Below are 52,933 nucleotides of genomic sequence, written 5' to 3'. Positions count from 1 at the left end.
TCGCCCGAGAGGTCGCGCACGATGCGCGGCAGCTTCTGCCAGGCATTGCCGATCGGCTGCATCCGCGTCTTCATGACGCCTTCCTGCAGCTCGGCGGTGACGTTGGAGAGCCGCTGTAAGGGCACCTTGAACTCGGTGTCCTCGTTGCGGCGGGAGATTTCCAGGAGCTGGTTGCGGGTCAACACCAGCTCGGAGACCATCGTCATCAGATGTTCGAGGGTATCGACGTTGACGCGGATCGACTGGTTGGCGATCTTGTCGGCGACCTCGCCGTCGACTTCGACGGCGGCGGCGCGCTTGGCCGGCTTTGCCTTTGTTTCCTTCGCAGTTTCCTTGGCAGCTTCCTTGGCTTCCGGCGCCGGCGCCGCCTTGGCGACGGGTGCCGGCGCGACGTCGGTCGCGGTCTCGCGGAAGGCGCGCTCGAGGTCGTCGAGCGAGACTTCGCCCGGACGCAACGGGCGTTCCAGCACCTGCTCGACCAGCGTGCCCTTGGTCATCGCGGGCGGCGTCATCGCGGGCGGCGCCGGCGGCGCGGCCACGACGGGCGCGGCTGCGGGTTCAGGCGGCACCTCGGCATGGTGGCCGCCTTCGGCCATCGCATGCAGCTTCTCGATCAGGTCTTCGTCGGTGCCCTCGGGCTCGGTCTCGGTGGCCTCCAGACCTGCGAGGATTTCCTTGATGCGGTCGATGGAGGACAGGATCAGCGTCACGGCTTCGGCCTTGACCGGCATGCCGTCGCGGAATTTGCCCATCAAGGTCTCGCCGGCATGGGCGAGTGCTTCTAGCCGCGGCAGGCCCAGAAAGCCGCAGGTGCCCTTGATGGTGTGGACCAGGCGGAAGATGTTATCGAGGATCTTCGCGTCGCTCGGATCCTGCTCGAACCGCACCAACTGATTGTCGACCGTATCCAGGCTCTCGCTGGTTTCAGTCAGGAACTCCCGCAACAAATCATCCATGAAACTGGCCTTCGTACGCACCGGCACGCGACATCGACGCGCCTTACGGAACACGGCCAGCTTCTATGCAAAGCGTTTAATATTGGTTGAGCAAATGGAAAAGAACGGGATCAACAAAGAGATAAGACAGCAGAAATGAATTCTGCCGCCTCTCTTCAACCGTTGGTTAACCATGTCGGCGCGGTGGCGCGCTCAGGAAGCAGTAACGAGTACCTTTTCCCCGTCGGGCTCAAGCGTCACGTTCAGCCCGCAGGCCTGCGCCAACAGCCGCGTATAGTAAGGCTGCACCGCATGCGCGTCGACGGTCGCCGTCGAACTCGCGCTCACGAGATTGGCGATGTTCTGCGGCACGCGCGCGTTGAGGCCCGAAGACGTGACGCGAAAACCCATCGTCTCGCCGTCGCCGATCGGATCGATCGTCAGCGTGCCGCCGCGCGGGATCGTTTGCTGCGCGATGATCAGCATGTTCAACAGCAGCTTGACGCGGTTCTTCGGCAGCAACAGCCGCGGCAGATTCCAGCTGATCGTGATCTTGCCGTCCTCGATGTGGCCGCGTGCCATGGTCTGGGCGTCGCCGAGATCGATCTGCGCGCCCGCCGATCCCGCAGCGCCAAACGCCAGGCGGCAGAACTGCAACCGTGCGGAGGCGGTCTTGGCGCTCTTGCGGATCAGATCGAGCGCGAAATCGCGGTCTTCGGGCTTCGGGTTGTCGTCAAGCACCTCAAGCCCATTGACGATCGCGCCAACCGGGCTGATGAGATCGTGACAGACTCGCGAACACAACAGCGCCGCAAGTTCGAGGGTATCGGGAGCCGGACCGGGAGATGAAGTGCCAGACATCATGGGTTCCTGGAAAGCCGCCGGGTCGCAAATTGCTGGCGGACCGTTACGAATCACGCGTGCTTATCGGTTTGATACACTGCGCAGCCCCGTGCTGCCAGCAGGGGGCGGCAATGGTAAGGCAGGACGAACAGCAAATGGGCCGAGCTCATGAATGAGGCACGTCCGCCCGCGCTCGATCGCGAGGCCGCAGCAGTGCTGATCGAACCGCTGACCGAGATCGTGATCCGGGCCGGCGCCGCCATCCTTGCCGTCAACCGTTCCGCCATGAAGGTCGATGGCAAGACCGATGGCTCGCCGGTAACGGAGGCCGATCTGGCGGCCGACCGAATCATCGCCGAGGGACTTGCCCGGGTAGCGCCCGAAATACCTGCGCTCTCGGAGGAGCGCGTCCAAACGTCCGCGCTGCCCTATATGGAGAGCTTCTTTCTGATCGACCCGCTCGACGGCACCAAGGAATTCGTCGCTGGCCGCAACGAATTCACCGTCAACCTGGCGCTGGTGACCCAGGGGACTCCGCTGCTTGGCATTATCAGCGCACCTGCGCTCGGGCTGATCTGGCGCGGCATTGTCGGAGGCGGCGCGGAGCGGCTGACGCTCGGCAAGGGCAAGCCGCTCGTCGAGCCTATACGTACTCGCCCCTGCCCGCCGCGCGGCCAGCCATGGACCGTGGCGGTCAGCCGCTCGCATGGCGATGCCAGGACCGAAGCGTTTATTGCCGCAAGACCGGAGGCCGTACGGTGCGAGCTTGGCTCGGCGGTCAAATTGGGCCGGGTGGCCGAAGGCTCCGTCGATATCTATCCCCGGCTGTCGCCGGTCTCGGAATGGGACGTGGCCGCGGGCCATGCCGTCGTCGCGGCCGCCGGCGGCAAGATCACGGATTCAAGCGGCGCCGCCCTGCAATTTGGCACGGGACGGACGGGCTTCATCGTTCCGGAATTCATCGCCTGGGGCGATCCGAAGGCGGCGCCCTAAACAAGGCGCCTGTAGCCCGGGCTACGGCGCAAGCTACTGCGCCAGCCCTCGCTCGAGCGCCGGCCAACGCGCGGTGGCTTCCTCGAGGAAACGCGCCGGCTCTGCGGCGAACGCATCGCGGTTGTCCTCGCGGCCGAAAAGATAGAGCCGCTGGCCCGCAACCACCCAAAAGCGCGGGTTGCCTGCGTAGGTTACCCCTCGCCCCAGATCGACCGGGTCATAGCCGCCGAACTGAGGCCCGTAGATTTCCGGATGCGCGACGAAAGAGGCGCGATTGCCCTCGTTGCGGAAACGCCAGACGGCGCCGGCTTCGCGAGCCTCGAAATCGGGTAAGCCCTCGACGGCCATGGATTCCGTAAAGTAGGCGACGGGATCGAAGCCTCCGATGGCGAGGCCGGAATAGCGGTTCACCACCACGCGCTCGGTGGTCGCGGCGCGCGCGGCAAAATCAAGGCTGGCTACGCAAAAAAAACTTGCCAATAAGGCAAAAGCGGCCATTTGGGGGCGCGAGCCGTATCTTTCCTGCCGTTGTGCCGTCGTTGTCTGAATTGGTACCAATTGCACCGCTGATTTTCCTTGGCCGATGGCAGGAAGCCTGAAAGGGTGGATTTGTGTCGTCATATCGAAGCGCCGAAAATGCCGTTGTGCCGTCATAGTTGGTGCCGATAACATGCGAGTCGAGGGGACACTGGGCGCAACCTAGAGCCATGCTTGTTGGCGTCAGGTTAAGGCGGCGGCCAGATTTCGATGCCAGGGGTCTTTTCATGACGTTTGCTTCACGCCTTGCCGCGGTGACGTTCGCCGCGCTGATGTGCTGGACCGTGCCAGCTTCTGCGCAGCAGCCGCAGCCGGGAGGGCCTTATCCGCCCCCACCGGGCGGGCCTTACCCGCCGCCGCAGCGGCAGCCGGGTCCCGAGACTTTCGGGCCCGAGGAACTGGTGTCGGCCGGGCACAAATTCTTCGGCAACGTCTCGCGCGGCCTCGCTTCGGTCATCGAACGGGCGGTGAGCCAATGGGGCTTGCCCAATGGCTATGTGCTCGGCGAGGAAGGCTCCGGCGCCTTTGTGGCGGGCCTACGCTACGGCGAAGGCACGCTCTACACCAAGAATGCCGGCGACTTGCGTGTCTACTGGCAGGGGCCGTCGGTCGGCTTCGACTGGGGCGGCGATGGCGCGCGCACCATGACGCTGGTCTACAACCTGCCCGCCACCAACGCGATCTATCAGCGCTTCGTCGGCATCGACGGCTCCGCCTATATCGTCGGTGGCTTCGGCATGACCGCGCTGACCGCCAACAACATCGTGCTGGTGCCGATCCGTTCCGGCATCGGCTTAAGGCTCGGCGCCAATGTCGGCTATCTCAAATATACCCCGCGGGCGACCTGGAACCCGTTCTAAGCCCAGCTTCAAGCATAGACGCCAAGTCTCCCCGGATGGATTCAGGTTAACGCGGCATCGGGCTGGCGCAGGGTCGGGCTGGCGTGGCAATGTGATTAACGATTCCTTGTCTGTGTGGAGTAACCATCCATGATCGAGCCGATCATGTATCTGGCGATCGGTTTTCTGGTCTCGATGTTGTTCGGCCTGATGATCGTTCCGCTGGTGCATAACCGCGCGGTGCGGCTGACGACCCGGCGCCTGGAAGCGGCGACGCCGCTGTCGATGGCCGAGATCCAGGCCGACAAGGATCAGTTGCGCGCGGAATTCGCCATGTCGGCGCGGCGGCTCGAAATGAGCGTCGAGCAGCTCAAGAACAAGACCACCAGCCAACTCGCCGAACTCGGCAAGAAGAGCGATGCGATCAATCGCATGAAGATCGAGCTCGGCGAAAAGAACGCTACGATCTTCGCGCTCGAAGCGCGCGAGAAGGCGATGAAAGAGCAGCTACGCGCCACCGAAGAGGAATTCGCGGCCAAGACCGAACTGTTGCGCAACGCCGAGCAGGCGCTGACCGACAAGCAGGCCGAACTTGCCAGGATCAATCACGAATTGAACAACCGTTCGATGATGGCGGACAGCCGCCAGGTCGAGTTGGTCACGGTGCGCACGCAGATCGAGGAACTGAAGGACCGCGTCGGCGACGCCGAGAAGGAATTTTCGGCAACTCAGGCCCGCCTCGCGCAGGAGCGCGCCGAGTCCGAGCACGCGACGCGCGAATTGACGGAAGCACGTAGCCGCGTCGAAAATTTGAGCCAGCGCGTCACCGATCTCGACCGGCAATTGATCGTGCAGGTCAAGGAAGCCGAGATGCTCGGCAACCGCGTCAACGACCTCGAAGCGCGGTTGGCGACGCAAGGCAAGATCCTGGCTGAGCGCGAATACGAGAACAATCAGCTCCGGCAGGCGAACGAAAACGCCGAACGCGCCGCACGCGAACTGCGCGAGGAGATCGCAGGCATGAGCGGCGGCAAGTCGCCGACCGTGGAAAAATTGCGAGCTGAAAAGGCCGCGCTGGAAGAACAGCTCCGCATCGCCCGCGACGAGCGCGCCAAACTGCAGCGCGACATCAACGCGATCCAGCAGCAGGCCGAAAGCTCCTGGGCGACCGAGCGGATGGAGAACGCACTGCTCCGCGAGCGCATCAACGACATCGCGGCCGAAGTTGCAAAACTCGCGATGCAGCTCGAGGGACCGAATTCGGCGATCGAGGCCATGCTGGCGGCGGAACCGGACGTGCCGAAAGTGCCGGCCAAGCCCGCCAACGACGTCGCCGGTGCCGCCCCCGCCATGGCGGAAGGCGGCGGGACGCTGGCCGAGCGCATCCGCGCGCTACAGTCGCACGCTTCGCGGGCCCGCCAGCAGGGGGCGTAATTTCTCTCTCCCTGCGCGAAAACGCGAGGTCACGGCCCGACTGATCGCTTGACACTATGGGCTCGTCCTTCGTAAATCGCGGGCTCTGACGGGGCTCATTGTTCGCCCACACTTCCCGGACGCATAGCTCAGCGGGAGAGCGTTCCCTTCACACGGGAGAGGTCCAAGGTTCGATCCCTTGTGCGTCCACCATTCAAAGCCCCGTAAATCGGGGCTTTTGTCTTTTTGGTACCCGCCTATTCGGCAGATAGTCGCGTTACCGGCGTTTCGCGCGTAGGCGCATCGAAATTGGCTTACCTATTCGATGCGGGCTTTTTCCTTCAGGTCGCGGATGCGAATTTCTGCCTCTTCCTTCGAGGTCACGATTTCGGACTGATCGGGGACGCGGGCCTCGCGGCTGAGCCTCTTCAATTCCTCAAGCTGTTCATGCGTGGGCTTTTCGGTCATGGGCACCTCCTCTGACGGGGCAACCGTGCCAGGAACGTCCTGTTCCCCTTGAGGAGTCCATTGCGGCCCACAGGATGAGAGAGGCGAAGCCGAGGCGGCTTACTCCGGCGCTCTCATGCCGGGCGAGCGGAGCCATTCGTTTAGCCGCGATGCGGCTTCCATCTGTCGCGCCCGCCGCAAGAGCAGTTCCCGGGCCATGCCGGGCTGTGCCTCTCTTGCCGCCTCTCTGAAGCGCTTGGCCTCTTCCGCCAGCCGCTCTTCGAAGGTCTTCTCATGCTTGATGCGCCGTCGTGTTGGCATGCCCGTGATCCTCGTTCACGAGGGCCATTGAAATCCCGTGCCGGATCGCCGTCTGTCCGGCATCAGACTCATCGGGCAGGCTGTTTCCCTTTCGCCAATAAGTCGCGGCCCGTAGTTTGCCCGTCTTGCCGGAACACGATTCTCGGGGCGTCGTGGTAGCGGCACTTTCCGGGAGCGAACCATGCTTACAACCCTTCTTGTGATGACGGCCATCACCATCATCGCGGGCGCCGCGCTGATCGCTATTTCCGAACTCACCCGTGCGCGCCACCCGCAAGCCGGTCCGCCGCCGCGGCGCCGGGCGTTTTGAAGGCGCTCTCCGCGTTTGCGAGCGGAGCCTTGCTGCAGGACATCAGCAGAAAGGGCCCCAGCGGCGGCGCTGAGGTCCTTTCAGTCAATGTCGCATCGGGGATGTGCGACACCCGGTCCAATGCGTGTCGCAGATTTTCGTTCCTATCGCGCAATGGCGCCGCGCGATCAAGTGCAGCCGCGTTTAGCGCGGCGACGATCGCGTCGATATCGAATTCGGCCAAATGCCAATCCCAATGAATTAAGTGGCGCCGATCGAGATCATATGAATTGAATTCAACTTATACCCGTTTCAGGAAAAGAGGTCGCTCAACGGCGACCTCTTCGTTTTAGCCAGCGCGGCAGCGCCAATTCCGGCACAACCGCGCTATCGAATTTTCACAGGGGATTAAACCACCATTCAAGCAGCATGCGGGTTAACAACCGTGTACCCCCGTAACGAGCGTGCATGAATTCTCGTTGCGCGGCCGCCCGAGTTCGCATCGTATGCCATCCACGTATCGCCTTCGACATGTCGCTCTAGAACGAAAACGTGCCCACGCCGCGCAGCGACCATTCCGGGTGCAGGCGCTGTCCGTGGAAAGCGCAGCCAATTGGACGCGAGATTTAGACCAGGCACGATCCGGCCGAAAACACGTATAGACGCGCCGCAGCCGCAGAACGAGCGGGGACAACCGGCCGGGCGACCGCCGACCGTTTGGCCGCGATCGACACTCACGTCCGCCAATTCGCGACGATAACTCTGTGCGGTCGCTTGATGTGTATAAGAACTAATCCGCTCACGACGCGGCTGCGAAAACGAGAAGTCGCAGGGCATGGTCACATTGCATTCGGGTATTTGAGCGATGCGGGAAGGACGGGCTTCCGAAGCGATAGACCCGGTTACAACAAGGATAGACGCAACAAGGATTTGTTTGAGCATGCAGGACTCCGATTTAAACGGTCCTGCCCCGCAATCAGAAGCCAATAATAGTTCGGCGGAAATGCGTTTGGAGCCCGGCAGTTCCATGTGTGGAACCCACCCAACCGCGCCTGAACGCTTGGTTCACAACGTGTTCATTCGCTTTGCCGTTAGTAATCCGCGGGAGGACCGGACATGGCAAACACGAACAACCGTTTCGATGCTGTAGCTGTTGTCGTCGACTGGATCGATGCCTGCAAGCAGCGGCGCCTCGATGCACTATTGGACCTGTATGATGATGCGGCCAGCGTGGAATGCTGCGAGGGCGGCAGCTTCAACGGTCGATCGGAGATGGAACGATATTGGCGGCCACGGCTCGCCAGAGCGGGAAACGACGCGTTCGCTATCGACGCATTGACGCCGGAGGAGGACGGCATTTCCCTGGATTATCGCGGCTACGACGGAAGGATCATGAGAACGCATTTCCGCTTCACGCGATCCGGCAAAATCCGGCTCACGGCGTGCGAGCCTGTGAAATCCGCCGCATAGCGGCTATCATAGCAAACGACCTGCACCGGCGGCCGGCCGAAACGCGCCATGAGGACGCAAAGTTTCATCCGCGTTTTCGTAGCTGAATGCGACCGACTGCCGCCAGGATAAAGCCGCGCGGAAACAGCCGCAGCAGCAACGGGACATGCATCATGGTCGCCCGCAAGCGGATCAGCCCCGACGATCAGACCACTTCAACGACAGGTCTCGCGATACCGTCGGCAATTTCCCTCGCCTCGTTCGCCCAACCTATCCTTGTACAGGCAAGCTGCTCGTAATTCTTCACATAGGTCACCGCGTCGAACCCGCCTTTCGCAGGTTTCCCGATATCGGCGGCAACCGCCTTCGCCGCGCTCGCAGGAACGTCTTAGCTGATCGCAGTGCCCATAGAAACGAACTCCGCCAGGACCAATTTCCAGGCCCTGCGACGTAGCTGGACTGGGCGATAGAGAGATCGCCATCAGCAGGAAGACAGCCAATGCAGAAGTTCTCATGTTCGATCCCCTGAAATAGTTTGCAGGTGCGGTGCCTGCTGGTGGCGCTTGGCCCGTTGGATCGGACGCAAGACAGCACCTCGGACGCAAGACGGCACCGCCCATGACCGGCGGCACGCGGGTCGCGCAGTGATGGAGTTACATCAGATCCCGAGCACCCAGATCGCCACGATGGTGCCGAGCGTCGCTAGCCCGCTGATGGTCCATCCGGTTGCATAGGAGATGTCGTCGTCGCTGGTGCCGCGCATTTCGTCGGCGTCTGTGGTTGCAGACCGCCACCGCATGGCATTGCTCCAAAAAGCCTGCCCGCAGGTGTAACGTCGGCCCGGGTTCCCGGTTCCACTCTATTTGGAGGCCGTCATGAGACGGCACACGAATCTTCGATCAGACGAAGGAAAGCCGGCGCGCGTCGGCCGGTGCGACCTCGTTTTCGTCGCCGACGATGATGGTGACCTTCCATCCCTCGCTGGCCCAGACCCGCGCTTTGGCGACCGCCACCAGCATGCTGCTTCGGTCCATCCTGACGGTCTCGTCCTTGCGTTCCGCCACGATCCTGTACGCCATGCCACATCCCCCACGCACGTAGAACTACTGGGGAACGATGTTCCGTTACCGCTTTGGCCGCAATTGGCCGACAATTTGTCCAATCGGGGGCATGGTTAACGGCACTGGGGACAGTCTGCCCCTATTTCGCGGCGTTTCGCACCGCAAGCGCCGGTTTGGTCACGCCATCCAGCCCGGTCAGCATCAGTACGGTTAACAGGGCGTTCTGCGGGCCGTACCAGGCGTTGGTTGGCTTGTACCATTCGTTGCGCGAGTGCCAGTTGCCGCCCTCGCCACCGCCGCCAATGGTGACGGCCGGGATGCCGAGCGACATCGCGATGTTGGAATCGGTGGAAGAACCCGCAAAGGTCGGCTGCGGCCCCTTGGTAACGGCAGAGACCGCGCGCTGGGTCGCCTGCACGATCGGCGAATCCATCGCGACAATGCCCGCCGGCCGGTCGCCGATCAGTTTTGCCTCGACCGCAATCTTGTCGGATTTCCAGCGCGCGTTCTCATCCGCCACCGCTTCCTTCACGAGTTCGAGCAGCCGGGCTTCGAGCTTCAAGAGCTCTTCGGTCGCGTTCGAGCGCATGTCGACGGCCATCTTCGCTTCCGCGGCGATGGCGTTGACCGAGGTGCCGCCGGTGACGGTGCCGACGGTAAACGTGGTCTTCGGATCGGATGGCGGCTGCAGCTCGGAAATTTTCGCGATCGCCCGGCCCATCGCATGCGTCGCGCTTGGCAGTCCGAATTCCTGGAACGAGTGCCCGCCCGGGCCCTTGAAGGTGAACTGATAGCGATGGCTGCCGGTCGCCTGGTTGACGACGCGGGTGATGCCAAGCCCGTCGATCGAGATGAAGCCGTCGATATCGGTGTGATCGCGGAACAGCGCCTTCACGCCGCGCAAATTGCCGAGCTCTTCCTCGCCGACGGTGCCGACGAACAGGATGTCGCCGACGGTCGCGATCCCGTTTTCGTTCATCACCTTGATCAGCGACAGCAGTGTCGCAAGGCCGCGTGAATCGTCACCGATGCCTGGCGCTACGATCGCGCCGTCTTTTTCCTTTACCGTGACGTCGGTGCCTTCGGGGAACACCGTGTCGAGATGCGCGGAAACCACGAGCTTGGGCCGGCCACCGCCACTGCCCTTGCGTAGCGCGATCACATTGCCTTCGGCGTCGATCGACGCATTCTTGAAGCCGAGCTCCTGCATCCGCTTCTGAAAATATTCGGCACGGACTTTTTCCTTGAACGGCGGCGCCGGGATTTCGGTGATGCGCTTCTGCTCGGTGAAGGCCCGCTCGTCGTCAGCCTTGATGTCGTCGAGCGACTTGGCGATTTTGGGATGGGCCAGAATGGCTTCCAGATCGGGCGCGGAAGCTTGCGCGGCGGCCTGCTGCACCAGAGCGTGCTGTGCGACGGCGACAAATGCGATGGCCAGGATCGATCGACTGAGCGTCATAAAAATCTCCCTTCGCGGGCTTCAGCCTGCGCTTAGCCCTGCATCCTTCAGTTGCTGCGCGAACCAGCCGGACAGGGCCCGGTCGAGAACGCCGCTGGTATAGACCTCTGACATCGCGACGTGGGTCTTGCCCAGCGTCAGCAGCACGCCGACCCAGTAGGCGAACCACAAATGCGGATCGGTCAGCGCGCGCAGCTTGTGCTGATCATGTTCGAGCGGTTGGTGATTGGTCGATTTGCGCACCTCGACCGCGAGCAGGTTGTTGGGAATGGCGCGCTGGTGCACCACGATGTCGGGATAGATGGATTTGGCGAGGTGATCGTCGGTCGAGACGGTGGATCCGTGCGGCAGCCGCAGCGTACGGTCGCCGAGCCGGTCGTATTCGCAATCGACCTCCCAGCCCGGGAAGTGCTTTTCGAACTGCACCGCCAGCCGGTGCGTCAGCGCGCGCTCGCCGACATCCCGCTCGAGCAGGAAAGTTTCGCGTGCATAGAACTCGTGCAGTGCGGCCACGACCTTGTTCAGCTCGGTCTGCATAACGCCTCCCAGGAAGGCGAGCGGTGACAGTCGCCCTACATCTGCACTTCGATCAGCCGCGGCCCCGGTTCGGCGATGGCTTCCGCCAAGGCCTTGTTGAAGTCGTCGGCATTGGCGACCGCGCGGCCCGGCACGCCCATGCCCTTGGCAAGCGCCACGAAGTCGAGGTCGGGACGATCGATCTTGAGCATATCCTGCGCGCGCTGCCCCGGCTCGCCGGCGCCGACGCCGTCGAATTCACCGCGCAGAATCTGGTAGATCTTATTGGCGAATACGATCGTGACGACGTTGAGGCCTTCGCGCGCCTGCGTCCACAGCGATTGCAGCGTGTACATCGCGCTGCCGTCGCCGACCATGCAGATCACCTTGCGGTCCGGGCATGCCACCGCGGCGCCGGTCGCGACCGGGGTCGAGAAGCCGATCGAGCCGCCCATGTTCTGCAGCCAGTCGTGCGGGGCGGCAGCGGCCGTCGGCGGAAAGAAGCCGCGGCCGGTGGTGATGGATTCATCGACCACGATGGCGTTTTCGGGGATCGCCATCGCAATCGCCTGCGCAATCGAGGCGTGCGTCAGTGCACCGGTCGGTTTGGCGATTTCGACCATCTTTTGCGGCTGCCGGTCCTGCGGGTGCGCGTGCAGCGCGCCAGCCAGCGCTTCCAGCGCGGCAACGGAATTTTCCGCGCCCGTGGTCATGCGGTGCACTTCGCACCCTTGCGGCTTCAGCATGCTCGGCTTGTTCGGATAGGCGAAGAACGCTACGGGGTCGTTGGCCTCGACCAATACGATATTCTTAAAATCCTTCAGGATCGGCAGCGCCTGCTCGATCACGTAAGGGATGCGGTCGATCGCGAACCGGCCCCTGCCGCGCGCCATGCGTGGATTGTAGGTCTGGCCCATCACCTTGCAGCCGGTCTTGCCCGCGATCTGGGCAGCCAGCGCCAGCCCCTGCTCGGTCAGCGCGCTGCCGGTCATCAAGAGCAGCGTCGACGCGCCGCCGTTGCGCAAAACCTTGGCGGCATTGTCGACGGCCTGCGCGGAATAATTGGCGCGCTGGCTTTCCGCCGGCGCCAGCGCGATGCCGTCGGCCTCGTTCCAGGCGGTATCGGCGGGCAGGATCAGCGTGGCAATCTGCGGCGGCGAACTCTTGGCGGCGGCGATCGCGGCCGCGCCATCGGCGGCAACGGATTTGGCATCCGGCGAGGTCCGCACCCAGGACGACATCGGCCGCGCCAGCCCTTCGATGTCTGACGTCAGCGGGGCGTTGTAGCCGATATGGTACGTCGCGTGCTGGCCGACGATGTTGACGATGCCGGAATTGGCCTTCTTGGCGTTGTGCAAATTGGCAAGACCGTTGGCGAGGCCGGGCCCGAGATGCAACAGCGTCGAGGCCGGCGTGCCCTTCATGCGGTAATAGCCGTCGGCAGCCCCCGTCACCACGCCCTCGAACAGGCCGAGCACGCAGCGCATCCCTTCGACCCGGTCCAGTGCGGCGACGAAATGCATCTCCGAGGTGCCGGGATTGGTGAAGCAGACGTCCACCCCGCCCGCGACCAATGTCCGCACCAGACTTTCCGCACCGTTCATGGTCTCATTCCCCTTCGCGCTTTGTTCTTAACAACCGCCGACGATCAAACATTGTTCGCACGTTTCGTCAAAGGTTTAGCGAAACAATGCAGCCATCGATTCCGGCGTGTTGCCTTTTTTAACCGCGGTGTTTGAAAATGGCTGTGGTCACAGGCTCGTTGCTTGCACGACCGCCGCAATTATGGCCTGTCTCAACCTGCATATTCAGATTTTTCGCGAGGGAGAAAAATGATCCGGGCTTTTGCTTTGCTGTTTGCAGCAATCACGATGCTGGTGGGGACCGGTCACGCGCAGGCCCAAAATCTCTTTTTCTTTGAAGACTCGCGCGACATCATGGGCGGCGGCCCCGGCTTCTTCCGGCCCGGCATGCCTAGTGGAGCGAGCCCGATCCCGCGCACGACCGTGTACTTTCCCGGCGGTTACGCGCCCGGCACGATCTACATCAACACCGCCGAACGCCGGCTCTATCTCGTGCTCGGCAACGGCCAGGCGATCCGCTACGGCATTGGCGTAGGCCGGGACGGCTTCCGCTGGAGCGGAACCCACCGCATCAGCGCGAAGAAGGAATGGCCGAGCTGGACACCGCCGGCTCAGATGCTCCGGCGCCGGCCGGATCTGCCGCGCCACATGGCCGGCGGCATCGACAACCCGCTCGGCGCGCGGGCGATGTATCTGGGATCGACGCTGTACCGCATCCACGGCTCCAACGAGCCCGAGACGATCGGACAGGCGGTCTCATCCGGCTGCTTCCGCATGACCAATGAGGACGTGACCGATCTCTATAGCCGCGTCCGCATCGGCACGCCGGTTATCGTGAGGAACTAGGCAGCGTCCACGTCTCGGCTGCCGTACCGGCTCGTCTTGAAAAGGTGAGTGGATGGAAAACGAAGCAAGCCGAATCCTGGAATTCCTTGGGCTGTCCGAGCGCCTCAAGCGCGAGCTGCGACATAGCTGGCTATCGGATGGACGACGCGAGAGTGTCGCCGAGCACACCTGGCAGATGGCGCTGATCGCGCTGCTTGCATACCGTCATCTTGAGCATCCCGTCGATATTGGACGCGTGCTCAAGATTATCCTGGTGCACGACCTGGTGGAGGCGTTGGCCGGGGATATCCCCTATTTCGAAGTTGGCGAACGAAAAAAGCTTAAGGCAGAACGCGAACGTGCGGCAATTGAGGAAATCCGAACCCGTGTTGCCGGCGATGCTGGACAGGAAATCTTCGAGCTGTGGCACGAGTTTGAAGCGCATGCGACGGCTGAGGCCAAGTTTGCCACCGCGCTGGATAACCTTGAGGTGCAAATTCAGCACAATCTCGCGGACTTCGGAACGTGGGAGCCGATCGAGTATGATCTGGTCTACACAAAGATGGATGTTCGATGCTCGCACGATGCTTTCCTGATGGCGCTTTGCAATGCAGTAAAGGCGCAAGCCGAGGCCAAGATGGCTGGCGGAGGCGTTGACGTAGCCTCGATCAGAGCAAAGGTTGCCGGAAGATAAGCGCCTTTCGGAGAACACCTCCTACAAGCACTGGAGTGATGGAACTTGCACCGGCGCGGCCAGCGATCGCTTGAACAAGCCTTGCGCGTACGCGCCGATTGCTGCAGCGTCGTTTGAATGCGCACGCCCCGCCGATTCCTGTATGTACGGATGCTAGCGGCTGCTCTGTGCGCCGCGGCACTTGGCGAAGCCTTCACGCCGTACACCGCCTTCGCCGATATTGCCGCCATCGCGCAGCGTCAGCGCACCGAGAAAAAGATCTTCACCGACAGCGAGATCGTCGAGGGCTTTCTGAAGATTGCCTTCGGCGCCGAATATCATCTCGCCGGCCGCGTCGACCGCATCCGCAAATATGACAGGCCGGTGCGGGTGTTCGCCGACGGCACGCGCGCCGACCGCAAGGCGCAGCTTGCGAAGATCGTGGCCGACATCGCCGCGCATGTTCAGCACCTCGACATCGCCATGGTCGAAACCAGCGAAGACGCTAATGTGCAGGTCAAGCTGGTGCGCGACCGCGATCTCCAGCGCACGATTGCGACCTTCTACGGCAGCGAGCGGGCGCGCCAGATTCGCTCTTCGCTCGACCCGCAATGCCTGTCCGGCTTTCGCAAGAACGAGAAATTCGAAATCGAGCATTCCGACGTGATCCTCACCGTCGACAATGGCGACTTCGTCTTCTTCGACTGCGCCTATGAGGAATTGCTGCAGTCGCTCGGGCCGATCAACGATACCTCGACCGTGCCCTGGACCATGTTCAACGACAATGTGTCCAGAGGCTATTTCGATATTTACGACCAATACCTCCTCAACCTTCTCTACGATCCCCGGATCAAGCCCGGCATGACCGTTCAAGAGGTCAAGGCGCTACTGCCGGACGTGCTGGCCGACGTGCGCGCCTGGGTGCGAAAGGTCAATAACCTGCCGCAGTAACCGGCCGCGGGGCGATCCCGTCTTGCCCCCCAAATCGGGGCTATCCACCTTTTTCCAATGACAACGCCAAGTTTTATCGATGAAAGGTTGTGACTTCCAAGAGCAAATCCTGTCTAATGGGGTCATGGGTGCTTGCTATAAGTCTCTCAAATGAACGACCTGCCGCGGATCCAGGCTTTGCGCTGCTTCATCACCGTGGCCCGCGAAGGCACGGTTTCGCGCGCGGCCACCTTGCTGCACCTGACCCAGCCTGCCGTCAGCCTGCAATTGAAGGGCCTGGAGGAGAGCACCGGCCTGCAGCTTTTCAACCGGACGCCGGGCGGCTTTACCCTGACGGAGGCCGGAGCGGCCCTGCTGCCGCTGGCCCATAGGACGGTCTCGGCGTCGGCGGATTTCAGGACAGCAGCGGATTCCTTGCGCGAATCGCTGCGGGGCACGTTGCGCGTCGGCACAATCCTCGACCCCGAGTCGATCCGGCTCGGTCCGTTCGTGCGAAGCCTCGCCACCTCGTCGAAGAAGACCGAAGTCTTCCTGCGCTACGGCATGGCCGAGGATGTACTGGCGCAGATCGGCAGAGGCGAGCTCGACGTGGGATACTATATCGATGCCACGCCAGCCGAATTTCTTACGTCAGGGATGCTGTCCGAACGCACCATCGATGATGGCAAGTTCCAGTTCATGGCGCTGACGCGCTTCGACTACCGCGTGATCGCCCCACGCGAATGGAGCGGCAAGGTACTCGGCAAGGGCTGGGCCGATCTCGCCGACCTACCCTGGATCGGAACGCCGCATGACTCGGCGCGTCGGAGGCTGCTCGACGACGTGTTCCGGTCGATCGGCTTATCGCCGAAGCGCATCGCCTTCGCCGATCAGGAAGAAGCGATGATCGATCTTGTCGAAGGAGGCAATGGCCTCGGCCTCGCCCGCGACAGCGTGCTCGACCGCGTCACGAGCAAACGGAATTTCGTGACTGCCGACAAGGTGGCGCTGACCTGCGATCTCGGTTTCGCCTGCCTGACGTTGCGGCGCCACGAGCCGATGATTGCACAGGCCTTCTCGGCCATGCAGGCGGTGTGGGATTTGAAGCCGGCCGGTGCGGCGCCTGCGCCGATCGAAGCGGCGAGATCACGGAAGAGCGCCCGTAGATAAGACAGTCCGGTCAGATCTTGCCGTCGCAGATCGATTTCAGCGATCGCCATTCCTCTGATGTCAACAGCGGCGGCCCGCCGGCTGGCGGGTCTTGCCGGCTCATCCGTGCCAGCCGGTCCTCGCTCAAGGGATGGGTGGAGATGATGGAGAGGCCCTTGCCCTCTTTTCCAGTGACCCGAAGCAGCAATTCCCCGGTCGGCTTCGCCGGCCGGCCGAGCCGGTGCATGACGTCGATCGCAAAACTGTCGGCGTCGTTCTCGGCTTCGCGTGAATGCGACGACGTCACCAGCGTGCGCGAGCCGAAGATCAGCGCGCTGGATCCCGTGATGTCGCCGAACAACAATCCGATCAGGAACGACGTGCCGCCGTTGTGAATCATTGCGCGCATGCTGTCGCGATGCTTGAGATGGCCGAGCTCGTGGGCCAGCACGCCCGCAATCTCATCGGCGTTCTCAGCCTTCGCCAATAATCCGTTGAACAGATAGACCTTGCCGCCCGGCAGCGCGAAGGCATTCGGCACCGAGCTCGACAACACGCCCGACTGCACTGACGTGTCAAGGCCCGCGGATTCCCGAAGTGCTGTCATGAGTTTGGTGAAGGCCTTTTGCCCGGCGGCATTGTCGCACACCTTGGCATCGAACATCGTCTTGACCTGGCTGTCTGCGACATCGCCGAGCCGCCGTTCGAACGCTTCGGGCACCAGCGGCGTGAGGCGATCGGCCGCGAGCGGAAGTCCGAACAGCACCACCGCAACGATCGACACCGCGGCCGCGAGCGACCAGCCGACGATAGCGGCAACGCCACGGCGGCCGATCATGTGGTCATCGATGTCAGTGCAGCGCGACACCAGCTCGTTGGCAAGCTCCTTGTCGCGAAGTTCAAGACGCGCCAGTGGAGGCGCGGTCAGGCAGCTCAGGCGCAGCATACCGGTCGGGCTGTCGGCGCGGCGGATGTCGGCGTAGGCCCACGCTGCCAGCGTTTGTTCGCCCTCGTCGATTTCGAGCCGGTCGGCAAGGCGGAGCGTCACCATGCGCCGCCGGCTCGACGTTCCGTCGAAATAGGCCACCGAACCGAGCGTGGTCGATTTTGCAGGCGTTGGTGTATCGCTATCCATGACCATCAGGACTCTGAAGCCTTAGAAGCCGCCGACATCGAGGCCGTCGGCGAATCCTTCGCCGAGCGCGCTCGCCATTCCGCCGCGCGCCGAAACGTTGGCGGCTGTCTCGATACCGCTGACGTTGATCGATCCGAGCACCCTGACCCAGAGATCACGCAACAGATAGACCCGGATCACGATATTCATCGCCAGCGCAAACACCAGGTAGCCGATGCCCGCGAGCACCAGAAGCGGAATGCTCTTCATGAATTCCTGCGACTTGAAGAACTCGCTGAATGCATCGCCGCTCATGCTGGCGACCAATACCGCCGCCAGCGCAAGGTAGGCCGAGAACACCAATCCGAACACCACGATCCAGCCGATGACTTTCCAGTACAGGCCGATCAGCGCGCTCTTGGGCAAGGACGATTCCACACGCACGCCGCCGAACCGAATGCCCGAGAGCCACCAGCGCCATTCGATCGCCTTGAAGGCCCCGTAGATGAACGGGACGAGCGGGAACACGTAAAACGCAATCGGCGTGAGCAGCCACAGCCACCAGCCACGCTTGAAAAATTCCCAGCCGCGCCCCTCAAAACGGCCCTGCAGGTCGCCGTAGAAGGTGTGGCGCATCTTGTAGCGTTCGAGCGCGGCCGAGCGCCACGGCAGCGCCAGCCCAAGGGTCACCGCCGACAACAGGCCCCACAGCGATGCCTGCAAAGCGTAGATCCAGCCCGATCCGGTCATCCAGAACCGCAGGCCGCGCCACACCGTGCGCGTCAGCCGGTAACGGCGCGCGCGGTAGATCGCGAATTGCCCGAACACATAGAAGAACGCGACCAGCGGAATACTGGCAAACGCCTGGATATGCTCGGCCTCGAGGCCGACCAGAAAGTATCCGAGATAGACCGGCACCAGGATCGCGAGCGCGACCAAAAATCCGATCAGCAATTCCTTGCCGCGGCCGGTATATTCTGCGGCGTCGCCATCGACATGGGTGTTGGCCCAGAGATGGCGGCGGATGTCGGTGAGCAGCCAAAACCGGTAGAAGCCGAGGGTGACGAATTCCAGCCCGGCGCCGCGCTTGACCAGATCAAAGAATTCGCCGCGGCTGCCCGAAAACGCCACCGGCATTGGCGGCGGCACGGGCAAAGGCTGCGGTGGCGGCACCTGCGGCGGCCAGCTCATCTGATTCATGGTTCAACTCCAGCGCGAACGGTGGAGGATCAAACCACAGATTTGCCGGTTGTTGTGTGACCCAGCTCCCACACATGCATTGAAGCTTGCGGGCTTGAGGCCGGGCGGAGCCGTCGCGCCAGGTTGGGACCACCTGCGTTGAGAGAGCCCCTCATCCCACCCTTCTCCCCGCAAGAGCGGGGAGAAGGAGCAAGAGCTACGCCGTCTTTTCGAACAGCTCCCGCCCGATCAGCATGCGGCGGATTTCGCTGGTGCCGGCGCCGATCTCGTAGAGTTTGGCGTCGCGCAACAGCCGCCCGGTCGGGTAGTCGTTGATGTAGCCGTTGCCGCCAAGGAGCTGGATGGCGTCGAGCGCGCATTGCGTCGCCTTCTCGGCGGCGTAGAGGATCGCGCCCGCCGCATCCTCGCGCGTGATCTCGCCGCGGTCGCAGGCTTTGGCAACGGCGTAGACATAGGCGCGCGAGGCGTTCATCGTGGTGTACATGTCGGCGATCTTGCCCTGCACCAGCTGGAAGCTACCGATCGGCTCGCCGAACTGCTTGCGCTCGTGCACATAAGGCAGCACCACGTCCATGCAGGCCTGCATGATGCCGATCGGGCCCGCTGCCAGCACCGCGCGCTCGTAGTCGAGGCCGCTCATCAACACGTTGACGCCGCGGCCGACCTCGCTCAGCACATTCTCCTCCGGCACCTCGCAATCCTCGAACAACAGTTCGCAGGTGTCGGAGCCGCGCATGCCAAGCTTGTCGAGCTTTTGCGCGGTGGAAAAGCCCTTCATGCCCTTTTCGATGAGGAAGGCGGTGATGCCGCGCGGGCCGGCTTGGGCATCGGTCTTGGCGTAGACCACCAGCGTGTCCGCCTCCGGGCCGTTGGTGATCCACATCTTGTTGCCGTTGAGCACGAAGCGGTCGCCCTTCTTCTCGGCGCGGGTCTTCATCGAAACCACGTCCGAGCCGGCACCCGGCTCCGACATTGCGAGCGAGCCGACATGTTCGCCCGAGATCAATTTCGGCAGGTATTTGCGCTTCTGTGCGTCACTGCCGTTGCGGCGGATCTGGTTGACGCAGAGGTTGGAATGCGCGCCATAGGACAGGCCGACGGAGGCGGAAGCCCGCGAGATTTCTTCCAGTGCGATACAGTGCTCGAGATAGCCGAGGCCGGCGCCGCCATACTCCTCTTCCACCGTGATGCCGTGCAGGCCGAGCGCGCCGATTTTCGGCCAGAGGTCGCGCGGGAACTGATTGCTGCGGTCGATTTCGGCGGCGCGCGGGGCAATCTCGTTCTGCGAAAATGAGTGCACGGTTTCGCGAATGGCGTCCGCAGTCTCGCCAAGATCGAAGTTGAACATCCGATGGGCGTTGGGAATCATGGCCGCCTCCCGGCGAATTAAACGTTGTTTCAAACAGACTTAGTACCCGGGCCTACACTTGTCACGCGGCGAAATACGCGCGCGCCGCCCAAGATCGAACCGGCACTGCGCTGCGGCCAAATGCGCCCAACTCGCCCTTGCGCCGGGGCACGGCTCGGGATGTAATAGGGTAAAACATCACCCGTTCGGCACGCTTCGCACGGGGAATCAGGGAGAGCGGCTCATGCACGGAACCATCGATCTCGCCGAAGATTCTCACCTGCGCGCCGCGCGCGATGCGGCTCAATCCATGCCGCTGGCGGATTTCGATGTCGGCAATCCTGAACTGTTCCAGAACGATTCCTTCTGGCCGTATTTCGACCGGCTGCGGCGGGAAGAACCGGTGCATTACTGCAGGGACAGCATGTTCGGCCCGTACTGGTCGATAACCAAGTACAACGACATCATGGACGTCGAGACCAACCACGCGGTGTTCTCCTCGGCCTCGTCGCTTGGCGGCATCACCATTCGCGACGTCGCGCCGGACCTGCGCCGCGAAAGTTTCATCGCGATGGACCAGCCGCGCCACTCCGCACAGCGCAAGACGGTGGCGCCGATGTTCACGCCGACGCATCTCGACCAGCTCGCGCTCAACATCCGCAAGCGCTCCGCCGAATGCCTCGACAACCTTCCGAAGAACGAAACGTTCGACTGGGTCGATCAGGTTTCGATCGAGCTCACCACGCAGATGCTCGCCGTGTTGTTCGACTTTCCCTGGGAAGACCGCCGCAAGCTGACGCGCTGGTCCGATATCGCAACCACGATTCCGCATCATGGCGGCCTGGTCGAGACCGAGGACCAGCGGCAGGCCGAGCTGTTGGAATGCGCGACCTATTTCGCAAGACTCTGGAAGGAGCGCATCAACCAGCCGCCGAAGAGCGATTTGTTGTCGATGATGGCGCATAGCGATGCTACGCGCGACATGGACCCGAAGAACTTCCTCGGCAATCTGATCCTGCTGATCGTCGGCGGCAACGACACCACCCGCAACACGCTTTCCGGCAGTGTCTATGCACTGAACAAGAATCCGGACCAGTACCGCAAGCTCCGCGACAACCCCGAGCTGATCGACAGCTTCGTCCCCGAAGTGATCCGCTGGCAGACGCCGCTGGCGCATATGCGCCGCACCGCGCTCGAAGACATCGAATTCCGCGGGCGTCAGATCAAGAAGGGCGACAAGGTCGTGATGTGGTACGTCTCGGGCAACCGCGACGAGGAGGTGATCGAGCGTCCCTACGAGTTCATCATCGACCGCGCCCGCCCCCGCACCCACCTTTCCTTCGGTTTCGGCATCCACCGCTGCGTCGGAATCAGGCTGGCGGAATTGCAACTGAAGATTATCTGGGAAGAAATCCTCAAGCGGTACGATAATATTGAAGTGATCGGCGAACCGAAGCGGGTATATTCGAGTTTCGTCAAGGGCTACGAGACCCTGCCGGTCCGCATCGCCGCCTAGCCGCGCTCACGCTCACCCGGGATGATCGAACCATGAACGTTCAGACTGCCATCAGAGCCGACAGACAAGAGCTGTTGCGCGCCGCGCGCGAGGAGGCCTATTCGACGCCGCTGAAGGATTTTCATCCCGGTGCGCCAAAACTTTTCCAGAACGACACGCTGTGGCCGTGGTTCGAGCGGCTGCGCAAGGAAGAGCCGGTTCACTACTGCGAGAATTCGCCGATCGAGCCCTATTGGTCAGTGACCAAGTACAACGACATCATGCATGTCGACACCAATCACGGCATCTTCTCCTCCGACTCCACGCTCGGCGGCATCTCGATCCGCGACGTGCCGCCCGGCTACGACTACCCGAGCTTCATCGCGATGGACCAGCCGCGGCATTCGGCGCAGCGCAAGACGGTGTCGCCGATGTTCACGCCGACGCATCTGGACGAGTTGGCAAAACTGATCCGCGAGCGCTCGCAAAAGGTGCTGGACAATTTGCCGCGCAACGAGACCTTCAATTTTGTCGAGCGCGTCTCGATCGAACTGACCACGCAGATGCTGGCAACGCTGTTCGATTTCCCTTGGGAGGAACGGCGCAAGCTGACGCGCTGGTCCGACGTCTCGACCGCGCTGCCCAAGAGCGGCGTCGTGGAATCGCCCGAGCAGCGCCGCCGCGAGATGGACGAATGCTACGCCTATTTCTCAAAACTCTGGAACGAGCGCGTCAACGCGCCGCCGAAGAACGATTTGCTGTCGATGATGGCGCACAGCGATGCGACGCGGCACATGGACCCCGACAATCTGATGGGCAACATCATCCTCTTGATCGTCGGCGGCAACGACACCACCCGCAATACCATGAGCGGCTCGGTGCTGGCGCTGAACGAGCACCCCGACCAGTATCAGAAGCTGCGCGAGAACCCCGCGCTGATCGATTCCATGGTGCCGGAGGTGATCCGCTGGCAGACGCCGCTCGCCCATATGCGCCGCACCGCTCTGGTCGACACCGATATCGGGGATAAGAAGATCAAGAAGGGCGACCGCGTCGTGATGTGGTACGTCTCGGGCAACCGCGACGAGGAAGGCATCGAGCGGCCCGATGAATTCATCATCGACCGCGCCCGTCCCCGCACCCACCTGTCGTTCGGCTTCGGCATTCACCGCTGCGTCGGCATGCGGCTGGCCGAGTTGCAGCTCAAGATCGTGTGGGAAGAAATGCTGAGGCGTTTCGACCGCATCGAGGTGGTCGGCGAGCCGAAGCGGGTCTATTCGAGCTTCGTGCGCGGCATCGAGCAGTTGCCGGTGCGCATTCCGGGGTGAGCGGCGCGCGCACCCCGTCTGATCACGACGGGGCGCAAAAGAAAAGCCGCCCAAAGGCGGCGTCCACATTCGAAACCTGATGATCGTGGATCAGGCAGAGATCACTGCTGGCTGTGTCTTCCGGAAATAGCCGGAAAGCAGAACACCCGTCTTCCCCACTCCAATATGTAGCGCGCAAGGGGCTTGCTTCAAGACCCCGGTCATCCCGTAGAACCGCCGTCCGAAGCCACAACCTACGGGAGTCACGAAATGAGTGCATTTGCTGTCGGCGTGCCGAACGCGCAGGGCCGGGTTGATCGCAACCGCGGAAGCGACCGGAGCGCCGCGATGACCGAGCATGCAGTGGTCATCGTCGGCGGAGGTCCGACCGGGCTGATGTTGGCCGGCGAGTTGGCGTTGGCTGATGTCGACGTTGCCATCGTCGAGCGGCGCCCTAACCTGGAGCTCGCCGGCTCGCGCGCGGGCGGCCTGCACGCACGCACCATCGAGGTTCTCGATCAGCGCGGCATCGCCGACCGGTTCCTGTCGCAGGGACAGGTGGCCCAGGTCGCAGGCTTCGCCTTGATCCGTTTGGACATCAGCGACTTTCCCACCCGGCACAGTTACGGGCTCGCGCTGTGGCAAAACCACATCGAGCGCATCCTCGCCGGCTGGGTCGACGAGCTGGCGGTGCCGATCTATCGCGGGCGTGAGGTGACCGATATCGCGCAGGACGGCAGCGGCGTCGATGTCGCGCTGGCCGACGGCCAGTCGCTGCGGGCGAAGTATCTCGTCGGGTGCGACGGCGGACGCAGTCTGATCCGCAAAGCAGCCGGCATCGACTTCCCCGGCTGGGATCCGACGACTAGCCACCTGATCGCCGAGGTCGAGATTGCCGAGGAGCTGGAATGGGGCATTCGCCACGACGCCCGCGGCCTTCATGGCCTGAGCAGGATGGAGGATGGCGGGCCGGTGCGAGTGATGGTGACCGAGCAGCACCTGGGATCCACCAGCGAACCCACCTTGCGCGATCTCAGCGAAGCGCTCATTGCCGCCTTCGGGACCGACTATGGGATCCACAGTCCGACCTCGATCTCCAGGTTCACCGATATGACCCGGCAGGCGGCATCCTACCGCCGGGGACGGGTGCTGCTGGCCGGCGATGCCGCGCATGTGCATTACCCCGCGGGAGGACAAGGCCTTAACATCGGCGTGCAGGATGCCGTGAATCTGGGATGGAAGCTGGCGCAGGTGGTCAAGCAGACGTCGCCGGAAAGCCTGCTGGATACTTATCACGCCGAGCGCCACCCGGTCGGCGCCCGCGTGCTGCGCAACACCATGGCGCAAGTCGCGCTGATGCGTCGCCCGGACGACCGCGTCAAGGCCTTGCAGGACACCATGTCCGAACTGCTCGGCATGGACGAGCCGCGCAAGCGGTTCGCCGCGATGATGTCCGGTCTGGACGTCCATTACGACCTCGGCGAGGGACATCCGCTGCTCGGACGCCGCATGCCCGATCTCGACCTGGTCACCGCCAACGGCCCGCTGCGGGTATTCACCTGGCTGCACGGCGCCCGCCCCGTGCTGCTCGACCTCGGTCATCCCGGCCGCCTCGACATCACGCCGTGGGCGGATCGGGTCCAGCTCATCCGCGCCGAATATGCTGGTGCGTGGGAGCTGCCAGCAATCGGCGTAGTTGCTGCTCCCACCGCCGTGTTGATAAGGCCCGATGGATATGTCGCCTGGGTTGGAGACCAAACCGAGCTCGGGCTCGCTGAGGCGCTAACGACATGGTTCGGACCGCCTGCCGCAGCGTAGCTGCATAGGCTTTTGCCGCTGCCTCTCGCTGATCCGCGGGGCTGGCCCACCCATGTCCGCTCCCGGATCGAGAGTCGACATCGTCTGGCTCACCCGCAACGTCGGCTTAAGGCCAGAAGCGGGCTTTAAAATTCATGCGGCTTCCAATCGGCTAGCCAACACCTTGTCAATGCGCCTGCCGTCCACATCGGCAATCTCAAATCGCCAACCTTCATCTTCAATACTATCACCCACGTTAGGGATTCTGCCGAACTCCTGAAGCAAAAGCCGGCAAACGTCTCATAAGGCCGCGACGAAGGAAGGCTAATCCCGAGCAAATGTGCCGCTTCGACCGCAGACATCCAACCGGAGATCAAATAAGAGCCGTCGTCGCGCTTTACGGCAGCAGGCTCAGCAGGTCTGTCGCTCGTACCGAAAGAGCCGACGATCGCTTCAAGTATATCGGCACTCGTCACGACGCCTTGGAAAACGCCATATTCGTCGTGCACTAGCCCCATGTGCACTGGCGCATCGCGCAAGATCGTAACTACATCTCGAGCATCGAGGGTTTCTGGAATTATTGGCGCTTCGCGCACCAAATCCCTAAACTTCGGCGTCTGATCGGCCAAGTAGACGTCAAGCAAGTTCTTAGCATTCACAACTCCTACGGCACCTTCGGGATCGCCGTCAAAGACAACAAGGCGGGAGTGCTCGCTGTCCAAAAGGTTGGCGACGATCTGGGCGGGACTATCGGCGAGGTTGATGGAGTCTACTTCGTGGCGCGGGGTCATCACTGCCCCTACGGCAAGGTCGCCGAGTCGCATCACTCCGGCGATCATTTCTTTTTCGCCCGGCTCTAAGACTCCCGCGGTTTCTGCCTCTGCAACAAGCGTACGAATTTCATCCTCACTGACTCTATCGTCGGGTTTTTCTCGATGGCCCAGCAGCCACAGCAGCGTCTTGCCTGATCGATCGAGCAGCCACACTAGCGGATGCGAAACCTTGGCCAGCAGCACCATTGCAGGTGCAACCCTGACGGCCACGGCCTCGGGATCGCGGAGCGCAATCTGCTTCGGAACAAGTTCGCCGATGATCAGCGAAGCATAGGTGATGACGGCCACAACAACACCAACCCCGACCGTCTCCGCAATGCCTTGCGACAGTCCTGCCTCGACCAGCCACGATGCAAGGCGCAGCCCTAACGTAGCGCCAGAGAAGGCGCCCGATAGCACGCCAATTAGCGTAATCCCGATTTGAACAGTGGACAGGAATTTCCCAGGATCAGATGCCAACGCGAGGGCACGGCGGGCGCCCTTGATACGTTTTCCGACCAGGCCGGCTAACCTCGACGGTCGCGACGACACGATCGCCAACTCGGACATTGCGAGTAGGCCATTAAGAACAATCAGGATCGCGACGATCCCGAGGTCTAAGTATAACACGCTTGGACCTTCTTCTGGGCGGCCATACCTCTACCACATGGTCGCCACGGCACATACATAATATCCGATCACTAGTTCCGCAACGGAACTACCAAGCGGAGTTGGTCGGGCCGCCGGCTAGGGCGACATGGCAACCGGCAAAGTCGGCCTTGACGTCTTCTTCGACGGACTTGCCCTGCCCCATGCTGTGTCTGTAGACCTCGAATGCGGACGTCATCGTCGAGAATGTTCGATTCTCCTTTGTGCCGTTAAGAGCATCGCCATCTCGCTTGCGCAGGTTCGACAACGCCATTCGAATGAGAGTGCGCAGTCGTATCGGATAGGACCGCGACCGACGCAACTGTCGCGTTGCCCCGCTTGACAAAAAAATTTGTCAAAGTACGTTACCGCCATGATCGATATCGAAGTGATCAGCGATCCGGCGGTTGCAGTTGCGGCCCTTGATCCTATTCGAAGCGCGTTGCTGGCCGAACTCGCGGAGCCTGCGTCGGCGGCGATCCTGGCGACGCGCCTGGGACTGCCTCGTCAGAAGGTGAACTATCATTTGCGCGCGCTCGAAGCCTGCAGCCTGGTCGAGGTCGCGGACGAACGGCACTGGGGCGGATTGACCGAGCGGCTATTGGTGTTATCGGCCAAGTCGTTCGTTGTTTCGCCGGAGGCGTTAGGCGCGGTCGCAGCCGATCCGAAGCGCAGCAAGGATCAGCTCGCGGCCAGCTACCTGATCGCACTCGGCGCCCGGATCGTTCGCGAAGTCGGCGATCTCTGGAAGCGCGCAACGAAAGCCGACAAGCAGCTTGCGACCTTGTCGATCGATACAGAGATTCGCTTCGCCTCCGCCGCTGCCCGCGCCGCGTTCACGCGCGAGCTGACGCAAGCCATCACGGAACTGGTCAGCCGCTACCACGATGCGAGCGCTTCGGGCGGCCGTAACCATCGATTGGTGATCGTGTCCCATCCCTTGCCTCAAACGTCTCACTGAAAGGACAGACCATGCCCGTGAAGAAGGAACCGTCTGGCCGTCGCAGCGTCGAAGCCAAGGTTGAGGTCCCCGGCACACCCGAAGAGGTATGGCAGGCGATCGCGACAGGTCCCGGCATCTCGTCGTGGTTTGTGCCGACGACGTTGGACGAGAAAGTCGGCGGCAGTACCAAATCGAGCTTTGGTCCGGGAATGGATTCCGAAGCCAAGATCACCGCCTGGGAGCCGGCCAAGCGTTTCGTCGCCGAAACAGAGGAAGGACCTGGCACGGTAGCCACCGAATGGACCGTCGAAGCCAAGGACGGCGGCACCTGTGTGGTCCGCGTCGTTCATAGCTGGTTCGCGAATACGGACGATTGGGATGACCAGTTCGAGGGGCACACCTACGGCTGGATCGCATTCTTCCGGAACCTGCGGCTCTATCTGGAGAAATTCCGTGGGCAGCCGTCGACGCTCGTGGCGCTTTCCGCGATGTCGAACGAGAGCGATGCCTGGAGTCGCCTGGTCGGTCCGCTCGGATTGGCTGACGCAAGCGCCGGCGCACGCTTTGCGACACAGGCTGGACCGCCCGAGCTACGCGGCATCGTGGAAACCGTCAATCCTCCGCAGTGGCCAGGGCTGCAATTGCTCCTCGAACACCCTGCACCCGGCATCGCACATCTCTTTGCCATGCCGATCGGAGGGCCGATTCTGCTGACGGTCCGTCTCTACCTCTACGGAGACGCCGGGCGTGCCGTGGCCAATCACGTCGAGGCCGATTGGCGGCGCTGGCTCGATCGTCAATTTCCACCACAGACGTAGTGGTCGACAGTGACGGTTATTCCGACGAGCCACTAAGCGGCGTTAGCGAGTTTGTGCGACATCGACAGGATGGCGTGCATGGTCTCCGTCGGTTGCAGCGTCGGATGCAGATGCGTGCCTTCCAGTCTTATTACCGGCCATCCGCGGCGCTGCGCTTCCAACGTTGCGTGATCGTAAATGGGCGAGCATTGAATGAACCCAGCCGGAACGTGGTCCCAGTCGGCGAGTTCGATCGTGTCGTCGAACCAATCGACCGACAGCTTTGGTAGTCCACGCTCGAACTCCGCGAAGGCGCTCGGGTCGCTCGCCAGGAGGTCCAGGCCAACGAGGAATGTGCGCTTGATATCGCCCGCGAACCATCGTGACCAGATCGGAAGCGATCCGTCGCTGGCTGCGATGCTTGTTATAAAATCCCGCAGAGCGGCCCGGACGGGCGAGGCAGCGCCTCGCGATGGCGGCACCTCTCCGTCAACGATCACAACGCCACGGCAGGGTAACCTGCATGCTAGATCTGCGACCAGCACACTTGCAGAGCTATGACCGACCAATATCGGTTCGTGGCACGAGGTGATGCGCTGGAGCAGGTGGGACGTCCAATCACGCCAAGCCGGCGGCGGCCGATTGTCGAGTACATCTGGTATCTGGACATCGTGTCCTGACTTCCGCAACTGCTCTGCTGTAGGCTCCCAGCTCGACGCCCGAACCAATGGACCGGGTACAAGAACGAAATTGAGGCTCATACGAATTCCGCAACCAATATGAACTACGCTATGATACGGCCCAGCGTTGCGAGGACACAAGTTGGAAAGGCCAACCGAATGTCTATTGCTCGGCCGATTGCCGTCGTTGTGCAATCAGAAACAGCGGAAGCGAGGCCATCTGGACCATGACTGCAAACACGACCAAGCCGATGCGCGATTGCTGGTAAAGGATACCGGCCACAATGCTGCCGGCGAGCCAACCGCCCCCATATCCCGTGTAAAACAGCCCGAACGCAAGATTTCGTCGCCCCTCGGGCAAGATACCGGCGACAACCGCTTTCAGCAGCATGTCCTGAATGACCTGACCGACGCCCCATAGCGCCATCCCGAACAGCACGAGATAAAATCCACCGAGAAAGACGAATGGCGAGAACAGTGAGGTCACGAATGTGGCGGCCAGGAGCACTGGCAGGCCGAAGCGGTCGTAGAGTTTGCCCAATGCCAGCGTGACCACGACTGCAATACCCGTTCCAAATGCCAGGAAGAGCGGCACTCCGGTCTTGCCGACCAGGCCGCTGGTGGAGAGGTGATACGCGATCAGCTCAAAACTCATGAGACCAGCGGCGAAACAAGCGCTGGCGGACATGTACAGCCAATAGGCCGAAGTGAATCCTCTGGCCTGCGCTTCCCGCTGCTGCTCGAGGTCCGATGGGGCGGGAAACTGGATCCGCGCAAACGTCAGAGCAGCCAGCGCCAACAGCGCCGGGATCAAGAGCAGCGCATATCCGGTTCGATCATCTCCTTGCAGGAAAAACACCAGGGCGATCACGATCGGACCGAGCGTCCGTCCTGCGCTATCCAGCGCGCCATGCACTGCGTAGACCCACCCGCGGCCGTGTTGCTTCGTCGCGTACGACAGCATCGCCTCGATGATTGGCTTCCGGATGCCTCGCCCGATGCCCTGCAGAAGAATGAGTGTGAAGGCCAGCGGCCAATATCCGGCTAGCGCCATTGCGGGTACCGCAAGGAGGTTGAGAGCGTAACCGATGGCGACAATGAGCCAGTATTTCTCGGTCTTGTCGGCCAGATAGCCGGATATGCCGCGTATCGAGTACTGCACGGCCTCGCTGGCGCCTCCAGCAATACTGACGATCACAGCCCCCGCTTCGAGCGAGCCGAGGAAAGGACCGTTCATGCTTGCCCCGCCGGAGTACGTCGTGTCGCCAAAGAAATCGACGACCCCCATCAAGAGCACGAAGGCAAAGGCGGGCGACAGCGAGCCAAGCAGGCGAGACCCGGACACGGCATTCACCTCCGAATAGTCCAGGCCGGTGCCCGCGTATCGAGCAGATCCTTCCAACTCATCGCGGCGTGAACTGATTGAGATCGTGGATGCCCATCTGTTGTTCCAGTTGAGCAACCCGCGCCGCCATCTTCTCGAAACCGTCCGCTCCGAACAGTGCGTGCTCCTTCTTCTCGAACGCCTCGGCCATCGCGTCGTATTCGTTCGACGAGACCACGTCTTTCAGCTTCGGGAAAAGATCGGTGTCCTCGCGTGCGGCGTGCGGGCGATACATCGTGATGAAGGACTGTATCGATGCAATGAGTTGCTTGCGGTCGTCGGCATTGGCGCGGCTGGACGGCGCCAGCCTGATGATCGTCTGCGTAACGCTCCGGCCCGCCTCGTGCTGCCGCAGCAGGGAATCGACCAGGTTGACCAGCTTCCCGGCTTCCCTGAAGCGCGGGAAAACATATTCCTCTTCGGACTTCTCATGATAGTTATTGATGAAGTCCCGGATGATCTCGGCCGATTGCGTGATCAGGGCCGGATCGAAATCCTCGTTTGAAGAGAACTTCCGGATCCCGGCTTCGTACAGCAGAAGCACCCGATCCAGCACCCCATGCTCCCGCATCAAATCCTCGGGAGGCGTGACCTCCTCTTTCTTGCCCGTTACGATCTTCTTCAGCTTCTCGCCGACACCCTTCTCTTCCGCCGGTGCGCGTCCCGTGAGCACGGCAGGAGCCGCCAGTGCCGCGGCCACGGCGCTTCCATACAGAAGCAAATCGCGCTTCCTTGGCATGATGGTTTTCATCACGGCCTCCTTGGCAACAGCCGCTGGTGACCGGCAGACCTTCTGTCAGCCACCGCCGCGGATACTGGTCAGCGCCAAGCGCCTTCGTTCGTAGTCCTTGAATGCCTTTTCCAGAGCGCCGACGACTCCGGCGGAGTTCGCGAACATCGAGGGACCGTCCGGGAGCTTGCGCGTTAACGACCGGCGGCACGTCGCGTTCCAAATACGAAATTCGATAAAACAGACTTGCAGTTCAAAGATCTGCTTACCGGGTTCATCAGACTGCACATTCTGCATCACGCGCCGGAGCATGAGATCTACGGTCAATGGATCATCGATGAACTCGCCCGTTGAGTAGCGGGTAAAGTGTGCCGGGACTGAGCGCGCACCCGGTTGAACCATTTCCGACTCGGGAGACGCCGAGGGTCATGGGCGCTTGCTAATTGTCCGTGCTGGCAAACGCGGTTTCGAGGACGTCGCCTATCGGCTGCCACGTGCGGCCGTCGAACTGAACGAGCCGCATGTGCTTGATGGGGCGGAAATTCCAGGGACCGGTGCTGATCTTGATGCCGGGCAGCAGAACGGAGCCCTGATAATCCTTCAGCGCCGCGGCCTGCTTCATGACGTTCTCGCGCGATAGATCATCGCCGCACTGCCTGAGCACCTGCGCCAGAGTCTCGGCGGCTGCGTAGCCGAACATGGCGGCGCTTTCGTCATGGCCGCCGGCGCGACGATAGTTTTCCAGGAACGACTGCCAGTCGGCGCCAGACTGTTCGTCCTTCCAGGCCGGATCGTTGGCGTCCTTCAGATAGGCAGCGGTAGTCACGCCCACCGCGTTCTCGAGACCTGCGGGTTTCAGCCCTGTCCCGATTGAGGAGGCCATCTGATTCATGATGAACACGGGACGCCAGTCGAGGCTCGCCGCCAGGCGGATGACTTTTGCGGCGTTTTCGGGTACGCCCGCGAACACGAGAATTTCGGCGCCCGATCGCTTCAGGATCGATACATGCGTATCCAGGTGTTCATCCCTGAGATCATAGGCGATACCGACCCTGATCATCCGCGCGACGGGACCGAGGCCGTCCTCCATCCCCTTGATGACCTCCCTGCCGAAATGATCGTTCTGCCAGAGAACGACGATCCGCTTGCCCGGATAGAACGCCTGAATGTAGTTGGCATAGATGCGTCCCTCCTCCCGGAACGAGGGCTGCCAGCCCATGGTCCATGGAAACAGCGAGGGATCGCTGAGATGATCGTCGCCGGAAGCAACGAACAGTTGGGGAATTTGCCGTTCATTGAGATATTTGCGGACCGCAAAATTGCCCGGCGTTCCGAACGAGCCGAACATCAGAAGCACGTTGTCTTCCTCGACGAGCTTGCGCGTCAGGCTAAGGGCGGAAGCAGGATCGGATTTGTCGTCGTAGGAGATGAACCGCACCTTGCGGCCGTTGATGCCACCGCGCGCGTTGAGCATCTCGAAATAAGCTGCTTCGGCCTTACCGATCGCCCCGAAAATCTCGAGGCTCCCGCTATAGGGCATGAGATTGCCGATGCGGATTTCGTCATCGGTCACCCCCTCCTGCCGCAGCCGCTCGGACATTGCGCCCAGCGAGGCAACAGCTACAACGATCGCCAGCAGGGTCCGGAGGAGCGTGTTCATGGCAGGAACTCCACCTGAGACAGAGCGTCAGATTTTAGTCTGCTGAATGAATCGCTTGATCTAAATCAATGACCAGCCAATTCCCGGTGGGGGACCGGCTGATCGGACATCTTATGAGGCTCCGCGAGGGTCGCAATCGCCAGAAGCGGTTATTTCGATCAATTGCCTGCGAACAAAGCGGTGACAGGAACAACGTGTTACTGCTCGGCAAAAAGCCGTTGCTTGAGTTGAATCACGTAGGCCATTCCGGGTTCCAAGGGTCAGTTCGCGCATCTCGCGCGCAGCTTGACGTGTTGGCGAAGTGCCCAGGCGGTCCTTGGTTTGAGATCTATCGCTTGCAGAGGATGGCAGAAGTCTATTGCGACAAGCCATCTCGCCGCACCCCGACATGATCGAGAAAGCCGGGCTTGTCCTGACGCATGGAGCGGGGTGCACACACCTTCGACAATGCGCCTCTACGGATTGCAGCCGATGCCTGGCTCAACAATCAACGCTTCAAAGCGGACGTTCGCGCTTCAGCGATCATATCCGCCTTGGGCCAAAACCAGAAAGCCTGACCCGCCCAGCACCATCTCCGCTCAGCCCCCAAGGCCGATGTGGATTGGACCCAGCTTCCACATCACTTCAGTAAACTTAGCCCAACCTGCCGGAATCAGTAAGGTCCAGCTGAATGTCACGCGCACGCATCAGGTCCTTAGTATCAGCGCCTTCATCGAACCAGCGATAGATCGGTCCAATCAGATCTCGTGCCGCATCAACTCTCTCTTGCGTTCGCCAAAGCTCGGCCAAGGTGGTCGCTGCTCGCAATTCCAATGACTTGGCGCTTTGACGACGCGCCACCTCAATTGCCTGCCGCAAGTCTGCTTCAGCTTCGCCGGCTCTTGCTGGATCGAGTGCCAGAAGAATTCGTGCTTTTTGATGATGCAATTCAGCTTGCCATGACCGGCCCGTCTGATCACTCGTATTGGCTAATATTTGCCCGACAATCGACAACGCGGTTTCATGATCGCCGGACTGAGCATGCGCATCAGCCAACCAGCTATTCATCATGGGCAGCATGTAGCCGACGCCTTTCCTGCGCGCCTCCTCGAGTCCCAGCTTGATTTGGGCCTGAGCCTCCGCAATTTGGCCGAGGCCGGCAAGTGCACGGCCTCGAGAAATCTGCGACAGAAGGATGTACAGCGAGAACCGTTGCTCCCATGACATTTCGAGACTTTGTTCAGCGCTGGCAAGCGCGCGATCAGGCTCGCCGCGGAGGAGATGCACGACGGAGGTCATGTAATGGGCGAAAGCAATAGTATACGGCTGCCCGAGCTCTCGGGCCAAGGCAAGAGCTTCCGATACGCGAGATAGCGCTTGATCCGGATAGCCCAGAAACCACAAATCCCAAGATAGAATGAGCAGTGAGGCCGCCTGGGGTTCCACCAGGTAGAGGCTGTATAGCCGTTGGCCTTTTTGCTTCGAAAGGGCAATGGACTCCTCGAAGTGCTGCTTCGATGACTGGAACTCACCGATCGTGAATAGTGTGCTTCCCATGACTCGATGAGCCATCATCAACGGAACGGAATCGGTGGATGCCTGTGATCTCGACAGAAACTCATTGGCCATGCTCAGCGCTTCATCGTTCTTGCCAGCCATCCACCGATTTCCCCACTCACCGAATAGCGCTTGGAAATACTCAGGATGGCTGTCCAGTTTGAGACATAGGGTACGAGCCCGCGCGAACGCTTCGCGCGTTTCTTCGGCTGGATATCCTCGAACAGCAATGAGCGGGATGCCCAGCGCTAACTGAATCTCAATCTCCTGCTTGTCGCGCGCGGGCGAGTCCGGCAAAGCGCTCAAGGCCTCCAGAGCTTTCCGATAATGAGAAATTGCTTCGACATTGGCGGAATAGGCGAGCGCGTGCTGCCCGGACTTGAACCACCAACGCACCGCCAACGCGTTGTTTCCTCCTTCACTATAGTGATAGGCCAGTATCTCGGGTCGATTTTCAACGAACTCGCCAAATTGATCCGCCAAAATCGCCGCAATCTCCCCATGGATCTGTCGTCTCGAGCTCCTAAGCAGCGAGTTGTAGATTGCGTCACGCAACAAGGCATGTTTGAAAGCGAAACGGATGAAAGGCGAAATGCCGACCCGATAAATGATGCCAGCCTCTTCGAGCCGCAAGAGGGATTGGTGCAACTCGCCTTCGTTAATCCGAAGCGCCACTGATAAGAGATCATAAGAAAACTCACGCCCGATCACCGCGGCGATTTGCGCCAGTCTGCGTCCCTGCGGAACACGATCGAGCCGCTCCATCAGCGCATCATGCAGTGTCTCCGGAACACTTGGCACAAGTGGCGGTGCCGCCGTTCGCTCAACATCTCCTTCTACAGGTCGGCTTTGCGTCGGCGCGCTCAGGATGCTGCTTGTCAGTTCTTCGATAAACAGCGGTACGCCGTCGGATTTTTCGATAACTTGATCGAGAGTCTCTTGGGGAATGGTTTGGCCCCTCAAAATATCCCGGATCATCCCCGTCACCTCGCTGCGCGACAATCGAGTGAGGGAGTGCATAGCGACGTTCGAATGAGTGGACCACGTGGGTCGGAACTCGGGCCGGTGGGAGACAATAAGCAAGACGCGCGCGTGGTCGATCTGGTTTATGATCAGCTCAAGCAACTCGAGGCTTGTGGGATCTATCCAGTGCACATCCTCGAAAATGCACAGCGTCGGGCGCTGGGCGGAGAAAGCCAGGATCATGTCGACAAGCTTGCTCACCGTCCTATTCTTGATTTGTTGCGGCGTAAGCTCCGACAGCTCGTGGTGGTTTTGAATCGGAATTGACAACAGATTGGCGATCAGCAGCGCTGTCTCAATGGAATCATCGCCGGAATTGGCGAGGTAGACTTTAAGTTTGGCAAGTTTCTCCGTATCTGAGTCGCCAGCCGTTAGTTTGGCGGCCTGTTCAATGCGCTCAATGACTGGAAAGAACGCGCTCTGATTATGATAGGGCGAACATTGATGCTGCAGCACAAAGCATGGTTCGTGCTGGATGTTCGACTTTAGCTCGTGGATGAGGCGTGATTTTCCAACTCCCGGGATACCCGAAACCAAAACGACTTGCCCGTCACCCTCTTTGGCTTTCTTCCATTTATCGAGCAGTAGGTTCAATTCGGTTGAACGCCCGGCGAGTGGCGTAAGGGAGCCTCCATGCGCCGCCTCGAAGCGGCTTGCGGTATGCATCGCGCCTAGGACGCGGTACACGTGAAGAGGTCTGGTTACGCCCTTGAGCTCCTGGGGGCCAAGGTCTTGGAGGTCGAAGGCTGCCGACACGAGACGTTTCGTCGACTCCGAGATGACTAGAGTGTTGGGCGTGGCAAGTGCCTGCAAACGCGCGGCAATATTCGGCGTCTCCCCAACCGCATCCATCCAATCCCTCGTCGTTGCAGTACCACTACCCGCGATTTCGCCAACGACGACCGGGCCCGAGCTGATGCCCACCCGCGCAGCCAGCGTGACTGGTCCCGGGATATTCGTGATTGCGGAGAGCATTTCCAGCGCAGCGTGTACCGCACGAACAGGGTCGTCCTCATGCGCACGGGGATAGCCGAAAAACGCCATCACACCATCGCCGAGGTACCTAGCTACATGACCTTCATAGCGCCTGATCGCCGCCGTGCATGCGCTCCGATAGAGGTCAATAAGTGTCTGAAGGTCCTCTGGGTCCAATTTCCCTGAAAGCTGCGTCGACCCCACCAGGTCACAGAACAACACTGTAATCTGACGGCGTTCTGCTTCGCGATGCTCCGACGGAGGGAGCGCCTCCATAACAGGCTGCGCAGCGGCCGTTATTGTGCTCGCCTGGCGCGCTGCCGCCAATGTTTCGATGGCCCTGAGCAGCGTCTTGCGGTGACCTAAAGAGACCCCGAGGTTCTTGAGGTCATTCTCCGTCAAATCCGGCAATACGGCGCAATCAATATTGTTTTCAATGAAGGTTTGGGCGTACCGACCCAGACCGTGCTGGTCCAACCACTCGGCTATGTCTGTGGTTGCTCTCGTCACGGCAAATGCCCCTAGCTGTTCAAGTAGTTCGCGCTACAAAACGAGACCAGTTGCAACGCACAACATATCATAACTTGCCGCTCCCGAAACGACGCGAAAGCGTGTTCCGAAGTTCGGGGCGGCCGGTACTCCAATACATTGAGCTAACCGAGTTGACGTCTCGGAAAATGCCCGGCCGTTTCGCGTTGAATGGCCAGCAGCCACGTTATGCTCCCGATCCGAGTTCCGGTTCTGCCGGGCATGCAAACGATCCGCTGCTCACCTCCCGCTCGGTGCTGCGCGATCGAAGAGGCGCTGAACGAAAGAAAGCACTAGGGCGGACTCAGCCTTGTTTTTGACATCTTGCAACCCGAAGGTGTTCCTGTCGTTGCGCTGATCTGATCAGTATAGAGAGGCGTCATGCCCCTACTGGAAGCAGACGACACTAATGGAGGAAGCCGCAGCCATGCTGAGATGGCGGCTGCCAAGCTTGCTTCGTATTCCCCGTCGAACTGTACCCTACCGCAAAGCCAAAACAGCCGGCCGGTCGCTGCGACGATGACGGCGGCCGATACCAAACCATAGACTGTGATTAACGATTTCGTGCAAATGAGTGGCGCTGTAGCGCCGGACGACAAGATGCCGAACTGATTTCAGCAGGGAGGGATTGATCATGGCCTCGCAGAGCAAATCGCAATCGAATTCCGGCTTCAATCGGCGCTTCTTCCTGGCAGGAGCCGCCGCCGGCGGCGCAATGCTTCCGGTAGCAGCGCGCGCAGTCCCGAAAAAACGCGGGATTTACGCGGACCCGGGTTTAACGGATAAGGTAGCTGATTTTTCGTACCAAAATGATGTCCTCGCACAATTGATCGTCGACATTTGGACAAGTCCCAGCCCCCATCCCCTGATCACGCCTACAGGGCCCGGAACGCAGCCGTTGGACTACCTAACGCGCTCGGGTGCGGCAAAAGCAGCTCTCGCGGCTCGGGGCATCTATTTGGCGTCCCCCATCGTGATTACGGAAGAGGAGTACGAAGACGGTTTCAGTTTGGCCAGCGCAAGCCTATCGCCAGCTAACGGAGTCGTCCTTGTGGTGCCGAGATACGCACGTGCGACGGCTGGGCAACCTCTGCTTGAGACGGCCAAGATGCTGATGGCCGTTACGCCGAACGGGATCTAGCGCGGTTGCGACGTCTGAGGCGAGGCGGTGTGTCTATAAGTTGAAGCGAGTTCGGCCCGCATAGCAAAACGCATCCTCCAAGTAACGAGCGCGGGCGAGCGATCGAAAAACGGGAGGTTTCGAATGGCACGATCCGTAACTGAGTGGGTCAACGTCACGGGCGATATTTCGATTATCGCTCGCGAGTCGGGAGAGGTTTGGTTTCATACGCTTAACGTTGCGAAAGAAGGCATAGATCCATTCGCGGCGCCGATGATGGGCGCAGGGGCGGTGGGCAGCACGGTCGGGCTGCTCGACGGCGCGATCAATCTCGGGTTTGCCGGAATTGAAAGGCGCCTCGCGCGGCCGGAGCCGACACTTGTCGGCTATGCCGTCGCGTTGGTCGGCGCCTATCACACGTCGGTCGATACGCCTCGAAATCTCCGACACGCTGCTGGGCGATTCGAGGAACTGGGTAGGCCGGAGGTCGCGGCCTATCTTGAAGAGCGCGCGCGCGAGGAGACCGGTCACGACCGGCTCGCGCTCAAGGATCTGCGCGCGCTGGGTCTTCCTGCTGAGCGCCTCGTCGCCAACTACATCCCAGAGGGGATCAAGCCGCTCTGCAAGCGCTTCGATGACCTCTGCGTCGAGGACTATCCGATCGGCTGCATCGGCTATTCGTACTGCCTGGAGCGCATCGCCGCCCTCAAGCAGAAAGCCGATATCGAGAAAGTGGAGGCGCTGCTCGCGGATGGCATCGATGCGACCCGCTTCCTCAGAAGCCACAGCTCACTTGGAAGCGAGGCCGCGCACGTCGAAGAGACGATCGAGTTCGTTGCGTCACTTCCTGCAAACGACCGTATCAGGGTCGTTCAGGAGACATATGAATCTGCAAAGATCATGGCGGAGGGATATAATCACGAGCTTCTCAAATCCGAGGCGGAGATGCTCGAAGAGCTTCAGCAGGCCGTCGGTGAGGCGCTCCCGTATCGTCACGGTTCATCTCCTTCGCGAGATGAAGCGCGCGGCGCTCGGACCGACATGAGCGGAACGATGCCTTGACACCCTCAATCGTCAGGGTCATCGAGTTGACGGCAGCAGGTGTCGCCTCTCAGTGATCGGTTACGCCAACGAACTGATCGAGTGACATGCGGAATGTCCGCTATTGTGCCGCGTAAGCACGGTCTGCCGCCAGCCGCGTCGCGTCACCGAAAAGGGGATCAACTCGCCGTTATCTTGCCGTCCTACCCACCGCTGAGCGAAGACGCGCCGGAAATCCAACTCATCGCGCCGTGTCCATGAGTTGGCGATCGCTCCGGATCATTCGCAACCAAATTGGACCTTCAGCCGATGTCCGGCCTGTCTTCCTAGCGATAGCTCAAATCGCGTATCGGCAGCTTCGGGCCAGCAGCTTTGGTTCCGGCACGCCTGCACCGCCCCTATACAATTGCGGCATGACAGAAGTAGCCAGATGAGAATGCCGATCCCGGCCGTTTTGCTCTAAGCCAATCCGCAAGCGCCTCGCATCGGCTCAGGCGAGCTTGATGTCCCAGAGGCCCTCTTCGCGGCAGGCAATCAGTTCGTCGCGAAGCAGCTCGCTCACGAGCGTGATCGCAGTCGAGCCGGGATGATCGATGGGAGAGGCAAGCGTCAGTTCGCGTATCGGCGACGGTTTTGCTATCGCCGCGGTTTCCAGCCGGCCGCCGCCGACTTCCTGGCGCACCGAGGACGGCGGCAGCAGCGTGTACCCAAGCCCTTCCTCGACAAGGCTGGTCAGCACACGGAAGGAATCGGCTTCCAGCTTGACGTCGAGCTTGATTTTCTTCTTCGCCGCCGCCTGCTCGATCAACGCGCGGAGCCCGTGCGAATGACTGGGCAGCACGAGGCGCTGCCGCAGCAGCCAGCCGATATCGACCTGCTTCCTCTCGGACAGCCCGCTGCCGCGCGGTCCGACAGCGACGATGGGATCGCGGCCCAGGCTTTGCACGGAAAGATGCAGGTCGCTCGAGGGTCCGTAGATCAGCGCCAGGTCCATCTCGCCGCGGTGCAGCCATTCCGTCAGATGGCCGCTGTAGCTTTCGACGATGCAGAGCGAGATGCCCGGGTATTTGTCGACGGTGCGCCGGGCGAGCCGCGCCGAAATCACGTAGCTCACGGTCGGCACCAGCCCGAGCACCACCCGGCCCGAGGGCGGGCCGCCGGCGGATTGGATCTCGTCGCGCACCTGATCGATCTGCCGGACGATGCCGGCGGTGCGCGCCAGCAGCAGCCGGCCGGCGTCGGTCAGCACCATGCCGCGGCCGTTCCGCGTGAACAGCTCGGCCCGCAATTCATGTTCGAGCAGCTTGATCTGGCGGCTCAGCGCCGGCTGCGCCACCCTCAGCGTATCGGAGGCCTTGCTGAGGCTGCCGAGCTCCGCCACGCAACTGAAGGTCCTGAGCTGCCGGATATCCATTGCTTGCCAATCTTCGAAGGCAGGTTCATACGCTATAACAATTCAGCATAGGTGCCCAGCCGCCGTTTCACAACGTTCCGCGCCCTTAAGCAATTGACATCAACCCGCATCCATCGCCAGAAAACCCAATGACCGCACAAGAACAGCAAGACGAATTCCACGACATCCGCGACGCCGTCGCAAAACTCTGCGCCCAGTTCCCCGGCGAATATTGGCGCAAGCTCGACCGCCAGATGGCGTATCCGAAGGAGTTCGTCGATGCGCTGACCGAGGCCGGCTATCTCTCGGTGCTGATCCCCGAGGAGTATGGCGGCTCCGGGCTGAAGCTGTCGGCCGCGGCCGCGATCCTGGAAGAGATCCAGCGCGCGGGCTGCAACGGCGGCGGCTGCCACGCCCAGATGTACACGATGGGCACCGTGCTGCGGCACGGCAACGACGCGCAGAAGGCGAAATACCTGCCCGGCATCGCCAGCGGCAAATTGCGGCTGCAGGCGTTCGGCGTCACCGAGCCGACCAGCGGCACCGACACCTCCTCGCTGAAGACCGTCGCTAGGCGCGACGGCGACCACTACATCGTCAACGGCCAGAAGATCTGGACCAGCCGCGCCGAGCATTCCGATCTGATGATCCTGCTCGCGCGCACCACGCCGAAGGAGCAGGCGAAGAAGCGCACGGATGGTCTTTCCGTGTTCATCGTCGACATGCGCGAGGTGAAGGGCAAGGGGCTGGAGATCCGCCCGATCCGCACCATGATGAACCACGCCACGACCGAAGTCTTCTTCACGGATATGCGCGTGCCCGCCGAAAACCTGATCGGCGACGAGGGCAAGGGCTTTCGCTACATCCTCTCCGGCATGAACGCCGAGCGCATTTTGATCGCGGCCGAATGCATCGGCGACGCCAAATGGTTCATTGCAAAAGCCACCGCCTATGCCAAGGAGCGCGCCGTGTTCGGCCGCCCGATCGGGCAGAACCAAGGCATCCAGTTCCCGATCGCAAAAGCCTACGCCGCGATGCGTGCGGCGGAGCTGATGGTGAAGGAAGCCACCCGTAAATACGAGGCCGGGCTCGACTGCGGCGCGGAAGCCAACATGGCCAAGATGCTGGCGGCGGATGCGTCGTGGGAGGCGGCGAACGCCTGCGTGCAGACCCATGGCGGCTTCGGCTTTGCGGAAGAATACGACGTCGAGCGCAAGTTCCGCGAAACGCGGCTCTATCAAGTCGCGCCGATCTCGACCAATCTGATCCTGTCCTACGTCGCTGAGCACGTGCTCGGCATGCCCCGCTCCTACTGAGAACGTCAGATGCTGCCATTGGAAGGATTGATCGTCGTCTCCGTCGAACAGGCGGTTGCAGCTCCGTTCTGCAGCTCCAGGCTCGCGGATGCCGGCGCGCATGTCGTCAAGGTCGAGCGCCCCGAGGGCGATTTTGCCCGCGGTTATGACGCCGCCGCCAAGGGCCAGAGCAGCTATTTCGTCTGGCTCAACCGCGGCAAGAATTCGCAAGTGATCGACCTCGCCACCAAAGAGGGCCGCGCTGAACTCGAAGAGCTGATTGCAAGCGCCGACGTGCTGCTGCAGAACCTCAAGCCCGGCTCGATGGACAAGCTCGGCTTCTCGCTGGATCGCCTGAAGAAGGACTATCCCGCGCTGATCTGCTGCACCATCTCCGGCTATGGCGACGAAGGCCCCTACGCCGACCGCAAGGCCTACGATCTCTTGATCCAGGCAGAGAGCGGACTGGCCTCGATCACCGGCGGCCCCGAAGGCCCGTCGCGCGTCGGCATCTCCGTCGTCGATATCGCGACCGGCGCCACCGCGCATGCCGCGATCCTCGAGGCGCTGATCGCGCGGGGCCGCACCGGCAAGGGCGCCGATATCCGGATCTCGATGTTCGACGTGATGGCCGACTGGATGGCGGTGCCGCTGATCAATTCGGAAGCCGGCAATCCGCCGAAGCGGATGGCGCTGGCCCATCCCTCGATCGCGCCCTACGGCGTGTTCAATTCCAGGGACGGCAAGGGCATCTTGATCTCGATCCAGAGCGAGCGCGAGTGGAAGAAGCTCTGCGCGGAAGTCCTCGATCAGCCCGACCTGCCCAATGATCCGCGCTTTGCCAACATGGTCGAGCGCGTGCGCAACCGCCAGCTCACCGATAAAGTCGTCGCCGACAGCTTTGCTTCGATGACGCGCGTCGAACTCTTAAAGCGCCTCGACGCCGCGGACATCGCCTTCGCCGAGGTCAACAGCATGGCCGACCTCTCGGTGCATCCGCATCTGCGCCGCATCGAGGTCGACACGCCGAACGGCAAGGTGAGTTACGCCGCCCCCGCCGCGATCTTCGTCGGCGAGCCCAGGCACTATGGCGCCGTGCCCGCCATCGGCGACCACGTCGAACTCCCCAAAGCTCCCCGTATCAGGAGCCGCCAGTCATGACGGACGCTCTCAACCTCGATCATTTGCGCCAATGGATCGGCCGCAGCACGGAAGCGTCAGACATCGTCACCGCGCAACTCGTAAAGGGCCTGCGCGCGACGCTATTTCAAGACATCGGCGACCCCAAGCCGGGCGATGCCGCGCCATGGACCACGCATTGGTGCCTGGCGCAGCCGGTGTTTCCGATGTCGCAGCTCGGTCCCGACGGCCACCCGGCCCGCGGCGGCTTCCTGCCGCCGGTGCCGCTGCCGCGCCGGATGTGGGCCGGCGGCGAAATCGAATTCCTCCAGCCCTTGCGCGTCGGCGATGAATCGACGCGCACATCGCGCATCTCAGATGTGACGATGAAGACGGGCTCGACGGGCGTGCTATGCTTCGTTTCCGTCGAACACACCATCACGACGCCACGCGGGGTTGCCATCCGCGAACGGCAGGACATCGTCTATCGCGACATGGGAAGCGCTGCCCCCGCCTCACCGCCGAAAGCCCCTCCGCCGCCGCCGGTCGCACGGCATCGCGAAACCCATGTCAGCGATCCCGTGCTGCTGTTTCGCTATTCGGCGCTGACCTTCAACGGCCACCGCATTCATTACGATCGCGACTACGTCACCAAGGTCGAGGGCTATCCGGGCCTGATCTTCCACGGCCCGTTGCAGGCCGCCCTGCTCGTCGAGTTCGCAGCTAAGCTGCACGGCGACTCGGCGCCGAAGAAGTTCAGCTATCGCGGCGTGCAGCCGCTGTTCGAAGGCAGCGAGTTCTCGATCAACGCCAATGAAACCCACGCCGGCATGGAGCTGTGGGTCGCGAACGCGGAGGGACAGCCGACGATGAAGGGCACGGCTGTGTGGTAGTAGCTTGAACGTCATTCCGGGGCGATGCGAAAGCATCGAACCCGGAATCTCGAGATTCCGGGTCTGGTGCTAGCGCACCATCCCGGAATGACGGGATCACCTCAGGGAATCAAAGATGTCGTCTCGCAAACCAGCCAAAGCCGCTGCCCTCACCGTCAAGGACGCCACCTTCGGCCTGCTGCGCGCGTTCGGCATCAAGCGCGTGTTCGGCAATCCCGGCTCCACCGAGCTGCCCTTCCTCAGCGACTGGCCAGACGACATCGATTACGTGCTCGGCCTGCAGGAGGCTTCCGTCGTCGGCATGGCCGATGGTTATGCGCAGGCAACCCGCAATGCCGGCTTCGTCAATCTGCATTCCGGCGCCGGCGTCGGCAACGCGCTCGGCAATATCTACACCGCGCACCGCAACCAGACGCCGCTGGTCATCACCGCAGGCCAGCAGGCACGCTCGATCCTGCCGCTGCAGGCTTTCCTCTATGCCGAGCGCGCCTCGGAATTTCCGCGGCCCTATGTTAAATACAGCGTCGAGCCGGCCCGCGCCGAAGATGTGCCGGCCGCGATCGCGCGCGCCTATTACGTCGCGATGCAACCGCCCTGCGGACCGACCTTCGTCTCGATCCCGATCGACGACTGGACACGCCCGACCCAACCGGTCGAGGCCCGCCACGTCAGCCGCGAACTCGGCCCCGATCCGCAAGCGATGAGAGCGCTGGTCGCAGCACTCGCAGCCAGCAAGCGCCCCGCCTTCGTCGTCGGCCCGGCCGTCGACCGCGCCGAGGCCGTCGATCTCATGGTCAAGGTGGTGGAGAAGGCGAAGGCTGCCGCCTGGGTCAGCCCGTTCTCGGCGCGCTGCTCCTTTCCGGAACGTCATCCGCAATTTGCGGGCTTCCTGCACGCCTCGCCGGGACAGCTATCGGACGCGCTGCGCGAGCATGACCTCGTGGTCGTGATCGGCGCGCCGGTGTTCACCTTCCATGTCGAGGGCCATGCCCCGATCTTCGACGGCGCCACCACAATCTTCCAGATCACCGACGATACGGATGCCGCCGCGGTCACGCCGTCGGGCGCCAGCATCATCGCGACCATGAAGCCGGCGCTTTCGATGTTGCTCGAGTTGCTGCCGGAAACAACGCGCGCAATGCCGGCGGGCCGCGTGTTGCCGCCGGCGCCGGCGGTGGCCGATCCGCTCCCGGTCGAATTCCTGCTGTATCAACTCTCGCAAGCCATGCCCGACAATGCAGCACTGGTGGAGGAAGCGCCCTCGCACCGCCCGGCGATGCAAAAGTTCATGCCGATGCGCGGCCAGGACAGTTTTTACACCATGGCGAGCGGCGGTCTCGGCTACAGCCTGCCTGCCGCCGTCGGCATCGCGCTCGGACGCCCCGGCGTCCGCACCGTCTGCCTGATCGGCGATGGCTCGGCGATGTATTCGATCCAGGCGCTGTGGACCGCGGCGCAGCGCAGGTTGCCGCTCACTGTCGTTGTCATCAACAACGCCGGCTACGGCGCGATGCGCTCGTTCAGCCAGGTGATGCAGGTGCGCAATGTGCCGGGGCTCGAGCTGCCTGGCATCGATTTCGTAAAGCTCGCGGAAGGCATGGGCTGCCACGCCGTGCGGGTGACGAAATCATCCGAACTCGCGGACGCGCTCAAGCACGGCCTCTCTTGTGACGGCGTCAGCCTGATCGAAGTGATGGTCGATTCCGCGGTCCCCCTGCTCTACGCGCAGAAGGGGTGAGCGAAGCTCTCTCCCCGTCATTGCGAGGAGCGAAGCGACGAAGCAATCCACTCTTTCTTCACGCGGTGAGATGGATTGCTTCGCTTCGCTCGCAATGACGGGAGAGGTCCGCCTACTCCTGGCATACCAGCTCATTTCCTATAAGGCTCTCCTATAAGATTCTCTATTGGGCCGCGAATTCCACACGCGACGTTTACTTGACGTTGTTCTACGTTCGCACGAGTGTTCGGCATGGGGCAACCATGGAGTGAACGCCATGAAACAACCAAGCCTCAGAAAAGCTGCCCTCGCGGTCTCCGTCTTCACATGCGCGACCATGCTCTCGTTTGATTGGAGCGAACAAAGGGGCGCTTCGCTATCGATCGAGCGCGCGCAAGCACAGACAGTTGATCCGCTGACCCCGGCGCCGGGCGTTACCCGGCGGCAGGCGCGGCGGGCCGCGGCCGGTGCCGCTGCCGTGGGCGCCGGTGCTGTCGCAGCCGGAGCGACTGCCGCCTACTACGGCAGCGGTCCCTACGCTTACGACCGCGGCAACGGACCCTACGCCTACTACGGCGGCAACAGTCCCAACGCCTATTACGGCGGTCCGGGCGTATGGAGCCAGGACTACGCGGCGCGCAACGGCATAATCTGCCAGCCCGGCACAATGGTCCGTCTGGACGACGGCTTGATGCACAGGTGTCAGTAGCAGAGGAGTAATGCGAAATTCTCTCCTCCGTCATTGCGAGGAGCAACGCGACGAAGCAATCCATGCCTCCGCATGTTGAGCCATGGATTGCTTCGCTTCGCTCGCAATGACGGGGGAGAGGTCCGTGTACCCCTCAGCTCATTTCCCGTAAGCTTCCCGCATCTTGGCCTGGATCTTGGCCATGCCTGCAATCCAGCGGTCGTAATTCTCGGTCTTCTTGCGCATGTAGCCGAGCACCTGCGGGTGCGGCAGGATCACAAAAGTTTCCTCTTCCAGCCCCCTCAGCACGTCCTGCGCCACCTGCTCAGGCGAGAGATCGCCGTCGCCGGATTGCGGGCCCTTCGGGATCGAGCGCAGCATGTTGGTGTCGACGCCCTGCGGGCACAGGATCGAAACCTTGATGTTGTCGGCCTTGTGCGAGATCGCGAGATTCTCGGCAAAGCCGACGGCGGCATGCTTGGTGGTCGAATAGGCCGGGCTGCCGACCTGCGACAATAGTCCCGCCGCCGAGATCGTGTTGAGGAAATAGCCGCCGCCGCGCGCCTTCATGCGCGGGATCAAATGCCGCGCCGCATAGACATGGGCCATCACATGAACGGCCCAGCTTCGCTGCCACGGTTCGTCGGAGTTTCCGCCGGCATTCACCGATAGTGGATCGAAGCCGCCGCCGATGCCGGCATTGGAGCAGAACAGCGCAATCGGGCCGAATTGATGCTCGGTCTCCTCGATGACGTGAAGGACGTCCTTCTCTTTTCCGACATCGCATTTGAAGGCCGCCCCACTGATCGGAGTGGCGACGGCTCGCGCGCCATCGGGATCGATGTCGGCAACAACGACCTTGGCGGCGCCTTCACGATGAAAGGCCTCGCACATCGCCTTGCCGATGCCATTGGCGCCACCGGTGACGACCACGACTTTGCCTGTCACCTGCATGGCCGCTCTCTCCCGTTTGTTATGATCCTACGTCAGGACCACCATATCGAGAATAGCCGTATAATGGCAGGCGGCGCCGAGCAAGACGAAGCCGTGCCAGATCGCGTTCTGGAAGCGCAACCGCTGCCAGGCATGGAAGATCACCCCAAGGCTATAGAGCACGCCGCCCGCCACCAAAAAGCCCAGCGCCAGCGGCGGCACCGCCTTCACCACGGCGTCGTAAAGCGTGACGCCGCTCCAGCCCAAAGCGAGATAGAGGCCGACCGCCAAACGATCGTATCGCCCCGGTAGCGCCAGTTTTAGCACCACACCGGCGATCGCGATGCACCACACCCCGGTCAGCAGCGCGATCGCGAGATAGCTGTCCCGGAGCTCCACGATGAACGGGGTATAGGTCGCGGCGATCAAGAGATAGATCGCCGAATGGTCGAAGCGGCGCAGCACCCATTTGGCGCGCGACACCGGCCAGAGATTATAGACCGCCGACAATGTCAGCATCGCGAGCAGGCCTGTGACGTAGACCGACACCACGGTAATTTCGAACGCACCGGCATATACCGCCGTCAGCACGATGAGGGCGGTGGCGGCGATGAGCCCGAAACAGACGCCGACAATATGCACGACGCCATCGGCGATCAGCTCGGCGCGGTCGTAATTCCAGTGCATGGCGCCAGCCGCCGCATGGATGGATGTCGAGGCGATTTGTTTCAGTCTGAAGATGGTCATGCAGGTCCGCAGTAAGTGGTGAGGGAGCGATTATGATATGGGTTCTTCCGAGGTCAACGAACCGTTCACGCCGCCGGCGCCAAGGCCGTCGCCATGCGCTTTCGCTGACGATGCCAGTATCCCGTCGCCGTGGCATTTTCGTGCAGCCGGTAACCGCCGGATATCCCGAGGGGATTCGCTCGTCAGATGATCACAAGCGCTTGATTTCGGCCTGCCAATCGCCACTTCTCCGGTAATTGCACACCAACGCCTCTCTTGAGTTTTCCGCCCCGCATGGCCCCCAGTTTTTCAGATATCGTCGAGGAAGCGCGCCTGTCGGCGCGGGCGCTGCTGGACTACGGCGACAGCTTTTTCAATCCCACCGTGCGGCTCGGCGTCACCGGCCTGTCGCGCGCCGGCAAGACCGTGTTCATCACGGCGCTGATCCACGGCCTGACCCGCGGCGGCCGGTTTCCGGTGTTCGAACCCTACGCCTCGGGGCGGATCGCGGGCGCCCGGCTCGCGCCGCAGCCGGACGACGCGGTACCGCGCTTCGATTACGAAAACCATGTCCGCACCCTGATCGAGCAACGGCACTGGCCGAACTCGACCACTGACATCTCTGAATTGCGCCTCGTCATCGATTACCAGCGGCAGAATGGCGCGGACCGCACGCTCACCATCGACATTGTCGATTACCCCGGCGAATGGCTGCTCGACCTGCCGCTGCTCAACAGGAGTTTCGAGCAATGGTCGGCCGAGAGTCTTGCGCTGTCGCGCGAAGGCCCGCGCGCAACACTCGCCGCGCCCTGGCACGAGCACCTGAAGACGCTTCATCCCCAGAGCCGCGAGAACGAGCAGGCGACGCTCGCCGCCGCAAAACTGTTCACCGATTATTTGCGCGCCTGCCGCGACGAACGGTTTGCCATGAGCCTGCTGCCGCCCGGACGTTTCCTGATGCCGGGCAACCTCGCGAGCTCGCCGGCACTGACCTTCGCTCCGCTCGATGTGCCCATTGATGGCGCCGCGCCCGACGGTTCGCTGTGGGCGATGATGCGGCGACGCTATGAAGCATATAAGGACGTCGTAGTGCGCCCGTTTTTCCGCGATCATTTTGCGCGGCTCGACCGCCAGATCGTGCTGGTCGATGCGCTCGCGGCCTTCAATGCCGGGCCCGAGGCGCTGCACGATCTTGAAGCTGCGCTTGCCGGCATTCTCGATTGTTTTCGGATCGGCCGCAGCACCATCCTGAGCAGCCTGTTTCGTCCGCGGATCGACCGGATTCTGTTTGCCGCCACCAAGGCCGATCACCTGCACCATTCCAGCCACGACCGGCTGGAGGCCGTGCTGCGGCGCGCGGTCGCCAAGGCGGCCGACCGTGCCGAATATGCCGGCGCTGCGATTGATGTGGTCGCGCTCGCCGCGGTACGCGCCACACGCGAGGCGATGGTTGCGCGCGGCCGGGAGAAGCTGCCGTCGATCCTCGGCACGCCCGCGCCGGGCGAGACCGCCAATGGGGATACGTTCGACGGCGAGACCGAAGTGGCGACCTTTCCGGGTGACCTGCCCGCCGATCCCGAAGAGCTGTTCAAGGGCGGCTTTCGCGGCCTTTCCAGCATGCCGTCCGACAGCGCCGACTTCCGCTTCCTGCGCTTCCGGCCGCCGCTGCTGGAGCGGACCGGCAAGGACGAGCCCGCGCTGCCTCACATCCGCCTCGACCGCGCCCTTCAGTTCCTGATCGGAGACCGACTGCAATGAGCGAGAAAACGCCGCATCGGCGGCCGGCGACGTTCAAGCTCGGCGATCCCGGCGTCATCGTGATAGATCCGGAGGAGACCGGCCGCCCCGCCCGCGGCACGGTGCAGATCACACCAGAGGCGGATCCGGCGCTGCTGCCCGTTCCGCTCGATGCACCGAGGGTCCCGATACGCCGCGGCTTTCGCTGGGGCGCGCTGTTCTGGTCGGCTGTCGGCGGGCTGGTGCTGCTCGGCACAGGGCTCGGCGTCGTCAATTTGATCGAGGACCTGTTCGCGCGTAGCCAGACATTCGGCTATGTCGCGCTGGCATTTGCGGTGGCAGCCGGACTGGCGCTGACCGTCGTCATCGGGCGCGAAGCGTTCGGGCTGGCGCGGCTGGCGGCGATCGAAAAGCTGCACCAGCGCGCCACTGAAGTGCTGCGCAGCGACGACCGCGCCGAGAGCCGGGCCGTCGTCAACGAACTCCTCAAGCTCGCGCATCAAAATCCGCAACTGGCGCGCGCCCGCGCCACGCTTGCCAGCCACGCCGACGACATCATCGACGGCGCCGACATGATCAAGCTGGCCGAGCGCGAATTGATGGCGCCGCTCGATGAAGAGGCGCGCCGGCTGGTTTCAACGGCCGCGCAGCGCGTTTCGGTCGTGACCGCGGTAAGCCCGCGCGCGCTGATCGACGTGCTGTTCGTGTTCGTCGCCGCGATGCGCTTGATCCGTCAACTGGCGCGGCTCTATGGCGGCCGTCCCGGCACGCTCGGCATGATCAGCCTGTTGCGCCAAATCATCGGCCATCTCGCCATCACTGGCGGCATGGCGGTGGGCGATAGCCTGGTGCAGCAGATGCTCGGCCACGGTATCGCGGCAAAACTCTCGCAACGGCTCGGCGAGGGCGTGCTCAACGGCCTGCTGACGGCACGGCTGGGACTAGCCGCAATCGACGTGACGCGTCCGCTGCCGTTCACGGCATTGCCGCGGCCCGCGCTCTCCGATCTCGCGAAGGATTTACTGAGCAAGCGGGACGATGAGGCGTGAGCTCGTAGGGTGGGCAAAGGCGCGATAGCGCCGTGCCCACCATCGATCATCGAGCACGCTTCGTGATGGTGGGCACGCTTGCGCTTTGCCCACCCTACGAACTATCGAGCGGCGCAATTTTCGGAAGTGGTCTGGTCGTGCGTCTTGTTCCTTGACGCTATTTTCGTTGCTGCCACTGGATGAACTTCTCAAGCAGAGCTTGGGATTTTTCGGGCGCTTTAGCCGTTCCAGCGGAGGCGGGTTCGGAAACAGCACGTTCCGGGCTATTGCTTTCTTGTGATTGTTGAAACTGCATGAATCCGTGCAGCAGCTCTTGGGAGTCTTTGGGCGTCGTTTGAGCCGGTGTAGCCAATGCGGGAGTGGAAATGGAAACAGCGAGCTCCGAGGAATCGCGTTCTAACTTTGGAACTACGTTAACAAAGATGAGCGCCACGACCACAGCGACACCGATTGCTGCGGCAACTCCACCCGCAATGGCAAACAGCGCGCGTCGTGGACGGCGTTCGTGAGCGAGTTGCAACTCCAGCGGATGCCGGTTGGATTTGGCGAAGGCTTCCTCACGCATCTCATCAAAACGAGACCGAGAGGAAGTGGGAGGCAAATGGTCCGATCTCGTCTGTGTCGCGTTAGATCGATGGGCCGCTTCACTGCGCACCGCAGGCGGTGCGTAGTACAGGGGATCGTCTGGACTATGGGGGGCGGAATGTTCGTCCGAACGGATGAAACTCATTTGCACTGCTCCTCACGACGCCAAAATTGCTGCTCCGGTGCTTTGGTATGGGCGAGATTGTCGGTATGGGCGAGATTGTCGTCGCGAAATCCTAGCGAGTCAGTTGCGTTGAGTCATCTCTAAATCACTATTGTTCGCCCAACGCCACAAGACGGTTAGGTGAAGGTTCCCCGTCGGCTTTCCAGGCCCTGGGCTTCCGCCCATGCCGGCATAACCGTTCCGATTTTGGTACCTATCGCACCGGCTAGCCTGGCGAGTCCGTGACTAGGGGCAAGCAGGCCCTGATGCTGCGCGCGTCGATGTCCGAGTGTGATCAGAAACTGGATTGTAACGAGAATTGCGATCACCCAGTGCAGCGTGATCGTCGTGCTATCATAGACTTCCGCTGGATTTTCAGGGCGATCGGACACGTCGCTGCTCAACCCGCTTCCAGTGAGGCGTACTTCTTCTCGAAATCCCACACCTCCTGAAAGCCAATCAACGAGCTGAACTCGTTGAAGTCATAGAGCGGCACCCGCACCGGCTTGTCGTCAACCAGCGAACCGTAGACATTGTTCAGCGCATAAGCGGCGGCGAGCAGGCCTGCCGTCGGATAAATCGCCATCCGGTAACCGATTTCCCTAAGTTTATCCTGGCTGAGGATGGGGGTTCGGCCCCCGTGAAGCTGGTTTGAGACCAGCGGCACGTCCAGGGCTGATCCGATCTTTCGCATCTCTGCTTCCGATTCCGGACTCTCGATGAAAATAATATCGGCGCCGGCTTTGGCATACGCTTCGCCACGACGGATCGCTTCGTCGAGCCCGAGCGGCGTGCGGGCATCGGTGCGCGCGATGATCAGAAAGTCTCTTGACGAGCGTGCATCGTTTGCAACCATCAGCTTGTTGATCATTTCCTTGACGGGGATCACGTGCCGGTTCGGCGTGTGACCGCATTTCTTGGGGCTTTGCTGATCTTCGAGCTGGATCGCTGCGGCCCCCGCCTTCTCGTAGCCGCGAACGGTATGATGAACGTTCAGCAGGCCGCCGTAACCGGTATCGCCATCGGCGATCAGCGGCTTGTGCACGGTTTGGGCGATAGCCTGCACGCGATCGAGCATCTGTGAGTAAGTCGCCAGACCGGCATCGGGCAGTCCGAGATAGGACGCCACGGCTCCATAGCCTGTCATGTAAAGCGCGTCGGCCCTGGTGCGATCGGCGAGCTTGGCGGAGACCAAGTCGAAGACCCCGGGACAGGTCACAAACGGCTTTTCCTCGATCAATGTTCTCAGGGTGCGGGAAATCATCGTCATCTCCTGACTGATTTTGAGCCCGCTGCGCGGCAAATCGTGAGCAAATTGATGCTTCGCCGTCCCTTTGTCCGGTCGGGCTTCGTGCTGGAGCCAATTCGGCGCTCCCCAACATGTAGGCGTGAGAGAGCCTCATCTCAAATACAAATTCATTCGCGGGTTCGGCCGATCACGTATGGCTGATGGCACACCAACGCATCTGCACCGACGAGGCCAGCAAGCAGAATGAATTCTTTTATAATCGATTTCATCAGCATCGGGCCCCATCTCAGGGGTGGACAGGGCCTAAGATGGACTACGATCATGAGAACAATTCAGAAAGTTGCGATTGCCTCGACAATCGCTTTCTCCGCACTTGCCTTCTTCCCGATGACGGCTTCCACGGCGCAGGCCGGACCGATTGTGCCGTTGGACCATTATTGCTTGTCTTATGACTATGGTGGCACCGACTGCAGTTTTACAAGCTATGCGCAATGTCAGGCAACTGCATCGGGACTCGCAGCCGAATGCTACGGCAAGACCATTCGTGATGACGAGCACGAACGCCCCTGGGACGCCGGCCACGATCGCTCCCTGCGCTGAACCGGAGGCGAAGTGTTCGCTTTGACCAACCCGACGGGCAAATCACTTCTGATTTTCGGAAATCGTGTCAAGCCCAGGAATCAAAAATATTCTGCTTAACTTCCGGAGCAAATCATCGGCATAACTGCGCCCGTCTCACCCATTGAGGGGCGCTCGCGAACGTCACGAACGTGCGGTGAGATGCGATGGACGCGGAAGGCGCAGCAGACGTGGGCGCCCGACGCGTACGGCGAAGTCGTGTGGTTCGGGCGCCGCGGTGCTGGCGTTAAGTCTGCGGGAATTATCCCGTCGGCGACGGAGGCAAAAGAGCCGTTCTCCGGGAAGAGCACGAAGTAAGCCGTAAAGCCATTGCGCAGGGAAGGCCGGGATGCTCCCGCTGTACCTGT

At 61.7% G+C, this 52,933-nt stretch carries 48 protein-coding genes, 1 tRNA gene and 1 pseudogene; 24 read left to right on the top strand and 26 right to left on the bottom strand.

Annotated elements, in window-relative coordinates; genetic code table 11:
- Together YUO_RS0134310 and chpT are read right to left on the bottom strand one after the other, a co-directional pair.
- The coding region (locus YUO_RS0134310) for an Hpt domain-containing protein (RefSeq protein ID WP_028351270.1) at window positions 1-956 on the bottom strand (956 nt) is incomplete at its 3' end.
- Window positions 957-1,148: 192 nt separating this feature from the next.
- On the bottom strand, window positions 1,149-1,796 hold the full coding sequence (chpT, locus tag YUO_RS0134305) for a histidine phosphotransferase ChpT (RefSeq protein ID WP_028351269.1): 648 nt from the start codon (window positions 1,794-1,796) through the stop codon (window positions 1,149-1,151).
- 150 nt (window positions 1,797-1,946) lie between these two features.
- On the opposite strand from chpT, the gene YUO_RS0134300 reads away from it, so the two are divergent.
- A complete protein-coding gene (locus tag YUO_RS0134300; protein WP_028351268.1) occupies window positions 1,947-2,771 on the top strand; it encodes a 3'(2'),5'-bisphosphate nucleotidase CysQ family protein in 825 nt (274 codons plus the stop codon).
- A 33-nt stretch (window positions 2,772-2,804) separates the two neighbouring features.
- On the opposite strand, the gene YUO_RS0134295 is transcribed toward YUO_RS0134300, so the two are convergent.
- On the bottom strand, window positions 2,805-3,269 hold the full coding sequence (locus YUO_RS0134295) for a YHS domain-containing (seleno)protein (RefSeq protein WP_051379794.1): 465 nt from the start codon (window positions 3,267-3,269) through the stop codon (window positions 2,805-2,807).
- 266 nt (window positions 3,270-3,535) lie between these two features.
- On the opposite strand from YUO_RS0134295, the gene YUO_RS0134290 reads away from it, so the two are divergent.
- The 3 genes from YUO_RS0134290 (at window position 3,536) to YUO_RS0134280 (ending at window position 5,773) form a co-directional block, all read left to right on the top strand.
- Window positions 3,536-4,168 (top strand): DUF1134 domain-containing protein, encoded by a 633-nt coding sequence (locus YUO_RS0134290; protein ID WP_028351266.1) that lies wholly within the window; start codon window positions 3,536-3,538, stop codon window positions 4,166-4,168.
- A gap of 129 nt (window positions 4,169-4,297) precedes the next feature.
- Window positions 4,298-5,581: a coiled-coil domain-containing protein gene (locus YUO_RS0134285; RefSeq protein ID WP_028351265.1), complete on the top strand. Its 1,284-nt coding sequence runs from the start codon at window positions 4,298-4,300 to the stop codon at window positions 5,579-5,581.
- A 117-nt stretch (window positions 5,582-5,698) separates the two neighbouring features.
- A tRNA-Val gene (locus YUO_RS0134280) sits at window positions 5,699-5,773 on the top strand.
- Between the two features lie 105 nt (window positions 5,774-5,878).
- Here YUO_RS0134280 and YUO_RS46740 read toward each other — a convergent pair.
- From YUO_RS46740 to YUO_RS0134265, 3 genes are all read right to left on the bottom strand, one after another.
- Window positions 5,879-6,028 carry a hypothetical protein gene (locus YUO_RS46740; protein ID WP_156908888.1) on the bottom strand — a complete coding sequence of 50 codons (150 nt, stop codon included), beginning with the start codon at window positions 6,026-6,028 and terminating at the stop codon, window positions 5,879-5,881.
- A 99-nt stretch (window positions 6,029-6,127) separates the two neighbouring features.
- Window positions 6,128-6,328, bottom strand: coding sequence for a hypothetical protein (locus tag YUO_RS0134270; protein ID WP_028351264.1), 201 nt, complete (start codon window positions 6,326-6,328; stop codon window positions 6,128-6,130).
- A gap of 254 nt (window positions 6,329-6,582) precedes the next feature.
- Entirely contained in the window at window positions 6,583-6,861 is a 279-nt protein-coding gene (locus YUO_RS0134265; protein ID WP_028351263.1) for a hypothetical protein, read from the bottom strand.
- A gap of 872 nt (window positions 6,862-7,733) precedes the next feature.
- Between YUO_RS0134265 and YUO_RS0134260 the strand changes: the two genes are divergently transcribed.
- Window positions 7,734-8,087, top strand: coding sequence for a nuclear transport factor 2 family protein (locus YUO_RS0134260; protein WP_028351262.1), 354 nt, complete (start codon window positions 7,734-7,736; stop codon window positions 8,085-8,087).
- Window positions 8,088-8,724: 637 nt separating this feature from the next.
- Here YUO_RS0134260 and YUO_RS47395 read toward each other — a convergent pair.
- The 5 genes from YUO_RS47395 to YUO_RS0134235 form a co-directional block, all read right to left on the bottom strand.
- The gene (locus YUO_RS47395; RefSeq protein ID WP_198028153.1) at window positions 8,725-8,865 is read right to left on the bottom strand and encodes a hypothetical protein; all 141 of its coding nucleotides are present in this window, start codon (window positions 8,863-8,865) and stop codon (window positions 8,725-8,727) included.
- Window positions 8,866-8,965: 100 nt separating this feature from the next.
- A complete protein-coding gene (locus YUO_RS0134250) occupies window positions 8,966-9,145 on the bottom strand; it encodes a hypothetical protein (RefSeq protein WP_156433882.1) in 180 nt (59 codons plus the stop codon).
- A 121-nt stretch (window positions 9,146-9,266) separates the two neighbouring features.
- Window positions 9,267-10,586 (bottom strand): M20/M25/M40 family metallo-hydrolase, encoded by a 1,320-nt coding sequence (locus YUO_RS0134245; protein ID WP_028351260.1) that lies wholly within the window; start codon window positions 10,584-10,586, stop codon window positions 9,267-9,269.
- Window positions 10,587-10,607: 21 nt separating this feature from the next.
- Complete coding sequence (locus YUO_RS0134240) at window positions 10,608-11,123, bottom strand: hypothetical protein (RefSeq protein WP_028351259.1); 516 nt, start codon at window positions 11,121-11,123, stop codon at window positions 10,608-10,610.
- Between the two features lie 35 nt (window positions 11,124-11,158).
- Window positions 11,159-12,706, bottom strand: coding sequence for an acetolactate synthase large subunit (locus tag YUO_RS0134235; protein WP_028351258.1), 1,548 nt, complete (start codon window positions 12,704-12,706; stop codon window positions 11,159-11,161).
- 228 nt (window positions 12,707-12,934) lie between these two features.
- Between YUO_RS0134235 and YUO_RS0134230 the strand changes: the two genes are divergently transcribed.
- The 4 genes from YUO_RS0134230 to YUO_RS0134215 all read left to right on the top strand — a co-directional run bounded on the left by YUO_RS0134230 (window position 12,935) and on the right by YUO_RS0134215 (window position 16,283).
- Window positions 12,935-13,531 carry a L,D-transpeptidase gene (locus YUO_RS0134230; RefSeq protein WP_028351257.1) on the top strand — a complete coding sequence of 199 codons (597 nt, stop codon included), beginning with the start codon at window positions 12,935-12,937 and terminating at the stop codon, window positions 13,529-13,531.
- Between the two features lie 52 nt (window positions 13,532-13,583).
- Window positions 13,584-14,204, top strand: a complete 621-nt coding sequence (locus tag YUO_RS0134225; RefSeq protein ID WP_028351256.1) for an HD domain-containing protein — start codon at window positions 13,584-13,586, stop codon at window positions 14,202-14,204.
- Window positions 14,205-14,354: 150 nt separating this feature from the next.
- Window positions 14,355-15,134, top strand: a complete 780-nt coding sequence (locus YUO_RS0134220) for a DUF2927 domain-containing protein (protein ID WP_051379793.1) — start codon at window positions 14,355-14,357, stop codon at window positions 15,132-15,134.
- Between the two features lie 150 nt (window positions 15,135-15,284).
- Window positions 15,285-16,283 (top strand): LysR family transcriptional regulator, encoded by a 999-nt coding sequence (locus tag YUO_RS0134215; RefSeq protein WP_028351254.1) that lies wholly within the window; start codon window positions 15,285-15,287, stop codon window positions 16,281-16,283.
- Window positions 16,284-16,293: 10 nt separating this feature from the next.
- Here the strand turns inward: YUO_RS0134215 and YUO_RS0134210 are convergent, their stop codons facing one another.
- The 3 genes from YUO_RS0134210 to YUO_RS0134200 all read right to left on the bottom strand — a co-directional run bounded on the left by YUO_RS0134210 (window position 16,294) and on the right by YUO_RS0134200 (window position 19,945).
- Window positions 16,294-17,397, bottom strand: coding sequence for a M48 family metallopeptidase (locus YUO_RS0134210; protein ID WP_028351253.1), 1,104 nt, complete (start codon window positions 17,395-17,397; stop codon window positions 16,294-16,296).
- A 21-nt stretch (window positions 17,398-17,418) separates the two neighbouring features.
- The gene (locus tag YUO_RS0134205; RefSeq protein ID WP_035728237.1) at window positions 17,419-18,576 is read right to left on the bottom strand and encodes a DUF898 family protein; all 1,158 of its coding nucleotides are present in this window, start codon (window positions 18,574-18,576) and stop codon (window positions 17,419-17,421) included.
- A 196-nt stretch (window positions 18,577-18,772) separates the two neighbouring features.
- Entirely contained in the window at window positions 18,773-19,945 is a 1,173-nt protein-coding gene (locus tag YUO_RS0134200; protein WP_028351251.1) for an isovaleryl-CoA dehydrogenase, read from the bottom strand.
- Between the two features lie 223 nt (window positions 19,946-20,168).
- Between YUO_RS0134200 and YUO_RS0134195 the strand changes: the two genes are divergently transcribed.
- From YUO_RS0134195 to YUO_RS0134185, 3 genes are all read left to right on the top strand, one after another.
- The gene (locus tag YUO_RS0134195; RefSeq protein WP_028351250.1) at window positions 20,169-21,440 is read left to right on the top strand and encodes a cytochrome P450; all 1,272 of its coding nucleotides are present in this window, start codon (window positions 20,169-20,171) and stop codon (window positions 21,438-21,440) included.
- A 32-nt stretch (window positions 21,441-21,472) separates the two neighbouring features.
- Window positions 21,473-22,747, top strand: a complete 1,275-nt coding sequence (locus YUO_RS0134190; protein WP_028351249.1) for a cytochrome P450 — start codon at window positions 21,473-21,475, stop codon at window positions 22,745-22,747.
- Between the two features lie 327 nt (window positions 22,748-23,074).
- A complete protein-coding gene (locus YUO_RS0134185) occupies window positions 23,075-24,544 on the top strand; it encodes an FAD-dependent monooxygenase (RefSeq protein WP_028351248.1) in 1,470 nt (489 codons plus the stop codon).
- A gap of 132 nt (window positions 24,545-24,676) precedes the next feature.
- On the opposite strand, the pseudogene YUO_RS42670 reads toward YUO_RS0134185, so the two are convergent.
- A pseudogene (locus YUO_RS42670) lies at window positions 24,677-25,965 on the bottom strand (hemolysin family protein).
- A gap of 391 nt (window positions 25,966-26,356) precedes the next feature.
- Between YUO_RS42670 and YUO_RS0134170 the strand changes: the two are divergent.
- Entirely contained in the window at window positions 26,357-26,944 is a 588-nt protein-coding gene (locus tag YUO_RS0134170; protein ID WP_028351246.1) for a winged helix-turn-helix domain-containing protein, read from the top strand.
- 11 nt (window positions 26,945-26,955) lie between these two features.
- The gene (locus YUO_RS0134165) at window positions 26,956-27,744 is read left to right on the top strand and encodes an SRPBCC family protein (RefSeq protein ID WP_035728235.1); all 789 of its coding nucleotides are present in this window, start codon (window positions 26,956-26,958) and stop codon (window positions 27,742-27,744) included.
- A 32-nt stretch (window positions 27,745-27,776) separates the two neighbouring features.
- On the opposite strand, the gene YUO_RS45515 is transcribed toward YUO_RS0134165, so the two are convergent.
- From YUO_RS45515 to YUO_RS0134125, 6 genes are all read right to left on the bottom strand, one after another.
- A complete protein-coding gene (locus YUO_RS45515) occupies window positions 27,777-28,484 on the bottom strand; it encodes an alpha/beta hydrolase (protein ID WP_083754838.1) in 708 nt (235 codons plus the stop codon).
- Between the two features lie 82 nt (window positions 28,485-28,566).
- A complete protein-coding gene (locus YUO_RS0134155) occupies window positions 28,567-29,865 on the bottom strand; it encodes an MFS transporter (RefSeq protein ID WP_235782924.1) in 1,299 nt (432 codons plus the stop codon).
- Window positions 29,807-30,538, bottom strand: coding sequence for a hemerythrin domain-containing protein (locus tag YUO_RS0134150; RefSeq protein ID WP_028351243.1), 732 nt, complete (start codon window positions 30,536-30,538; stop codon window positions 29,807-29,809). Before YUO_RS0134150 ends, YUO_RS0134155 begins: the two co-directional genes overlap by 59 nt.
- 45 nt (window positions 30,539-30,583) lie before the next feature.
- Complete coding sequence (locus YUO_RS49155) at window positions 30,584-30,919, bottom strand: hypothetical protein (protein ID WP_156908886.1); 336 nt, start codon at window positions 30,917-30,919, stop codon at window positions 30,584-30,586.
- A 37-nt stretch (window positions 30,920-30,956) separates the two neighbouring features.
- A complete protein-coding gene (locus YUO_RS0134140) occupies window positions 30,957-32,177 on the bottom strand; it encodes an ABC transporter substrate-binding protein (RefSeq protein ID WP_028351241.1) in 1,221 nt (406 codons plus the stop codon).
- 633 nt (window positions 32,178-32,810) lie between these two features.
- Window positions 32,811-36,221 carry an AAA family ATPase gene (locus tag YUO_RS0134125; protein WP_028351239.1) on the bottom strand — a complete coding sequence of 1,137 codons (3,411 nt, stop codon included), beginning with the start codon at window positions 36,219-36,221 and terminating at the stop codon, window positions 32,811-32,813.
- A 652-nt stretch (window positions 36,222-36,873) separates the two neighbouring features.
- Here YUO_RS0134125 and YUO_RS0134120 point away from each other — a divergent pair.
- Window positions 36,874-37,380 (top strand): hypothetical protein, encoded by a 507-nt coding sequence (locus YUO_RS0134120; protein ID WP_028351238.1) that lies wholly within the window; start codon window positions 36,874-36,876, stop codon window positions 37,378-37,380.
- 123 nt (window positions 37,381-37,503) lie between these two features.
- Window positions 37,504-38,421, top strand: a complete 918-nt coding sequence (locus YUO_RS42660) for a hypothetical protein (protein ID WP_051379791.1) — start codon at window positions 37,504-37,506, stop codon at window positions 38,419-38,421.
- 469 nt (window positions 38,422-38,890) lie between these two features.
- On the opposite strand, the gene YUO_RS0134110 is transcribed toward YUO_RS42660, so the two are convergent.
- The gene (locus YUO_RS0134110) at window positions 38,891-39,814 is read right to left on the bottom strand and encodes a LysR family transcriptional regulator (RefSeq protein ID WP_028351237.1); all 924 of its coding nucleotides are present in this window, start codon (window positions 39,812-39,814) and stop codon (window positions 38,891-38,893) included.
- 128 nt (window positions 39,815-39,942) lie between these two features.
- Between YUO_RS0134110 and YUO_RS0134105 the strand changes: the two genes are divergently transcribed.
- The 5 genes from YUO_RS0134105 (at window position 39,943) to YUO_RS47390 (ending at window position 45,526) form a co-directional block, all read left to right on the top strand.
- On the top strand, window positions 39,943-41,109 hold the full coding sequence (locus YUO_RS0134105) for an acyl-CoA dehydrogenase family protein (RefSeq protein ID WP_028351236.1): 1,167 nt from the start codon (window positions 39,943-39,945) through the stop codon (window positions 41,107-41,109).
- 9 nt (window positions 41,110-41,118) lie between these two features.
- Complete coding sequence (locus YUO_RS0134100) at window positions 41,119-42,249, top strand: CaiB/BaiF CoA transferase family protein (protein WP_028351235.1); 1,131 nt, start codon at window positions 41,119-41,121, stop codon at window positions 42,247-42,249.
- On the top strand, window positions 42,246-43,100 hold the full coding sequence (locus YUO_RS0134095; protein ID WP_028351234.1) for an HTD2 family dehydratase: 855 nt from the start codon (window positions 42,246-42,248) through the stop codon (window positions 43,098-43,100). The genes YUO_RS0134100 and YUO_RS0134095 overlap by 4 nt, the downstream gene beginning before the upstream one ends.
- A gap of 115 nt (window positions 43,101-43,215) precedes the next feature.
- Window positions 43,216-44,838 carry a benzoylformate decarboxylase gene (gene mdlC / locus YUO_RS0134090; RefSeq protein ID WP_028351233.1) on the top strand — a complete coding sequence of 541 codons (1,623 nt, stop codon included), beginning with the start codon at window positions 43,216-43,218 and terminating at the stop codon, window positions 44,836-44,838.
- A gap of 256 nt (window positions 44,839-45,094) precedes the next feature.
- Window positions 45,095-45,526 carry a hypothetical protein gene (locus tag YUO_RS47390; protein WP_198028152.1) on the top strand — a complete coding sequence of 144 codons (432 nt, stop codon included), beginning with the start codon at window positions 45,095-45,097 and terminating at the stop codon, window positions 45,524-45,526.
- A gap of 138 nt (window positions 45,527-45,664) precedes the next feature.
- Here YUO_RS47390 and YUO_RS0134080 read toward each other — a convergent pair whose 3' ends face one another.
- Window positions 45,665-46,459 carry an SDR family oxidoreductase gene (locus YUO_RS0134080; protein ID WP_028351232.1) on the bottom strand — a complete coding sequence of 265 codons (795 nt, stop codon included), beginning with the start codon at window positions 46,457-46,459 and terminating at the stop codon, window positions 45,665-45,667.
- Between the two features lie 27 nt (window positions 46,460-46,486).
- A complete protein-coding gene (gene trhA, locus YUO_RS0134075) occupies window positions 46,487-47,185 on the bottom strand; it encodes a PAQR family membrane homeostasis protein TrhA (protein ID WP_028351231.1) in 699 nt (232 codons plus the stop codon).
- A gap of 273 nt (window positions 47,186-47,458) precedes the next feature.
- Here trhA and YUO_RS0134070 point away from each other — a divergent pair, with 273 nt between their 5' ends.
- Together YUO_RS0134070 and YUO_RS0134065 are read left to right on the top strand one after the other, a co-directional pair.
- A complete protein-coding gene (locus tag YUO_RS0134070) occupies window positions 47,459-48,922 on the top strand; it encodes a YcjX family GTP-binding protein (RefSeq protein WP_028351230.1) in 1,464 nt (487 codons plus the stop codon).
- The gene (locus YUO_RS0134065; RefSeq protein WP_028351229.1) at window positions 48,919-49,950 is read left to right on the top strand and encodes a YcjF family protein; all 1,032 of its coding nucleotides are present in this window, start codon (window positions 48,919-48,921) and stop codon (window positions 49,948-49,950) included. The genes YUO_RS0134070 and YUO_RS0134065 overlap by 4 nt, the downstream gene beginning before the upstream one ends.
- Window positions 49,951-50,107: 157 nt before the next feature.
- On the opposite strand, the gene YUO_RS0134060 is transcribed toward YUO_RS0134065, so the two are convergent.
- Both YUO_RS0134060 and YUO_RS0134050 read right to left on the bottom strand, forming a co-directional pair.
- A complete protein-coding gene (locus YUO_RS0134060; protein WP_156908885.1) occupies window positions 50,108-50,680 on the bottom strand; it encodes a hypothetical protein in 573 nt (190 codons plus the stop codon).
- Window positions 50,681-51,098: 418 nt separating this feature from the next.
- The gene (locus YUO_RS0134050) at window positions 51,099-51,968 is read right to left on the bottom strand and encodes an isocitrate lyase/PEP mutase family protein (RefSeq protein ID WP_028351226.1); all 870 of its coding nucleotides are present in this window, start codon (window positions 51,966-51,968) and stop codon (window positions 51,099-51,101) included.
- A 300-nt stretch (window positions 51,969-52,268) separates the two neighbouring features.
- Between YUO_RS0134050 and YUO_RS42650 the strand changes: the two genes are divergently transcribed.
- Entirely contained in the window at window positions 52,269-52,547 is a 279-nt protein-coding gene (locus tag YUO_RS42650; RefSeq protein ID WP_035728233.1) for a DUF3551 domain-containing protein, read from the top strand.
- The last annotated feature ends 386 nt before the right edge of the window (window positions 52,548-52,933 follow it).

Origin of the sequence: Bradyrhizobium murdochi, from assembly GCF_000472965.1 — a bacterium.
In the GTDB taxonomy this organism is placed as follows: Bacteria; Pseudomonadota; Alphaproteobacteria; order Rhizobiales; family Xanthobacteraceae; genus Bradyrhizobium; species Bradyrhizobium murdochi.
The sequence above is the reverse complement of the archived record's forward strand: the minus strand, read 5'-3'. Positions and strand labels throughout refer to the sequence as shown.

Coding starts and splice junctions, on each gene's coding strand:
- YUO_RS47395 (WP_198028153.1), bottom strand. CDS start 8,865: ATGCGGTGGCGGTCTGCAACCACAGACGCCGACGAAATGCGCGGCACC.
- YUO_RS0134200 (WP_028351251.1), bottom strand. CDS start 19,945: ATGATTCCCAACGCCCATCGGATGTTCAACTTCGATCTTGGCGAGACT.
- YUO_RS0134225 (WP_028351256.1), top strand. CDS start 13,584: ATGGAAAACGAAGCAAGCCGAATCCTGGAATTCCTTGGGCTGTCCGAG.
- YUO_RS0134080 (WP_028351232.1), bottom strand. CDS start 46,459: ATGCAGGTGACAGGCAAAGTCGTGGTCGTCACCGGTGGCGCCAATGGC.
- YUO_RS0134295 (WP_051379794.1), bottom strand. CDS start 3,269: ATGGCCGCTTTTGCCTTATTGGCAAGTTTTTTTTGCGTAGCCAGCCTT.
- YUO_RS0134245 (WP_028351260.1), bottom strand. CDS start 10,586: ATGACGCTCAGTCGATCGATCCTGGCCATCGCATTTGTCGCCGTCGCA.
- YUO_RS49155 (WP_156908886.1), bottom strand. CDS start 30,919: ATGGTTCAACCGGGTGCGCGCTCAGTCCCGGCACACTTTACCCGCTAC.
- YUO_RS0134250 (WP_156433882.1), bottom strand. CDS start 9,145: ATGGCGTACAGGATCGTGGCGGAACGCAAGGACGAGACCGTCAGGATG.
- YUO_RS0134300 (WP_028351268.1), top strand. CDS start 1,947: ATGAATGAGGCACGTCCGCCCGCGCTCGATCGCGAGGCCGCAGCAGTG.
- YUO_RS0134260 (WP_028351262.1), top strand. CDS start 7,734: ATGGCAAACACGAACAACCGTTTCGATGCTGTAGCTGTTGTCGTCGAC.
- trhA (WP_028351231.1), bottom strand. CDS start 47,185: ATGACCATCTTCAGACTGAAACAAATCGCCTCGACATCCATCCATGCG.
- chpT (WP_028351269.1), bottom strand. CDS start 1,796: ATGTCTGGCACTTCATCTCCCGGTCCGGCTCCCGATACCCTCGAACTT.
- YUO_RS0134095 (WP_028351234.1), top strand. CDS start 42,246: ATGACGGACGCTCTCAACCTCGATCATTTGCGCCAATGGATCGGCCGC.
- YUO_RS0134060 (WP_156908885.1), bottom strand. CDS start 50,680: ATGAGTTTCATCCGTTCGGACGAACATTCCGCCCCCCATAGTCCAGAC.
- YUO_RS0134270 (WP_028351264.1), bottom strand. CDS start 6,328: ATGCCAACACGACGGCGCATCAAGCATGAGAAGACCTTCGAAGAGCGG.
- YUO_RS45515 (WP_083754838.1), bottom strand. CDS start 28,484: ATGAGCCTCAATTTCGTTCTTGTACCCGGTCCATTGGTTCGGGCGTCG.
- YUO_RS0134140 (WP_028351241.1), bottom strand. CDS start 32,177: ATGAACACGCTCCTCCGGACCCTGCTGGCGATCGTTGTAGCTGTTGCC.
- YUO_RS0134120 (WP_028351238.1), top strand. CDS start 36,874: ATGGCCTCGCAGAGCAAATCGCAATCGAATTCCGGCTTCAATCGGCGC.
- YUO_RS42660 (WP_051379791.1), top strand. CDS start 37,504: ATGGCACGATCCGTAACTGAGTGGGTCAACGTCACGGGCGATATTTCG.
- YUO_RS0134205 (WP_035728237.1), bottom strand. CDS start 18,576: ATGAATCAGATGAGCTGGCCGCCGCAGGTGCCGCCACCGCAGCCTTTG.
- YUO_RS0134230 (WP_028351257.1), top strand. CDS start 12,935: ATGATCCGGGCTTTTGCTTTGCTGTTTGCAGCAATCACGATGCTGGTG.
- YUO_RS0134210 (WP_028351253.1), bottom strand. CDS start 17,397: ATGGATAGCGATACACCAACGCCTGCAAAATCGACCACGCTCGGTTCG.
- YUO_RS46740 (WP_156908888.1), bottom strand. CDS start 6,028: ATGACCGAAAAGCCCACGCATGAACAGCTTGAGGAATTGAAGAGGCTC.
- YUO_RS0134290 (WP_028351266.1), top strand. CDS start 3,536: ATGACGTTTGCTTCACGCCTTGCCGCGGTGACGTTCGCCGCGCTGATG.
- YUO_RS0134190 (WP_028351249.1), top strand. CDS start 21,473: ATGAACGTTCAGACTGCCATCAGAGCCGACAGACAAGAGCTGTTGCGC.
- YUO_RS0134105 (WP_028351236.1), top strand. CDS start 39,943: ATGACCGCACAAGAACAGCAAGACGAATTCCACGACATCCGCGACGCC.
- YUO_RS0134170 (WP_028351246.1), top strand. CDS start 26,357: ATGATCGATATCGAAGTGATCAGCGATCCGGCGGTTGCAGTTGCGGCC.
- YUO_RS0134285 (WP_028351265.1), top strand. CDS start 4,298: ATGATCGAGCCGATCATGTATCTGGCGATCGGTTTTCTGGTCTCGATG.
- YUO_RS0134150 (WP_028351243.1), bottom strand. CDS start 30,538: ATGAAAACCATCATGCCAAGGAAGCGCGATTTGCTTCTGTATGGAAGC.
- YUO_RS0134240 (WP_028351259.1), bottom strand. CDS start 11,123: ATGCAGACCGAGCTGAACAAGGTCGTGGCCGCACTGCACGAGTTCTAT.
- YUO_RS0134110 (WP_028351237.1), bottom strand. CDS start 39,814: ATGGATATCCGGCAGCTCAGGACCTTCAGTTGCGTGGCGGAGCTCGGC.
- YUO_RS0134070 (WP_028351230.1), top strand. CDS start 47,459: ATGGCCCCCAGTTTTTCAGATATCGTCGAGGAAGCGCGCCTGTCGGCG.
- YUO_RS0134100 (WP_028351235.1), top strand. CDS start 41,119: ATGCTGCCATTGGAAGGATTGATCGTCGTCTCCGTCGAACAGGCGGTT.
- YUO_RS0134165 (WP_035728235.1), top strand. CDS start 26,956: ATGCCCGTGAAGAAGGAACCGTCTGGCCGTCGCAGCGTCGAAGCCAAG.
- YUO_RS0134215 (WP_028351254.1), top strand. CDS start 15,285: ATGAACGACCTGCCGCGGATCCAGGCTTTGCGCTGCTTCATCACCGTG.
- YUO_RS0134065 (WP_028351229.1), top strand. CDS start 48,919: ATGAGCGAGAAAACGCCGCATCGGCGGCCGGCGACGTTCAAGCTCGGC.
- YUO_RS0134235 (WP_028351258.1), bottom strand. CDS start 12,706: ATGAACGGTGCGGAAAGTCTGGTGCGGACATTGGTCGCGGGCGGGGTG.
- YUO_RS42650 (WP_035728233.1), top strand. CDS start 52,269: ATGAGAACAATTCAGAAAGTTGCGATTGCCTCGACAATCGCTTTCTCC.
- mdlC (WP_028351233.1), top strand. CDS start 43,216: ATGTCGTCTCGCAAACCAGCCAAAGCCGCTGCCCTCACCGTCAAGGAC.
- YUO_RS0134050 (WP_028351226.1), bottom strand. CDS start 51,968: ATGACGATGATTTCCCGCACCCTGAGAACATTGATCGAGGAAAAGCCG.
- YUO_RS0134195 (WP_028351250.1), top strand. CDS start 20,169: ATGCACGGAACCATCGATCTCGCCGAAGATTCTCACCTGCGCGCCGCG.
- YUO_RS0134220 (WP_051379793.1), top strand. CDS start 14,355: ATGCTAGCGGCTGCTCTGTGCGCCGCGGCACTTGGCGAAGCCTTCACG.
- YUO_RS0134185 (WP_028351248.1), top strand. CDS start 23,075: ATGACCGAGCATGCAGTGGTCATCGTCGGCGGAGGTCCGACCGGGCTG.
- YUO_RS47390 (WP_198028152.1), top strand. CDS start 45,095: ATGAAACAACCAAGCCTCAGAAAAGCTGCCCTCGCGGTCTCCGTCTTC.